We start from the raw sequence: 52505 nt of genomic DNA, 5'->3' as shown, positions 1-52505 counted from the left end.
GGCCGAGGCCGCCGCGGCGGGCGGCGCGGCGGCGCGGTCGCCTTCGCCCGGCGAACAGGCGGTCAGCAGCAACGCGGCCAGGGCGGCCAGCGCGGCGGTCAGCGTCGATGAGAGGGCCTGGATTCGGTGCATCACGGGCGGAGTAGGAACTTGTGGTCCCGAACCGCTCATTTCAGCGCGGTTCGGGCGCAGCGCCGCCTCGGTGTTGCACGGGCCAAGTCCGAGACCGTTCAAATTCCACGCGCCGCACCCGGTCGACCGGTGTAGCCGCGCGGCACGGCGCCCAGCAGGCGGCGCGTGTAGTCCTCGCGCGGCGCGGCGATGAGATCGGCCGTGGCGGCCTGCTCGACGACATCGCCGTTCTGCATGACCAGCACTTCATCGGCAATGAACTTGACGACGGCCAGGTCGTGGCTGATGAAGATGTAGCTCAGGCCGAACTCGTCCTGCAAATCCTTCAGCAGGTTGAGCACCTGGGCCTGCACCGACACGTCCAGCGCCGACACGGCCTCGTCCAGCACCAGCACCTCGGGTTGCAGCGTCAGGCAGCGCGCGATGGCGATGCGCTGGCGCTGGCCGCCGCTGAACTCGTGCGGATACTTGGCCATGGCGCTCTCGTCCAGGCCGACTTTCTCCAGCAGCGCCACGGCACGCGCCTCGCGCTCGGCGGTGTTCGCACCGATGCGGTGGATCTCCATCGGCTCGCGCAGCGTCTGGCCGATGGTGAAGCGCGGGTTCAGAGAGGCATAGGGGTTCTGGAACACGACCTGGATGCGGCGGCGCATCTTCTGCCAGTCGGGGCCGCTCATCTTCAGCAGGTCCTGGCCCTCGAACAGCACCTGACCGCCCGTGGGTTCATGCAGGCGCAAGAGCGTCAGACCCATGGTCGTCTTGCCGGAGCCGGACTCGCCGACAACGCCCAGCGTGTGGCCCTTGCGCAGCTTGAAGTTCACGCCCTTGACGGCCTTGAACTCGCGCTTGCCGAACAGGCCGTCCTTGAGCCAGAAGCTCTTCTGCAGGCCGGTCACTTCCAGCACGACGGGCGCGCTGTCGTCCTTGGTCTGGGCGTTGCTGCCCGCGCCGCGGCCGGCAATGTGATCGTCGATGACCATCAACCGCGCCGGGCTCTCGGTGAGGGACGGGCGGCAGGCCAGCAGCGCCTTGGTGTAGGCGTCCTGCGGCGCGTTGAAGATCTGCTCGACCGGTGCGTTCTCACGCACCTGGCCATGGCGCATGACGACGACCTGGTCCGAGATCTCGCCGACGACGCCGAGGTCGTGCGAGATGAACAGCAGGCTCATCTTGTGGCTCTCCTTGAGCCGCGCCATCAGCTCCATGACCTGGCGCTGGATGGTCACGTCCAGCGCCGTCGTCGGCTCGTCGGCGATGAGCAGCTTGGGCGAGCAGGCCAGGGCCACCGCGATCATGACGCGCTGCTGCTGGCCGCCGGACAGCTCGTGCGGGTAGGCCTTCAGGCGCCGCCGGGGCTCGGGGATGCCGACCTCATTGAGCAGTTCTTCGGCGCGCGTCAGCGCCTGGCGGCGGCTCATGCCCATGTGCTTCATCAACGGCTCGCAGATCTGCGTGGCGACGTTGAAGACGGGGTTGAGCGAGCTCATCGGGTCCTGGAAGACGCAGGCGATCTCCTTGCCGCGGATGGCCTGCAACTCGCGCTGGCTTGCCTGCAGCAAATCACGTCCCTGGAACAAGATGCGGCCGGTGCGCTCGGCATTGCTGGGCAGCAGGTTGAGCACGGACATGGCCGTCACGCTCTTGCCCGAGCCGGACTCGCCGACCAGGGCCACCGTGCTGTTTTCCGGCACGTCGAAGCTGACGCCCTTGACGGCGAGCTGGCGCTGCATGGCGCCATCGACCTTGCCCATGCGGAAGGCGACCTTGAGGTCTTGGATGCTCAACAGCATGGCTTTACTCCAGACCTCGCAGCTTGGGATCCAACGCATCGCGCAGCGCATCGGTGAACAGCGCGAAGGCAGTGACGAAAGCCGCCATGAAGGTGGTCACGGCGGCGAGCTGCCACCAGTAGCCCAGGATCATCTCGTTCTGGGCCTCGCCCAGCATCGTGCCCCAGGAGACCTGGTTGACGCCGACGCCCAGGCCAAGATAGCTGAGGATGACTTCGGCCTTGATGAAGCGCACCACGTGCAGCGACAACTGCACCAGCGCCACGTGCGACACATTGGGCAGGATGTGCTTGAACATGCGCGAGGCCGACGACGCGCCGATGGCCTCGGCCGAGCGCACGTACTCGCGCGAGCGGTGCTTCATGAACTCGGCGCGGATGAGGCGGTAGATGCCCGTCCATCCCGTCAACGCCAGGATGATGACGACCGAGCCCACGCTGCGTTGGAAAATGGCTGCGAAGGCGAAGATCAGCAGGATGTCCGGGATGGCGGTGAAGACGTTGTAGATCCACTCCAGGAAGTCGCCCACCTTGCCGCCGAAGAAGCCCGACACGGCACCCAGCAGCGTGCCGATCAGCGTGGCGACGAGGGCCGCCGCCAGGCCCACGAAGATGGACACCTCGGCCCCCTTGACGACCTTGGCCAGCACGTCGCGGCCCAGTCGGTCGCCGCCCAGCGGCAGCGTCTCCGCCTTGGTCACCTCGTCCGTCTTGAAGGCCTTGGCGCGCTCGGCCCATTCGGCATAGCGCGGCGCCAGCGGGTCGATGTCGGACAGGTCGACATTGGGACCCTTGGGCGCGGCGATGGTGCCGGTGTCCTCGGCCGGCTGCGGGCCGAGCAGCGTCGGCGGCGCATTCGGCACGCCGACCTCCTGCTGCCAGCTGGACGCGACCAGGTTGGTGGCCGCCAGCAGCACCAGCAGCAGGAAGGCGCCGACGATGCCCATGGAGACGACGCCGACGCGGTCGGTCTTCAGCCGGCGCCAGGACGCGGCCCAGACGCCGCCGGAGGAGTTGGACACGGCGCTCATTTGAGGACCACGCGCGGATCGACGAACTTGTAGAGCACGTCGACGAGCAGGTTGACCGTCATCGTCAGCGCCGCCAGGTAGATCGCGAAGGCCTGGATGACCGGGTAGTCACCGCGGTTGACGGCCAGCAGCAGCTCGCGGCCGAGGCCGGGGATGGAGAAGAACACCTCGATCAGGAAGCTGCCCACCAGCACGCCCGGCAGCAGCACGGACACGTTGGTCAGGATGGGAATCATCGCGTTGCGCAGCACATGCCTGAGCAGCACGGTGCCCTCGGTCATGCCCTTGGCGCGCGCGGTGCGCACATAGTCGTGGCCGATCTCGTCGAGGAAGAAGCTGCGGTACAGGCGGATCTGCGGCGCCATCGACACGGCCACGGCCACCAGGACGGGCAGCGGCGCATAGGTCGTCAGGTTGGTCCAGTGGTTGCCCGTCCAGCCCTGCACCGGGAACCAGCCCAGGCGGAAGGCGAATATGTACTGCGCCAGGATGACGTAGACCAGCAGCGAGATGGACACCGCCACCGTCGTGGTCACCATCACCGAACGATCGGTCAGGCTGCCGCGCACGGTGGCCACGGCCAGCGCGAACGGAATGGCCAGCGCCACTTCGAGGATGAGGATGGGCACGGTCACCGTCAGCGTGGCCGGCAGGCGCGTCGCGAACAGGTTGGCCACCGACTCGTTGGTCGCCCAGCTCTTGCCCCAGTCGAAGGTGACGATCTGCTGGATGAAGATCCACAGCTGCTGCCAGACCGGCTTGTTCAGGCCGAGCTGCTCGCGGATGGACTCGATCTGCTCGGGGCTGGCGTTCAGGCCACCAAGGATGATGGCCGGGTCACTGCCGAAGTATTTGAAGAGGAAGAACACCAGCAGCACGACACCGAGCAAGGTCGGGATCATTTGCCAGAGGCGTCGGATCAGATAGGCCGCCATCGGGGCTCCAGGAAACTACGAACCCGCCGCCGGTGCCGGGTTACACGGGAAAACCGGGGCGAGTCTATGCGAGCCGACTTGGCCCGCGGCCTGACGGTTTCACTAGACTCCGCGCTTCCCCAGAGCCTGCGCGCCTTTCCGCAATGAAGTCTTCCCTCCTGCTGGCCGGTCTGCTGCTGGCCTGCACCGTCGTTGTCACCCCAGTCCAGGCCCAGGACAAGGTCCTGCGCCAGGCCTTCAAGGTGGCCGAGACCGGCTTCGACCCGGCCCAGATCAGCGACCTCTACTCCAAGGCCATCGTCGCCGGCATCCTGGACGCGCCGCTGGAATACGACTTCGGCGCCCGCCCGTTCAAGCTGCGCCCAGCCACGCTGGCCGAGATGCCCGAGATCAGCGCCGACTTCAAGACCATCACGATGCGGGTCAAGCCAGGCATCTACTTCGCCGACGACCCGGCCTTCAAAGGCAAGAAGCGCGAGCTGACCGCCGAGGACTATGTCTACAGCGTCAAGCGCCACTACGACCCGCAATGGAAGAGCCCCAACCTCTACCTGCTGGAGAACGTCAGAATAGTCGGCCTGTCGGAGCTGCGGCAGGAGCTGATGAAGGCCAAGAAGCCCTTCGACTACGACCGCGTCGTCGAAGGCCTGAAGACGCTGGACCGCTACACCTTCCAGCTCAAGCTGGGCGTGGCCGACCCGCGCTTCGTCTACCAGTTCAGCGACGCCGGCTTCCTGGGTGCGGTGGCACGCGAGGTGGTCGAGTTCTACGGCGACAAGATCATGGAGCACCCGGTCGGCACCAACGCATGGCGCTTGGGCGAATGGCGGCGCAGCTCGCGCATCGTGCTGGACAAGAACCCCAACTACCGCGACGTGCGCTACGTGGAGACCGCGCCGCCGGGCTCCAGCGCGCAACTGCAGGCCGAGGTGGCCGCGCTGCAGGGCAGGAAGCTGCCGATGGTGGACCGTGTCGTCATCGACATCATCGAGGAGGCCCAGCCGCGCTGGCTGTCCTTCCTCAGCAACGAGTCCGAGGTCATCGAGGAGGTGCCCATCGACTTCGCCAGCATCGCCATGCCGGGCAACAAGCTGGCGCCCAACCTCGCCAAGCGGGGCATCACGATGACGCGCTACCCGCGTGCCGATATCTCGCTGAGCTACTACAACATGGAAGACCCGGTCGTTGGCGGCTACACGCCCGAGAAGATCGCGCTGCGCCGTGCAATCAACCTGGCCGTCGACCTGGACAAGGAGATCCGCCTCGTGCGCCGCGGCCAGGCGCTGAAGAGCCAGAGCCCAGTACCGACCGTCACCTACGGCTTCGACCCGGCCTTCAAGTCCGAGAACAGCGAATACAACCTGCCCAAGGCGAAGGCCTTGTTGGACATGTACGGCTACAAGGACGTCGACGGCGACGGCTACCGCGAGCTGCCCGACGGCAAGCCGCTGTCCATCGAGTATTCGACGCTGGCCGACGGCGAGCGCCGCCAGCTCGCCGAGCAGTGGCAGAAGAACATGGATGCGGTGGGTATCCGCATGAGCTTCAAGATCGGCAAGTTTCCCGAACAGCTCAAGGCCGCCAATGCCGGCAAGCTGCAGATGTGGGGCGTCGGCTGGGTGGGCACCACGCCCGATGGCGACACCTTTCTCGCGCTGGGCTCCAGCGCGGCCAGCGGCAAGGCCAACAAGCCACGCTTCGCGCTGCAGGCCTTCGACCGCCTCTACGAAAAGCAGAAGGCCCTGCCCGACGGCCCCGATCGCGCCGCGCTGATGCTGGACGCCCAGCGCCTGCTCGTCGCCTACGCGCCCTACAAGTTCCATGTCCACCGCCTCTGGACCGACATGGCCCAGCCCTGGGTGCGCGGCTACAGCCGCAACATCTTCGTGCGCGACTACTGGAAGTACGTCGACATCAACACCGCCGCCCTGCCCAAGCCATGAAACAACTGCACGCCGCGCTCGCAGGCTGCCTCTGCGTCTGCATTTGTCTGATGGCGCCCGCGCACGCGGCGGAACCCGTCAAGACGCTGCGTTATGCCTTCCGCATCGCCGAGACCGGCTTCGACCCGGTGCGCATCTCCGACATCTACTCGCGCACCGTCACCGCCCACATCTTCGAAACGCTCTACGCCTTCGACCCGCTGGCCCGGCCGACGCGGCTGATACCGCTGCTCGCCGCCGGCGAACCCGAGGTCAGCGCCGACTTCAAGACCTTCACGATCAAGGTCCAACCCGGCATCTATTTCGCCGACGACCCGGCCTTCAAGGGCAGCCGGCGCGAGGTCACGGCCGCCGACTTCGTCTACAGCATCAAGCGCTTCGCCGACCCGGCCAACAACGCGCAAGCCTGGGTGGCCTACGAGGAAAACAACATCGTCGGCCTGACCGAGCTGCGCGAGCAGATGCTCAAGAGCAAGAAGCCCTTCCCTTACGACACCGAGATCGCGGGCCTGCGCGCGCTGGACCGCTACACGCTGCAGATCAAGACCAACGCGCCCCGCCCCCGCCTCATCGAATCCATCTTTGCCGGCAACGACCTCTACGGCGCCGTCGCGCGCGAGGTGGTCGAGTTCTATGGCGACAAGATCTCGGAGCACCCGGTGGGCACCGGCCCCTTCGTGCTGAAGGAATGGCGGCGCAGCTCGCAGATGATCTTCGAGCGCAACCCCAGCTACCGGCAGCGCGTCTACGAGTCCCAGCCGGGGCCCGACGACAAGGAGGCGCAGGCCATCTACGCCCACTTCAAGGGCCGCCGCATCCCGATCGTCGACCGCGTCGTCATCGACGTCATCGAGGAGAACCAGCCGCGCTGGCTGTCCTTCCTGAACAACGAGCACGACTTCATCGAGCGCGTGCCCGAGGACTTCATCACCCAGGCCGCACCCGGCGGCAAGATCGCACCCAACCTCGCCAGGCGCGGCATGCAGGCGGTGTTCACGCTGGCGCCCGACATGACGCTGACCAGCTTCAACCTGGAAGACCCGGTCGTCGGCGGCCTGACGCCCGACAAGGTCGCGCTGCGCCGCGCCATCTCGCTGGCCTACGACGTGAAGAAAGAGATCAAGAGCGCCCGCCGCGGCCAGGCGGTGCCGGCGCAGGCGCCCATCGTGCCCAACACCAGCGGCTACGACCCCGCGTTCAAGAGCGAGATGAGCGACTACGACCCGGCGCGCGCCAAGGCTTTGCTGGACATGTATGGCTATGTCGACAAGGACGGCGACGGCTGGCGCGACCTGCCCGACGGCAGCCCGCTCGTCATCACGCGCAACACTGAGTCCAACTCGCTGAGCCGCGCCATCGATGAGCTGTGGGAGAAGGCGCTGCGCGCCGTCGGCATCAAGCTGCAGATCAAGATCCAGCAATGGCCCGAGAACCTGAAGGCCGCCCAGGCCGGCAAGTTCCAGATGTGGCCCGTGGGTTCGACGGCGGCCTCGTCGGACGGCCAGGAGGCGCTGCAGCGCCTGTACGGGCCGGCCGCCGGCACGCAGAACCTGCCGCGCTTCAAGGACGCGCGCTTCGACGCGATTTACGAGCGCATGCAGGCGCTGCCCGACGGCCCCGAGCGCGAGGCGCTGTTCAAGGAGGCCAAGCGCATCGCCGTGATCTATCTGCCCTGGAAGGTGCACGCCCACCGCATCGTCACCGACATCGAACAGCCCTGGATGAGCGGCTTTCGCCGGCCGCTGTTCTGGCTGGACTTCTGGCAGTTCGTTGACGTGGACCCGAGCAAGCAGCCTGTCCGTTGAAATCAGCAGGCGCATCCCACGGATTCGACCGACCGTCGCAAGCAGCTCGCGGGCACGTGCCCTGCCGTTAGGCTTCAGCCCATCAACCGCCAAGGAGCCCCAAATGAACGACGCTGAAGAACTCAACAAGCTGGCCGACCTGCACGCCCGCGGCGTGCTCAGCGACGATGAATTCGCCAAGGCCAAGGCCCGCGTGCTTGAACGCTCGCTGGGTCAGGCAGCGCCCCCTAGCTACGGCAGCACGGCCGGCCCCAACCTCGGCGCCGTCAACGGCCTGCGTCGCGCGCGGCTGGACCGCTGGATCGGCGGCGTCTGCGGCGGCATCGCCCGCACGACCGGGCTGGACTCCTGGGTCTGGCGCCTGATCTTCGTCGTGCTCTTCCTGGCCTTCGGCAGCGGCATCCTGCTGTACATCCTGCTGTGGATCTTCGTGCCGGAGGAATGAGCCCACCCCCTACGGCCTGACGGCCGCCCCCTCAAGGGGGCACTGCCAGTGGCCCGGCAAAGCCGGTTCCACGGCAGTCACTGGAGGGGTCGGCCCTGACGGGCCTCCGCAGGAATCATCGCTATGCTGGGTTGATAACTCAGGAGACAGCCGATGAAACAGCTCGCCGGCCTCGACGCCAGCTTCCTGTACCTGGAAACGCCGCAGATGCCGATGCATGTCGGCGCACTGCACCTGCTGGAGCTGCCGACCGGCTACGACGGCGACTACATCGAAGACCTGCGCGAGCACATGCGGGCACGCATGCCGCTGTTGCCAGCGCTGCGCCGCAAGCTCATCGCCATGCCGCTGGGCCTGTCCAACCCCGGCTGGGTGGACGCCGACCCCGACCTCGAAGAGCACATCGTCGAAGTGCCCCTGCCCGAAGGCAGCGGCATGGGCGAGCTGGAGGCGCAGGTCGGCGCGCTGCACCCCGTGCTGCTGGACCGCAGCCGGCCGCTTTGGAAGTTCCGCGTCTTCACCGGCCTGGAGCCGGGCCCCGAGGGCCAGGTGCGCGTGGCCCTCTACACGCAGCTGCACCACGCCGCCGTGGACGGCCAGGCCGCCGTGGCGCTGGCCCAGGTCATCCTCGACCTCAGCCCCGAGCCACGCCCCATCGAGTCGACCGCCGCGCGCGGCAAGAAGCGTGGCCAGCTCGGCACCGTCGGCATGCTGCGCGCCGCCGTCTCCCAGCAGTGGCAGCAGACCGTCAAGCTCGCCCGCTCGCTGCCCAGCGCGGCCAACATCCTCGGCAACATGGCCGTGGGCTATGTCGGCGGCGCGGCGGCCGGCGGCTCGGTGGACAAGCTGCGCACGCTGCTGGCCAGCGTGGCCGCGCAGACGAGTTCAATCGTGCGCGGCAAGACAGCCGTGTCCAGCCTCGGCCCGGCGCCGCGCACACGCTTCAACGTGAGCCTGTCGGACACGCGCTCCTTCGCCGGCGTCACGCTGCCGCTGGCCGAGCTCAACCGCACGCGCAAGCGCCACCACGCCAGCCTGAACGACGCGGTGCTCTTCGTCATCGGCGGCGCGCTGCGGCGCTACTTCGCCAAGCACGGCCCGCTGCCGCGCAAGAGCCTGGTCGCCGCCGTGCCCGTGTCCACCCGCGCGGCCGGCGACACCACGGCCAACAACCAGGCCACCATGACCTTCATGAGCCTGGGCACCCACCTGGCCAACCCGGCCGAGCGCCTGGCCCACGTCATCGCCGCCAGCAAGGCCATGAAGGCGCAGATGGCCCAGCTCAAGAGCCTGATGCCCACCGACTTCCCGTCCTTGGGTATCCCCTGGCTGATGCAGGCCGGCGCCATGCTCTACGGCCGCGCCAAGGTGGCCGAGAAGCTGCCGGTGGTGGCCAACGTCGTCATCTCCAACGTGCCCGGGCCGCAGCTGCCGCTGTATCTGGCCGGCGCGCAGATGTTGACCAACTACCCCACCTCCATCGCCGTGCACGGCCTGGCGCTGAACGTGACCGTGCAGACCTACAACCAGTCCCTGGACATCGGCCTGATGGCCTGCGGCGAAGCGCTGCCCGAGATGGGCGAGCTGGCGGCGTATGTGGATGCGGCGTTCATGGAGTTGCAGGCCTTGCCGGTGACGGAGGTCGTCGAGCCCGAGCCAGCGCCGGTGGTGAAGAGGCCGGCGGCGAAGAAAGCGCCGGCCAAGAAGGTTGCCGCGAAGAAGACCGTGCCGGCAAAGCGGCGCACGGCGAAGGCCGCCTAGGCGCGTGGACGAGTCGCTGTCGGACCTGCTCTTCTGGAGCGCGCTGGCGGTTGGCGGGGCCGCCATGGTCTGGCGCCTCACGAACGACGACGGCGATCCGAAATCCCGGCAGCGGCGCGAGCTTGAGAAGCGCCTCGCCCGCTACCCGGCCAGCGCCGGCGCCGTCATCATCAAGGCCCAGCCACGGCGAGGGTGGTGGCGACTTGCGTTGGCCGCTCTGCTGGCGATCGCCCTGATGTTTGCATCTACCTACATGCGCAGCGGTCTCAGCCTCGTGTGCGACCGCGTCGGCGCGGCGGTGACCGCACGTTGGCTGATGCTTGCCGTCTTCCCCGGATTTCCCGTCGTGCTCACCCCAGTGCTCGCCTTCGAGTTTGCGAAGGCCGTCCGCATCTGGCGCGGTGGCTACGCGCCGCCACTGGATACCGTGGTGTTTCAGGACACCATCGCCGTGACGGGATGGCGCGCCAGGTTGCAAGCCGTGCTGGGCCTGGTGGTGATGCCGATGCTCTTCGGCCTTCTCTTCCACACAGCCTACGGCTTTCGTCAGTCCTTTGAGGACTCAAGAATGCAGGGCGCCAAGTGCCCCGCCTGGCCGTCGAATGACAAAGGAGGGTTGCGTCGATGAACGACGTGACGCAGTGCCAAGGCTGCGGCCAGACGCTGCGCTCGCCCGACGCCGTCTGCTCACGCTGCGAGGCCGAGCTGGCCGAACCACCCGCCCCACCTGGCCGCCACATCTGCCCGCAGTGCCACGCGAACTTCGCAGCGCTGGCACAAGTCCCCTGGCCACCCAAAGTGCCCTGGTGGCGGCCCACGACGATGCGGCTGCAATGCCCGCACTGCGACGCGCCGCTGCGCGACCGGCATGCCGTGCAACCACCCGGCTGGCTCGTCGCCGTGGTCATCGCCTGGGTGTTCGTCGTTCAGCTCTTCACCATGGGCTGGACGCGCATGCTGCTGGGGTTGCCAGTGGTCATCGCGCTGTATGGCCCGCTGATCCGGGCGGCCTGGAAGAGTCGGCAGAACGCGGCCGACCCGCACCGCTATGTCGTCGGCACCACCCGCTTCTGGGCTCAGGGCAACGAGAAGCTGGAGCGCGCGGTGAACCGCCTGCGGCAAGGCTCCGGCGATGACCCGTCCCGCTGACGTCGCCGACGCGACACCTCGGCTCCGGGCAAGCACGCCCCGGACCACGCCGCCGGCTGGCTAACAATGCCAGGGCCTCGCCAGACATCGACTCCCGCATGCCCGCCTCCCGCTCGCCGCGCACCTCGCGTCCCACCTCACGCCGCCCCCCCGCGCCCGCCACCACCGCCAGCGACTGGCACGACCTGCACGCCCCCAACGCCTGGCTGCTGATGCTCGAAGGCCGCGCGCCGTGGGAATACGCCGCGCTGCTGGCTACGCTGCCGTGGATGAAGAAGCTGCCGCACGGCGACGGCCATCCGGTCCTCGTCTTCCCCGGCCTGGGCGCCAACGACCTGACCACCGCACCGCTGCGGGCCATGCTGGACTCGCTGGGCTATGCCACCCAGCCCTGGGGCCAGGGCTTCAACTTCGGCCCGCGCACCGGCGTGCTGGAGCAGGCCAAGGCCGACCTGCAGGCGCTGCACCGGCGGCACCACCGCAAGGTCAGCCTGATCGGCTGGAGCCTGGGCGGCATCTACGCCCGCGAGCTGGCCAAGGAATGCCCCGAGCTGACCCGCTGCGTCATCACGCTCGGCACGCCCTTCACAGGCCACCCACGCGCCACGAACGCCTGGCGTTTCTTCGAGATGGTCAGCGGCCAGACCGTGGCCGACGACCACGAGCTGATGGCCCAGATCCGCCAGGCCCCGCCGGTGCCGACGACGTCCATCTACTCGAAGAGCGACGGCGTCGTCGCCTGGCGCTGCAGCGTCAACGAGCCGTCGCCGCTGGCCGAGAACATCGAGGTCCAGGCCAGCCACATCGGCCTGGGCGTGAACCCGATCGCGCTGTACGCGCTGGCCGACCGGCTGGCGCAGCCGGATGGCGATTGGCAGCCGTTCGAGCCGAAGGGGGCGAGGCGGTGGTTCTACAAGACGCCGACCAGTTCGGCGGAGTGACGGGCCGGCTGCCCGCGGAGGCGGGCGCCACGGGCCGAGGCGTTATCGTCCAACCGTCCCTTCATCCGCTCGCTTGGCGACGCACATCAGACCCGTGCCCTGGACCTTTGCCCACCCCGCCGCCATCCTGCCGCTGCGGTCTCTCTGCCCTCGCTGGCTCTCATTCCCCGCCCTGATCCTCGGGGCCATGGCGCCCGACATGAGCTACTACGTCGGCATGCACGGCAAGTGGCGGGCGTTCTGCCACACGCCCGAGGGCATCGTCACCGCCTGCCTGCCGGTATGCCTGCTGATGCTGGCATTGCTGCTGCGCTTTGCCGGGCCGCTGACGGTGCTGCTGCCCGAACCGCACCGCGCCATCGTGCGCGAACAGCTGCGCCCGCCGCCGCACCCGGTGTGGCGGGCCGCGGCGGTGGCTGTGCTGTCCATCCTGCTCGGCGCCGCCACCCACGTGCTGTGGGACTCGTTCACGCACCAGGGCCGCTGGGGCGCCGAGCTGCTGCCCGAGCTGGAAGAGCCGCTGCTGGACGCCATGGACCGGCAGTTCCAGGTCACCCACCTGCTGCAGCACCTGAGCACCGCCGTGGGCGTGGCGGCACTGGCCCTCACGTATCGGCGAACGATGCGTGCCCGGCCACGGGCTGCACCCGCCCCACACGACGCGCAACGCAGGCGCCTGCTGCTGGCCTGCCTGGCAATGGCCACCGTCGTCGGCGCCGCATCGGCCTACGCGCTGACACCCGCCACGCTGCCCGCCTACACCTCGCACCTCCTCGTGCGCAGCGTCGTCTGGAGCACCAGTTGCTTCGCCGCGCTGTTCGTCCTCGCCAGCGTCGCCTGGTGGCGCCGGCTTGGCGACGCCTGATCCTTGAACCCAGATCCACGCCGCCGCGCATCTCGCGGTAAGGTATCGCCCTTAACCCGGACCTCCCCCATGCAACACCACACCCTCGCCGCCGAAGACAAGGCCGCCAAGAAAGACGCCCCCGAGAAGCAGGAAGAGCAGCTGCTGTTCAAGGGCCGCTTCGTCATGGTCTTTGGCGAGATCGACGACAAGATGGCACTGGCCACCTGCCGCCGCCTGCTGGCCCTCGCGCAGGAGTCCGACGCGCCAATCACGCTGCTGATCTCGTCGCCGGGCGGCCATGTGGAGAGCGGCGACGCCATCCACGACATGATCCGCTTCGTGCGCGCGCCGGTGAACGTCGTCGGCACCGGCTGGGTCGCCAGCGCCGGCACGCACATCTACCTGGCCGTGCCCAAGGAGCGCCGCTTCGCGCTGCCCAACACGCGCTTCATGATCCACCAGCCGGCAGGCGGCGCCGGCGGCCAGGCCAGCGACATCGCCATCCAGGCCAAAGAGATCCTGCGCACGCGCGCACGCATCGCTGCCGTCATCGCCCGCGAGACCGGCCAGCCGCTGGAGCGCGTCGCCGTCGACATCGAGCGCGACTTCTGGATGAACACCGACGAGGCCATCGCCTACGGCCTGGTGTCGCGCGTCATCGAGCGCCAGGTCGACCTGGGCTGATCGTCGTGCCCCCACGTTCGCTTCTCTCTCTGCCCCCCGAGGGGGCGCCAGCGCCCTTGGGCCGGCCCGGCGGGCGCTGATGCAGGTCTCCGCCAACGGCGTCCAGATCGAGGTCGACGTCCGCGGCCCGGAAAGCGGCGAGCCGCTGCTGATGATCATGGGCCTGGGCATGCAGCTCATCGCCTGGCCCGAGGGCCTGGTCGATGAGCTTGTAGGCCACGGTTTTCGGGTCATCCGTTTCGACAACCGCGACATCGGCCTGAGCCAGCCTTTCGACAAGCTGGGCGTGCCCAGCGTGCCGCTGGCGGCGCTGCTGCACACGCTGCACCTGCCGGTGAAGGCGCCTTACCAACTCGCCGACCTGGCGCGCGACGCCGTCGGCGTGCTGGACGCTCTGGGAATCGCCAAGGCCCACGTCTGCGGCGCCTCTATGGGCGGCATGATTGCCCAGCACCTGGGATTCGCCCATGCCGACCGGCTGAAGAGCCTGACGCTGATGATGACCAGCAGCGGCGCCCGCAGCCTGCCGCGCGAGAGCCTCAAGGTGCGGCGCGTGCTGATGTCGCGCCCCAAGCGCGGCGCCACGCCGGCGCAGACGCTGGACAACATCCTCGACCATTTCGTGCGCCTCTACGGCGTCATCGGCAGCCCCGGCTACCCGAGCGAGCCGGCCCAGCTGCGCGAGCGCATCGCTGGCGGCGTGCGGCGCTCCCTGCGCCCCGAGGCCGCCGCCCGCCAGGTCGTCGCCATCGCGGCGGACCGCCACCGTGCCGAGCGCCTGCAGCGCATCACGGCCCCCACGCTGGTCATCCACGGCGAGGGCGACGCGCTGATCCCCGTCGCCGCCGCACATGACCTGGCACGGCGCATTCCCGGGGCGCGGCTGGAGGTCATCCCCGGCTGGGGTCACGACTTGCCCGAGGCGCTGTGGCCACGGCTTGCGGCCGAGATCGCGGCCATCGCCAAGCACGGCTGACGCTCCCGAAGCGTCGGCGCGCTTTACATCTGTTACCGCACCAGCACGGCGCACGCGCCAAAAGGGCCACGCAATCAAGGACTTGACGCGAGCGGCCAGTCGCGGCACGCCTTATGCGTGCGATAGCCGCACCCCCGCGGCTGTTCGCGCGGGCTTTCCACCCCCCAGGCCGCATTGGCGGCCAGCAGGAGAGCCACGATGCCCCGTATTTCCACCTTCACGTCCCTGGCCGCGGGCCTGTGCATAGCCTTCGCGGCCTTCACGGCGTCGGCCACCATCGTCAGCGGCGCTGTCACTGGCGGCAACACTGGCGGCGTCTTCGTGAAGCTGTCTGTGCCGCTGACGACCTCCACGCCGTTCAACACGGTCGGCGCCGACACCTACAACTCGCCCAACCTGTTCGGCTTCGACGAAAGCCAGAACATCGAGCTCACCTCGGCGGCGCTGGACCTGGACATCGGCGCCACCATCGCCATCGGCACGAAGGTGGCCAGCCACTACATCTTCTTCGACCCGGCCAACACCAATCCGACCGCCCACATCATCGGCACGGTGGACTTCGACTCCGACGTGCTGGGCATCATCACCAGCACCGGCCTGCTGCTGCTGAGCGACATCCTGGCCAACACGGGCGTGACCTACCAGAACCCCGGCCTGCGCGGCCTGGAGGCCGGCGACACGGTGGCGATCAGCGGCGTGCGCCAGATCTCGTTCGACACCTTCGCCTCCTCGCCGGGCGACTACGTGCGCGTCATCACCGCCTTCTCGCCCGGTGCCGTGATTCCCGAGCCGGCGTCCATCGCGCTGGTGCTGGCCGCACTGGCCGGCGTGGGCATCGCCCGCCGCCGCCGATGAACTAGCGCTTCGTGGGGTCGCCCAGTTGCGCATTGAGCGCAACGGCGGCCCGCACCAGCGCCAACGCAGTGGCACGCTCGAATGGCGTGCCCCCATCCAGATACAGCGTGCGCAGCTCGAACTTGCCGCCGCCGCGCATGCGGGGCTCCATGTCCAGCAGCCGCTTGCCACGCCAGAAGCCGAAGAGCACGCAGTCAAGCTCCGCCCGGATCAGCAGCACCGGCCCTTGGCTGAAGTAGACGAGATGGCCCCACTTCAGCCTCTCCTCCATACCCGGCGCCCCCTCCCGCACCACCGCGCGCAGCGCCGCCACCTGTGCCTGCCGCCAGCCGTCCAACGCGGCGACGTAAGCGTCCGGGTTGTCGGCCTCGACTCGGTACATCAGCGCGCCTGAGCCTTGACCTCGACCGCCGAGCGCTTGCCGTCATCGCCTTCGACGGTCAGCGTCAGCGGCACCGTCTCGCCGGCCTTGATCGGGCCTTTCAGCCCCATCAGCATGACGTGATAGCTGCCCGGCTTCAGCGCCACGGCGTGGCCGGCCGGCAGCGGCAGCGCGTCCACGGCGCGCATCTTCATGACGCCGTCGTCCATCTTCATCTCGTGGATCTCGACCATCGCCGCCACCGGCGAGCTGGCCGCCACCACCTTGGCCGCTTTGGCCGACGTCAGCTGCATGAAGGCGCCGGTGGCCTTCTGCGGCGCGACGGTGGCGCGCACCCAGGGGTCGTCGACCTTGACCTGAGCCTGGGCAGCAAGGGACATGAGCAGGGCGGAGGCGATCAGCAGGCGGCGCATGGCAGTGGTTTCAACAACGAAGCAGCCATTGTGCGACTCGGGGCTTGACCTGTACTGTCTATGTGTACTATCGTACTAGTACACGTTGGCAGTAACCCATGGATCCCACCCACTTCGTTCACATCAACACCGGCTCGCCCGAGCCCATCTACCGCCAGCTCATCGAGCAGGTGCGGCGGCGCGTGGCGGCCGGACAGCTGAAGGCGGGCGACGAGATCCCGTCGGTGCGCGAGCTGGCCCAGGCGTTGGCCGTGCATCCGATGACGGTCTCCAAGGCCTATTCGCTGCTGGAGAGCGACGGCGTGCTGGAGCGCCGACGTGGTCTGTCCATGGTCGTCGCCGCCCAGCACCAGCGCGCCCAGCCCACGGCGGACCGCGTCGAGCTGCTGCGGCCGACGCTGGAGAAAGCCGCCGCAGAAGCCAGCCAGTTGGAGTTGTCCAAGACACAAGCCCTGCAGTTGTTCAAAACCATCCTCGACGAGCAAGCCCCATGACGAGTCAGCACTTCCCTCACAGCGACACCACCAGCGCCGAACTGGCCGGCGTGAACCTCTCATACGCCGAGGGCAGCGCCGTGCTGCGCAACCTCGACTGGCAGCTGCTGCCCGGCCAGGTCGTCGGCCTGCTGGGCCGCAACGGCGCCGGCAAGACGACACTGCTGGAAACGCTGTTGGGCCTGCGCGACCCGCAGGCCGGCAGCGTCAAGGTCTTCGGCCAGGACGCCACGCAGCTGGACGACACGGTGCGTGCACGCATCGGCTACGTGCCGCAGCAGAACGACTTGTTCGAGGGCTTCACGGCAACGCAGTTGCTGGCCTATTTCAAGAGCTTCTACCCGCGCTGGGACGAGGCGCGCGTGGAGGGGCTGCTGTCGCGCTGGGAGATCCCGCGCGACCGGCCCATCCGCAAGCTCTCGGGCGGCCAGCAACAGCGCCTGTCCATCATCCGTGCGCTGGCCCACGAGCCCGACCTGCTGGTGCTTGACGAGCCCGTCGCCAGCCTGGATCCCGTCGGCCGCCGCGACTTCCTGCGTGAGCTGGTGGACCAGGTGCTGGACCGCGGCACCACCGTCGTGTTCTCCACGCACATCCTGTCCGACCTGGAGCGCGTGGCATTCAACCTCGCCTTTCTGAGCCAGGGCCGCATCGCGCTGCAGGCACCGCTGGACGAGCTGCTGGACCAGGTGCGCGCCTTCACGGGCAGCGTCTCCGAGATGGCCGGCCTGATGGGCCGCCTGGGCGCACAACCGCTCAAGCGCACGCCGCTGGAGGCCGGCCGCGAGCGCGTGCTGGCGCGACTGCCGGCCAACACCGCGCTGCCGGCCGACGTCGCCGCCGACCGCGTCAACCTGGACGACCTGTTCGCCGAACTGACCTGACCATGACCGCAAGCTTCAACCAGATCCTGCTGGCGTTCTGGCGCCAGTCCAACGCGGACAGCAGCCGCTGGGCGCGGGTCGCGTTCTATGGCGTGGTGCTGGCCGGCCTGGGCGTCGCACTGTGGTTCATGCCGGTCATGCAGCTGCGCATCGCCATCGCCTGCACGGTGCTCGTCATGGCGTTGTTCGGGTTGTGGGTGCTGCTGCTCGTGAACCTGCTGCAGCAGAACCACCCCACCATCACCCGCCTCGTTCCCGGCCACCTGCGGCGGCTGCGGCAGGCCACGCTGATCACATGGCTGCTGATCAGCTGCGCGCAGGGTGGGCTGGCGTGGTGGGCGCTGGCGGGGCTCGCGCCGCTGCCGCCCCTGCTGCTGGCAGCCGCCGCGGTCGGGGTCGTCGCCGCCTGGGGGCAGCGCCACTGGCTGTGGGCGATCGCGCTGTACATGGCCCCGTCTTTCGTCATACCGCTGCACCTGCACAAGCGCCTGGCGCCGCAGTGGCATGCCCTGGTCGACCTCTGGCAGCTCCAACCCTGGGGCTGGCTGGCACTGAGCCTCGTCGTGCTGGGCGCGTTGCTGGTGCGGGTCTACGGCGCCGGGGATGCCCGCCATCGGGCCGCCTACGAGAAGCGGCAGCGCATGCTCAAGCTGGCGCGCAGTGGCATGACCGGCAACCGCGCCGGAATCGGCGCTCTGGGCCGCTTCGGCGAGTGGTTCGCCTGGCCGGTCGACACGCTCGTCTCCAAATGGCTCTCGCGACTGCTCGCCCGGGCGCAGCCGGGACAGGCCAGCATAGCCAGTGTCATGGCCCGTGCCGAACTCGTGCTGCACGGCATCCAGCACTGGCTGCGCCACGGGGTGAGTGTGGGCCTGACGCTGCTGTGCGTAGGCCTGGGCTCCGCACTGGCCTTCGGGCTGCTGGGCGTCGCGTCGGGCCCCTTCTTCAGCAGCGCCACGGTCGGCATCGCCTTCGGGCTGGGAATCGCCGGCTTCAATCCGGGCTTCGCACTGCGCAACATGCTCTGGCACACCCGGCGTGAGCAGGCGCTGCTGGTCCTGCTGCCCGGCATGCCCCTGGGCCGCCAGCTGAACCGCGCGGTGGCCTTCGTCCAGCTGCGCCATTTCCTGCTCGCCTGGGGGCTGACGACGCTGCTGCTGGGCGGCCTGGCGCTGCTGACCGGGAATTCGTCGGTGCTGAGCATGTCCATCGCGGCCCTGCCGCTGGGCGTCCTGAATCTGACGCGTGCGCCGGCCACCATGCGCGCCCCCACTCCCTGGACGGTCTCGCGGCCGGTGCTCGGCTTCTTCGTGTTGAACGCGGTGCTGTGGGGGCTGTGCGCCTTCATGAACTCGCTGATCTTGCCGCTGGCGATCGCCAGCCTGCTGCTGAGCGCGGTGCTGCTGGCCCGGCGTTGGCGCACGCTCAGCCAGGCGCCATCGGCCATGCCGGCCGGCCGCCTGAGCTGACCTACTGGTTGATCTCCGGCTCGGCCAGTTGGGCCAGCAACGTCAGCGACTCCTGCCAGCCCATGTAGCAGGCCTGGACCGGAATCATGTCCGGGATGCCCGTCTGCTCGACGCGCATCTCGGTGCCGCAGAACACGGGCTCCAGCGTCACCGTGGTCTGCATTTCGCCGGGCAGGTTGGGATCGTCGAAGGTGGCTGTGTAGCGCAGCTTCTGGCCGGGCACCAGCTCCAGGTAGCGACCGCCGAAGGAATGGCCGTGGCCGGTGGTGAGATTGGTGAAGGACATGCGCCATTCGCCGCCCACCACCGGGTCCATCGCGTGCACGGTGCCGGTGAAACCATGCGGCGGCAGCCACTTGGCCATCGCGGCCGGCGTCGTGAAGACGCGGTAGACGCGGTCGGGCGGGCAGCGCAGCACGCGGTGCAGGGTGATGGTGTTGGTCATGTGTGCTTCCTGGAACGGTGAGAGGACGACCCTCTGCAGTGACGACGATCCACGCGCAGTGGAATCGACAACCCGTCAGATCGGAAGCTCGGTGAAGTACCGACCGCCATGGAAGATCAGCGGCTGCGCGCCGGGCCGCGACGTGCAGCGCTCCACCTCGCCGACGAAGATGACGTGGTCGCCCTCTTCATAACGGCTGCGGTTGGCGCACTCGAAGACGGCGACAGCCCCGTCCAGCACAGGCGCCCCGCCCGCGCCCTCGCGCCACGCCACGCCGGCGAAGCGGTCGATGTCGCGCGTGGCAAAGCGCTGGGCCAGCTCCTTCTGGTCGGCCGCGAGGATGTTGATGGCGTAGTGCGAGCCGTGGGTGAACACCGGCAGCGAGCCGGCACGCCGGGCCAGGCTCCACAGCACCAGCGGCGGGTCCAGCGACACCGAGTTGAAGGAATTGGCGGTCAGGCCCACGAGGTTGCCGTCCGGCGAGCGCACGGTGACGATGGTCACGCCGGTGGCGAAGAGCCCCAGGGCGGCGCGGAATTGCTGGCTGTCCATGGCCTGATTGTCGCCAGTCCTACGAAGGCCGAGGCGGCGTCATCGCACAATGCCGTCATGCAAGCCGACGACTTCCAGGTCCGCGACGACCTGCAGTTCACCCACCCCCTGCCCCGCATGTTCGGCCAGTGCGCCGACTGCGCCACCGGCCGCTGCGCGCCGCCCCGCCAGCGCGGCCGGCGCCTCTTCACCGGCCTGCTCGCAGCCACCGGTGCTTCGGCATTCATGCCGGCCTGGGCACGCGAAGGCGTTGACGTGGGCGCCAAGAGCAAATTCACCGGGTTCGTATCCGCCGCAGAGCTGGAGCAAGCCGGCGGCCAGCAGTACGCGCAGATGATGCAGCAGGCCGCTCAGAAGCGCGCCCTCGCGCCGATGGAGCATCCCCAGGCCCAGCGGCTGCGCTACATCGCCCAGCGCATCATCCCGTTCAGCTACGAATGGAACGACCGTGCGCGGCAGTGGAAGTGGGAGGTCAACCTGATCGGCGATGAACAGCTGAACGCCTTCTGCATACCGGGCGGCAAGATCGCCTTCTATTACGGCATCCTCGAAAAGCTCAAGCTGGAGGACGACGAAGTCGCCGCCATCATGGGACATGAGGTGGCGCATGCGCTGCGCGAGCATGCCCGCGAGCGGGTCGGCAAGTCCACCGCGACCAACGTCGTCGTCGAGCTCGGCTCCGCCCTGCTCGGCCTGGGCAACCTTGGCCGCTACGCCGCTGGCATGGGCGCCCAGTTGCTGAGCCTGAGGTTCAGCCGCGAGGACGAGACCGAGGCCGATCTCGTCGGCATAGAACTGTCAGCCCGCGCCGGCTACGACCCCAGCGCCGCCGTGCGGCTGTGGGAAAAGATGATGGCGGCCAACAAGGGCGCGCCGCCGCAATGGTTGTCCACCCACCCGGCCAGCGGCACGCGCATCCGCGACATCCAGGCCAACCTGCCCAAGGTGGCCGGGCTCTACGCCCGCGCGCCCAGACCGGACCAGCGCTTCCCGGTCGCGCCGCCGCTCAAGCGGGGCTGACCGGGCGTCAACCTCACCAGCGTGCCGGCAGCGTTTTCAAGCGCTGGTATTCACCGGCGGCGACGCGCCTGAGATAGCCGCCCAGCTCCAGATCCTTGACCAGCTTGGACACCATCTCGCGCGAGCAGCCCAGGCGCTGGGCCATGCCCTGGTGGGTCAGCTCCAGGTGGCGGCCGTCGACGGTGAACTCGTCGACGAGGTTGCGCAGCCGGCCATAGACGTCGTTGAGCGCCAACTGCTTGGTCGACAGCGTGGCCGAGCGCGCGCGGCGGATGACCTTGGTCAGCAGCTCGAAGGCGAACTCGGGGTGCTCGCTGATGTGGGTCAGCAGGCTGGCGCGCGTGACCATGACGAGGCGGCTGCCCTGCTCGGTAATGACGCTGGCCGAGCGCGGCCCGCCGTCCAGGCTCATCTCGCCGACGTATTCGCCGGGGCCGTAGACGCCGTAGGTGATCTCGCGGCCGCGCACGTCGCTGCTGAACGCACGCAGCGAGCCGGCCAGGATGAGGTAGAGGTTGTCGCCGACCGAGCCCTCCTCGATCAGCACGACGCCCTTGCGGTAGCTGCGCGCAATGCCGCGCGAGGCGAGCAGACGCAGCGAGCTGGGCAAGGCCAGAAGTTCGTTGTCGATAAGATCGTCAGCCATCCGGGCGGCGCGCCGGGCATATGGCCCGGCCGCGCGCCGGCATGGTAGTTCAACGAATGAAATGAGCCACCAAGGCGGCGGCAACCGTCAATTCATCGCCTTGGGTGGCCGCAGCGACGACACCAGCGGCGGCAGCAGCGCGAGCTGGCGCATCAACTCGCCAATGCTGTCGGCGCCGCTCTTGGCGCGGATGCTCTGGATCTGGCTGCGCACCGTCGAGATGGCCACGCCCTGGCGGGCCGCCACGTCGGTCGGCTTGACGCCGTTGGACAGCGCCTTGAGCACCTCGGTCTCGGCCGGCGTGAGCTGGTAGCGCAGCGCAAACCACTGCGCGGCCAACTCGCCACACAGCGTGCGCCGCTCCAGGATGAGCAGCACGGCGGCCTGGCTGACGTCGCGGTTCAGCGGCACCACGACGACGTTGGCGCGGCCGCATTCGGCGCGCTCGTCGCCCAGGCGCAACAGGCAGCGCCGGCCGCTCGCCTCGGCGCCTTCCAGCGCTTCGGCCAGCGGCACGGCGTCGGTCAACAGCCGCGCACGCAGATGCGGGCCGACGATTTCGAGCGGGTGGTTGTCGTCCAGCGACGCCCGCGCCGCCAGGTTGACGTGCAGCAGTCGCCCGGCGCCATTGAGCAGCACGACGCCGTGATCAAGCTCCTCCAGCACCAGGCCCATCCACTGGCTGGACAGCGAGGCGGCCTGGCGGCGCTCCTCGCGGGGACGACCGGGGACATGGCCCGGCTGAACAAACTCATTCATCCACATGGCAGCTCTCCTCGGCCTGCCCGCTGCAGACCTTCCTCAAAGCGTAGGAGAGCACGTTTAGCGTTTGGCGTAAATGTTGCGAGGTGTGTTTGTGAACGAATTACAGGTCCCCGTCATCTGAGCAGAACGCAATGACAACTAGGGATTGCGCCGCCGCCACGGCCGTTGTGTGCACAACGACACGACGGCATGAGCTCATAACGGAAGCTTCGTTGGCGTTTCTGTCATCCCCCGTCAGACTGGCGGCGTTCTCCCTCCACAAGCCACTGCCCACGACCGCCGATGTGTGAGCTTTTCGCCCTCAACAGCCGCCTGCCCGCCGCCGCCAACTTCTCGTTGCGCGGCTTTGCGGCCCGCGGCGGACGCACGGCAGACCATGTCGACGGCTGGGGCGTGGCCTTCCACACGGGCGAGCGCTGCGAGGTGTTCGTCGAGGACCGGCCGGCCGCCGAGTCCGACCTGGCTTCCCACTACGGCCACCACCCGGTGCCGGCGGGCAACATCATTGCCCACATCCGCAAGGCCACGCAGGGCGCGCGCGCGGTCGAGAACTGCCACCCCTTCCAGCGCCAGTGGGCCGGCCGCACCTGGGTGTTCGCCCACAACGGCGACCTGAAGGACTTCCACCCTCCGCTTTCCGGCGCCTTCACGCCGGCCGGCCAGACCGACAGCGAGCGCGCCTTCTGCTGGCTGATGCAGCGCCTGCAGCAGCACTTTGGCGACCGCCTGCCCGACTGGCCGGAGCTGGCCGCCACGCTGACACCCTGGCTGCACGAGATCGCCGAGCACGGCCGCTTCAACCTGCTGCTGACCGACGGCCGAGCCCTGCTGGCGCACGCTTCCACCAAGCTGCACTGGCTGCGCCGCCAGCCGCCCTTCGCCCATGTGCGGCTGCGCGACGGCGACCTCAGCGTTGACCTCGCCACACTGAACGGCCCGCTGGACCGCATGACGCTGGTGGCCACCGAGCCGCTGACGCACGACGAGGCCTGGGCCGCCTTCGCGCCGGGCGAGGTGCGCGTGTTCGAGCAGGGCGATTGCATCTACGTCAGCGAAGGCGTCGCCGTTCAAGCTGCCGCTTAGCATCAAGGGCATGAACGCCCTTCTGTTGCGCCTGACCGCTGCTGCGGTCTTCCTTCTCCACGCGGCCGCCCATGCCGGCACCGCCATCGTCATCGGTGGCGCGACCAAGAGCGACAACGACGCCGTCTGGCAGCGGGTCGTCGACGAAGCCGGTGGCGCCGGCGCGTACATCGCCGTGTTCGCAACGGCGGCCGCCAACCCGGAGCGCAGCGCCGGCCTCATCGTGGCGGCGCTGAACCGCCGTGGCGCGAACGCCGAGGCCATCCCGATCGCGCCACGGCTGAAGGACATCGACCTGCAGGCCCAGCTCAACGACCCGGCGCTCATTGCCAAGGTCGCGGCGTCCAAGGCGGTGTTCTTCTCCGGCGGCGCCCAGGAGTTCATCGTCGACACGCTGCAGCCCGGCGGCGAGCCCACGGCCATGCTGCGGGCCATCCGCCAGGTCTACGACGGCGGTGGCGTCGTCGCGGGCACCAGTGCGGGCGCGGCCATCATGAGCCGCATGATGTTCCGCGACGCGCCGGACAACATGCAGGTGCTCAAGGGCCAGTGGCGCGCCGGCAAGGAGTTCGACCGCGGCCTGGATTTCGTCGACGCGGGCCTGTTCGTCGACCAGCATTTCCTGAAGCGGGGCCGCATCGGCCGCATGCTGCCGGCGATGCGCGCGCTGGGCTACACGCTGGGCCTGGGCGTGGAGGAGAACACGGCGGCCATCGTCAAGGGCAGTGAGGTCGAGATCGTCGGCGCACGCGGCGCGCTGCTGGTGGACCTGAGCGAAGCCACGTCGGACGCCAAGCTGCCTGCCTTCAACCTGCGCGGCGCCCAGCTCAGCTACCTGGACCGGGGCGACCGGCACGACCTGAAGACCGGCGTCACGACGCCCGCCGCGCACAAGCTGCGCGAGCCCAAGATCGACCCGGCGGCCAGCGACTACAAGCCGCCGTTCCGGCACGACCACTACTTCCTCGACATCCTGGCCGACAACAGCATCGTCTTGGCCATGGCCCAGCTGCTGGACGGCCCGGCACCCGAGGTGCGCGGCCTGGCCTACCGCGTGAAAGCCCGCCCGGGCGACCTGTCACCCGACCTCGGCTTCGAGTTCCGTCTCTACAAGGGGCCGGGCCTGGTGGGCTGGTTCAGCGGCGCGCTGGGCGGCGAGGACTACACGGTGCTGAAAGCGCGACTGGACGTGACGCCGGTGCGCATGGCGACGCCGCTGTTCACGCCGGTGCTGGCGAACTGATCTGCACGCTGGCGCTGCCGGCGCGGCGCTGGATGCCCAGCAGCAACGACAGCCCCGGCACGCGGCGCGCGCCCAGGTAGGCCAGCGCGCAGACCGCCAACGTCAGCACGATCAGCAGCGCGGCCTCCAGGCCCCAGGGCAGGCCCAGAGGCTTAAGCGCCTGGGTCAGCAGCACGATGACGCTCTGGTGCAGGATGTAAAGGCAGAAGACGGCCGCGCCGGCCTGGCGCAGCAGGGGTGACTCGCGCGTGAAGGCGCGCTGCGCCCAGCCGCAGGCGGCGACGATGGCCCACCAGGTGATGGAGCCACGCAGCGTGCGGGCGGCGGCCATGACCGCGTCGGGCGGCGCCGCGTTGGCGTAGTGGCTGTTGAAGGCCAGCAGCAGCGCCCAGCTCGCCAGCGACAGGCCCAGTGCCACCCAGCGCAGCCGCAGTGCCGCCGGCCACAGGCCTTCCGCGAGTGGGGTGCGGCTGGCCCAGCCGATGGCGAAGACGAGGCCGTATTGCAGGTGGTTGTAGAGGTCGTGCACGAGGTTGTGCGTGGTCGGGTGGTGCGGCATGACGAAGACGCGCAGCAGCGCCAGCGGCACGGCGGGCAGCAGCAGCCAGGCCCAGGTGGGCAAGGCCAGCGCGCGCGGCTTCAGGCGCAGTGCGGCCAGCCCGGCGCCGAGCACCGCGTAGAGCCACAGATAGGGCAGGAACCACAGGTGGTTCCAGGTCGGCACGACCATGCAGTCGTCGCCCCGGCAGTACTTGCCGCCGTGCAGGTAAGACCACCAGAAGTCGAGATAGCCGCCGTCACCCGGCAATTGCGCGGGCACCTTGGTCAGCACCTCGAAATAGGCCTGCGGCGTGACGATGACAGCCATGCCGAAGAGCAGCGGCAGCAGCAGGCGCAGCGAGCGGTCTTTCAGCGTGCCGAGCAGGCCGCGCTTGGCAAACAGGCCCTGGCACGCGGCGCCGGCGATGAGGAACAGCAGGCTCAGCCGCCAGGGCGAGCTGAGCTGCATGAAGGGTTCGAGCGCACTGCTCGCGGCAGGGCTCTTCACATGCCAGTCCCAGGTTACGTAGTACATGCCGACGTGATACGGGATCAGCAGCGCGAAGGCGGCGACGCGCAGGCCGTCGAGGAAGGGCAGGCGGTGGGAGTGCATGGCTGCCAGCTTCGCGGCGGGCGCGTTTGGGGGCGAGCGCGGCGGGGCGAGTGGCGGGCGGATGGGGGCGAGCTGCCGTGGCGCGTTGCGGTGAAATCCATGTGATTCACCGCATGGAGCGCGGCGAATAAGCGCATGCGGTGAATCCAGGCACAATCACCGCATGTTCAGCGGCGAATACATCTGGCAATTGCCCGACTGGCCGGCTTGGCGCTATGACCTGGCCGCCCTCGCCACGCCGTTGGCGGCCGTGAGCCAGGCGCAAGGCCTGCTGCTCGGCCGGCTCGCCGATGTGGGCCTGGGGCCGCGCGACGAGGCCAGCCTGGCCGCGCTGACGGACGACGTGATCAAGACCAGCGCCATCGAAGGCGAGGCACTGCAGCCCGCCTCGGTGCGCTCGTCGCTCGCGCGCCGGCTGGGCGTGGACATCGGCGCGCTGGCGCCGGTGGATCGGCATGTGGAGGGCGTCGTCGACATGGTGCTGGACGCCACGGGCAACGCCAATGCGCCGCTCACTGAAGAGCGCCTGTTCGGCTGGCACGCGGCGCTGTTCCCGACCGGCCATTCGGGCCTGACGCCGATCACGACCGGCGGCTGGCGCGATGACACGCTGGGGCCGATGCAAGTCGTGTCCGGCCCGCTCGGCCGCCAGCGTGTGCATTTCGAGGCGCCACCGGCGGCGCGCTTGCCGGGCGACATCGCGCGCTTCCTCGCCTGGGTGAACGCGCCCTCGCTGTCTGAGCCGGCGCTGTTGCGCGCGGGCCTGGGCCACCTGTGGTTCGTCACGCTGCACCCCTTCGACGACGGCAACGGCCGGCTCGCGCGTGCCGTGGGCGACCTGCTGCTGGCCCGCGCCGACGGCAGCCCGCAACGCTTCTACAGCCTGTCGGCGCAAATCCAGCGCGAGCGCTCGGCCTACTACGACATGCTGGAGCGGACGCAGAAGCAGAGCGGCCTCGATGCGACCGCCTGGCTCTCATGGTTCCTGCAGACGCTGCAGGCGGCACTGGGTCAGGCACACCAGACGCTGGACGTGGTGCTGCACAAGGCGCGCTTCTGGCAGCAGCAGCCTGCTGTGGCGCTGAACGAGCGGCAGGTGAAGGTGCTGAACCGGCTGCTCGACGGTTTCGATGGCAAGCTGACGAGCAGCAAGTGGGCGGCCATCGCCAGGTGCTCGGCCGACACCGCGCTGCGCGACCTGAACGACCTGGTGGCGCGCGGCTTGCTGCAACGCTCGGGCGCCGGCGGGCGCAGCACGAGTTATGAGCTGATGAGGTCCAGCGCCGTCCGGTAGCCGCGCGACACGCGCAGCGTCTCGCCGCAGCTCAAGCTCAGCACGGCCTCGCCGCTGCCCAGCCGCTCGATGCGCAGCACATGGGCCGGGTTGACGGCATGGCTGCGGTGCACGCGCAGGAAACGCGCCGCCCAGCCGGGGCGGGTCAGCGCCTCGGCCAGCGTGGCGCGCTCCAGCAAGCTGCGCGGCGGCAGGTGCAGCTCGATGTAGTTGTCGGCGGCGGCGATCCATTGCACGTCGGCGAGCAAGACGCGCTCGCCGCCCACCCACCACTCGCCCACCTGCGCCGCCGGCCGCGCGAGCAGCTCGCGGACGCGGGCCAGTGCGGCGGCGAGGCGCTCGGCCGTGTAGGGCTTGAGCAGATAGTCCAGCGCCGCCAGCTCGAAGGCCTGCAGCGCATGCTCGGCGTGGGCGGTGGAGAAGATGACGCAGCGCACACCGGCCGCGCGCAAGGCGGTAGCGAGCTGCACGCCGTTGCCGCCGGGCATCTCGATGTCGAGCAGGGCCAGGTCGGGCGGCGCGGCGAGCGTCTGCACGAGAGCCAAGGCCGTCGGTGCGTCGGGTGCCTCCAGCAGCTCGGCCACGTCGGGCTCGGCAGCCAGCAGGCGGCGCAGCTTCGTTCGCGCGGCGGGCTCGTCGTCGACGATCAGGACGCGCATGGCAGGTCCAGTTGCAGGCTCATGCCGCTGCCGTCGGGGCCGAAGTCCACGCGCGCCCTGCCGCCGTAACGCGCCTCCAGCCGCTCGCGCAGATTGCGCAGGCCCAGGCCGCCATCGGGGTCGGGCGGCGACTCCGGCACGGGTGTGTCGCCATGGTTGCTCACGCGCAGGTGCAACCTCTCGCCCTCGCGCGCGGCCGCCACGACGACGGTGACGCGGCCACGGTGCCGGGCCACGTCATGCTTGACCGCGTTCTCCACCGGCGCCAGCAGCAGCAGCGCCGGCAGCCGGCAATCCAGCGCGGCGTCGTCGGCCTCGATCTGCACGACCAGCCGCTCGGGCCCGAAGCGCGCCTGCATCAGTGCCAGGAAGGGCTGCACCAGCGCCAGCTCCTCGCGCACCGTGTGCTCCACACGCTGCTGGGCAGCAAGCGTCTGACGCAGCAGGTCGGCGAGCTGGCACAGCAGACGGTCGGCGCGCGGCACGTCCTCGTACATGACCGAGCTGATGAGGTTTAGCGTGTTGAACAGGAAGTGCGGCTGCACCTGGTCGGCCAGCCGCGCCAGGCGCACTTCGGCCAGCTCGCGGCGGGCGCGGTCCAGCTCCTGCTCGCGCGCACTGGCGGCGCGGGCCATCCAGACGCCGCGTGAGATCAGGCAGAAGCTGATGTAGCTGACTGCGTCCTTGCCGCCCTCAAAGACCAGCAGCGTCGCCAGGCCATCGGGCCGGTAGTCGACACCGACAAGGCCGTAGACGAGCAGGCGCAGGCCGAACATGCCGGCGATGTGCAGGCCGCTGAAGACCGGCAGCGCCAGCGCATGCGCGGCCAGCTGCTGCGGCCAGGGCCGGCCACGCAAGCTGCCGACAAGGGCGTGCACGCCCAGCGCCAGCGCGCCGATGACCACGACGGAGCTGAACTCCCACAGGAAGGGCTCCCAGGGCCGCCGGCCACCCGAGAGCCGGTAGGCCTCCAGCGCGGACGCGCTGAGCAGCAGGCCGATGACGGTCAGCAGCGCGAGATAGGGCAGGCGCCAACGTGGCGGCAGGATGGGCATGGCGCGAGGTTAGCCGCCGTGGGGCCTCCTGCACGGCAGTTTGCCCCGCCTCGGGCGCCGTTCGCCCCAGCTCAGCGGCCAGCGCGCGGCTTGCGGTCGCCCGCGCCACGTTCACCGCCGCTGACGAGGTCGCCGCGCCGTTTGGCGTCCAGCCCTGGCGTCGCGCGCAGGTCGGTGTCGACCTGGCCCTGTTTCAGGTCCTTGGCCGCGCGCTCGATGCCGGGGTCGGGATCGGGGTGGGTGGCATCGGTCTGCTGATCGCGCTCGTGCGGCAGCGACGGGCCTTTGGGCTCCACGGCGCCGCGTTGCGTGGTTTCGGCGGGGCGGGGTGTGGTGTTGGCTGTCATGGCGTGCCTCACGCGTGGGTCAGGCATGAACTTTGGGCGTCGCGCCGAGCGGGCGCGGTCGTCGCAGCCGCCGTTGGCCTGTCGGCGCAGGCCGACAAGCCAATGGCGGCGCGGCGTCCTACAACGGGCGCCGTTGCCGTCCTTGCCATGGATGCGCTGTGGCGACAGAGCATGTGCCCTGATGGCCCAAACCCTTGCCGCCCCCCCGATGCCGACCGGCGATGCCGATAACAGCGGCCGCCGCGAAGCCGTGGGCAACGCGCGCTGGGAGGGTGAAGGGCAGCAATGGCGCCTGGTGCTGTCCGGTGACTGGGCCGGCGAGTCCGAACTGTCCAAGCCGCCGCCTGAACTGCGGGTGGAAGAAGGCACGCAGCTCAGCTTCGACAGCTCGGCGCTGTCGCACTGGCCACCGGCCTTTGCGGCCGCGCTGTGGCAAGCACTTGCGCCGCTGGCGCGCGGTGGCGTGGCGCTGGACCTGGCCGGCCTGCCGCGTGCCCTGCAGCCGCTGCTGGCCTTGAGCCTGCCCCAGCCCGAGAAGGCAGCGAAGAAGCCGGCCGCAGTCGACGAGGCGGAGCCCGAACCCGAGTGGCGCAAGACGCTGGTGTTCGTCGGCGAAATGCTGGCGGCGGTAGGTCGCCTGCTGCGCGGGCGCAGCGCCATGCGCATGAGCGACTGGTTATGGCAGATCGAGCAGACGGGCCCGCGCAGCCTGCCCATCGTGCTGCTGGTGAGCACGCTGGTCGGGTTGATCGTGGCCTATATGGGCGCGGAGCAGCTGCAGCGCTTTGGCGCGCAGAGCTTCATCGCCAACCTGGTGACCATCGGCGTGGTGCGCGAGATCGCGGCGCTGGTGGTCGGCATCGTGCTGGCGGGGCGGGTGGGCGCGGCGTTTGCGGCGCAGATCGGCAGCATGCGCGCCGGCGAGGAGATCGACGCGCTGACGACGCTGGGCGTGGACCCGGTGGAGCACCTGGTGCTGCCGCGCATGCTGGCCCTGCTCGTCACCGGCCCGCTGCTGACGCTGTGCGCCGGCGTGGCCGGCCTGGCGGTGGGCGGCGCCGTGGCGGTGTTTCTGTATGACGTGCCGGCCATGGCCTATCTGACGACGACGCGCGAGGCACTGGCCGGCTGGGACCTGTTCGTGGGCCTGCTCAAGGGCAGCGTCTATGCGGTGCTCGTCGCACTGGCCGGCTGCCGGCAGGGCCTGAACGCAGGCCGCAGCGCCCAGGCCGTGGGCGAGGCGACGACGGCGGCGGTCGTGCAGGCCATCGTCTGGATGGTGGTGGCGGCCTCGCTGCTGACCGTCATCTTTCAACGCCTGGGCGTGTGATGGCCGACGACAAGAACGAGGTGCTGATGCGCGTGGAAGACCTGAGCCTGCATGCCGGCGGCCGCGAGCTGCAGCAGGGCCTGAACTTCGAGGTGCGGGCCGGCGAGGTGCTGGCCATCGTCGGCGCCAGCGGCTGCGGCAAGAGCACGCTGCTGCGCCACATGATCGGCCTGCAGACGCCGCAGAAGGGCCGCGTGACCTGGGTGGCCGGTGGCCAGGAACGCGACGTGCATGGCGACGACCCGCCGCGCCGCGAGATCGGCGTCGCCTTCCAGGCCGGCGCGCTGTGGAGCAGCATGACCGTGGGCGAGAACCTCACCTTGCCGCTGGAGCTCTACACGGAACTGGATGCCGCGCAACGTGAGCAGCAGGCGCGCTTCAAGCTGGCACTGGCCGGCCTGCCCGACGCCGCCACCTTCGACGCTGAACCGTCGGCGCTCTCGGGCGGCATGCGCAAGCGCGCGGCCATCGCCCGGGCGCTGATGCTGGACCCGCCGCTGCTCTGCCTGGACGAGCCCTCGGCCGGGCTGGACCCGCTGACGTCGGCGCGGCTAGACGATCTCATCAAGCGGCTGAAGGGCGACCTCGGCACGGCCATCGTGCTGGTCACGCATGAGCTGGACAGCCTGTTCGCGGTGGCCGACCGCGTGCTGTTTCTCGACGTGGAAGCGCATACCGCGACGGCACTCGGCCCGCCCGCCGAGCTGCGCGACCACGGGCCCGCGCCGGTGCGCGAGTTCCTGACGCGTGGCGCGGCCGATACCGAACGGGAGGCCGCATGAGCCGCAGACGCGCCAGCCCGCTGGCCATCGGCGCCTTCGTCATCGGCGGCCTGGCCGTGCTGGTGCTGGCCCTGGTCGTGCTGCCCGGCCAGCATTGGTTCAAGCGGCCGGAGCGCGTCGTCATGTACTTCTCGGGCTCGGTATTCGGGCTGCAGAAGGGCGCGCCGGTCGTCTTTCGCGGTGTGCGCGTCGGCGACGTGACCGACATCACCGTGCACTACGACAGCCAGACCGACCGCTTCGCCATTCCCGTCATCGCCGAGCTGAACGCCGACGCCGTGCGCGGCCTGGACGGGCGCATGGGCAACGAGGACATCGCCCACGCGCTGCCGACGCTGATCAAGCGCGGCCTGACCGCGCAGCTCGGCACGCAGAGCCTGCTGACCGGCCAGCTCTACGTGGACCTGGACTTCCGCACCAAGACGCCCGGCGTGCTGCACGGTGGCTACCAGGGCGACGCGACCGAGATCCCGACCAGCGCGACCGCCTTCCAGGCGCTGAAGGACCAGCTCGAAAGCGTGGACCTGCGCAAGATCCTGGACGACCTGAGCCAGATCGCCAACTCCGCGCGCACGCTGATCGCAGCGCCCGAGCTGAAGCAGGGCATGAAGGACTTTGCCGCCACCGCCGGCCATGCCCGCAAGCTGGCCGCCCAGCTTGAAAAGCGCGCCGCCCCGCTGACGCGCGGCGCCGAGCGCGCCATGGCCAGCGTGGACCGCGCGGGCGACAAGGTCTCCAGCGCCGCCGACAAGCTCGGTACCGGCGCCGACAAGGCCAGCGCACTGCTGGACCCGAACGGCCCGCTCGTGCCCGACCTGCAGAAGACGCTGGCCGAGCTGCAGCGCGCCAGCAGCCAGCTGCGCCAGGCCGCCGACGGCGACGGCCCGCTGCTGCAACAGACCGAGCGCACGATGCGCGACCTGTCGCAGGCGGCGCGCGCGCTGCGCCAGCTGGCCGCGTCGCTGGAAGCGCAGCCCGAGGCGCTGCTGCGCGGCCGCAAACCCGATCCGGCGCCTGCCGGGGAGCCCGCACGATGAAGCCGAACGACATGTCCCTGCAGCGTCGCGACGTGATGCTCATGCTGGCCGCCACGGCCCTGACCGGATGCGCCACGCGCGACACGCCACCGCGCCGCCTGTACGCGCTGACCGGCACGCCGCCGCTGCCCGCCGACGCCAAGCCCGGCAAGGACGGCCGTGCCTGGGTGCTGAGCCCGCAGATCGCCTTGCCCGAGCTGCTGGACCGCGACGAGATCCTCGTCGCCGAAGGCAGTGCCGGGCTGCGCCCCTGGCCCGAGGCACGCTGGGCCGAGCCGCTGCGCGAGGCGCTGCCGCGCGTGCTGGCCGAGGACTTGTGGCGGCTGCGCCAGCCCTACCCGGTGGCGCTGGGCGCGGGCGCACCGGCCAGCGACGGCGCCGAGTCGCTGCGCCTGATCGTGCAGGTGGACGAGTGGCTGGCGCGTGCCGACGGCGCGGGCCTGAAGCTGACGCTGCGCGCCCGCTGGCGCTGGGCACCGCTGCATGCGCCGGCCGGCACCACGTTGCCAGCAGCGGGCAGCACCGTGCTGGACGTGGCCTGCACCCACCAGGCCGACGCGCTGGCCGACGCCCACCGCCGCAGCGTCATGGCACTGGCGGCGCGCATCGTGTCGGCCAGCTGATGGCGGGTTGACCATAGGCCGGGACAACGAGTTTCACGCCAACAATCGCGCCCCGCAGGGGCGGCATGCCTCTTGACGAACGACGCCCGGGCCGCCCACGGGCCGACGACAAGGGAGAGAAAAGCGATGTGGCAGAACCTGAAGTCCTGGCTGTTGATACTGCTGTTGCTGGCGGCCGGACCCGTGCTCGTGCTGGGCAGCGTGAAGGACGCGCGCGATTTCAAGCTTCTGCAGGCTGAAGGCCGCGAGACGCTGGCCGCCGTGGAGAGCGTGGAGTGGCGCAAGAAGAGCGGCTCGGAGCGCGGCTTCAAGGGCCATGTGGTGTTCAAGGCCGAGGACGGCACCGAGGTGCGCGGCGAGGTCTCGCTGCCCAAGGCGCTGGGCCAGGCGCTCAAGGACGGCCAGGGCGCGCCCATCGTCAAGCTGCGCTATCTGCCCAGCGACCCGAAGGTGATGCGCATGGCGGACGCGACCGACGACTCGCAGCTGATGCTGTGGGTGGGCGTCGTGCTGTTCGTCGTTGGTGCCTTTCTGCTGTGGCGCAAGCTGCGCGCACGCAAGGCGCCGGTGGTGGCCTCGGCCGCCTGAGGCAGTGGAATAGGAGCCGCCGGGAGGCGGCTCCGCCAGCGGTCAGGGTTGTGCCGTCAGCCTGGCCGCAAAGGCCTTGTGCACCGCCAGCAGCGCGGTGGCGCGGCCGGTCTGCACCTGGATGAGCGCGTCCTGCGCGGCCAGGCGCTCCTGCTCGGCGTTGAGCAGCGAGTAGAAGTCGGCCACGCCGGCTTCGTAGCGCTTCAAGGCCAGGTCGCGCGCGCGCAGCGTAGCCTCGGCGGCGGCGGCTTGCGACACGGCCTGCAGTTCGGTCTCGCGCAGCGTCGACAGGCTGCCCTGGGCGTCCTGCAGCGCCACCAACTGGGCCTGCTCGGCGCCGGCCACGGCAGCGTCGAAGCCGGCGCGGGCGGCGCGTTCCTCGGCGGCGCGGGCGCCGAAGTCGAGGAAGTTCCAGTTCAACGCGGCGGCGACACTGCCCACGCGGGTGGCGCTCTTGAACAGGTCTTCCGCGCGGCCGGTGCTCCAGCCGATGGAACCACTCAGGCCGATGCTGGGCCAGCGCGCGGCCCAGGCGACCTGGGCGCGTGACGCGGCGGCCTGCGCGCGCAGCGCGGCAGCCTTCACGTCGGGTCGTGCAGCAAGCAGCCCTGCCGTGTCGGGCAGCGTGCCGAGGCTGATGAGGCGGGGCTCTGGCATGGCGGGCAACGGGTCGCTGTCGGCTTTCTCGCAGTCGGCCGGCGGCTGGCCGAGCAGCACGCCCAGTTGCAGGCGCACGAGGCAGGCGGCGTTGCGCAGCGCCGGGACGCTGGCCGACGTCTGCGCCACCAGCGCCTCGGCGCGGGCCTGGTCCAGCGCCGTGTTGCGGCCGGCGCCGACGCGGGCCTTCACGAGGTCCAGCAGCTGGTTCTGCACCGTCACCGTTTCCTTGGCGAGCTTGAGCCGGTGGCCCAAGCCGATCAGCTGGGTCTGCAGGTTCAGCGCGGTGCCGGCCAGGCTGAGCTGGGCGGCGTCACGGTCGAGCGCAGCGCTCTGCGCGTCATAACCGGCTGCCTGAGCGGTGGCGGCGGCGCGGCCCCACAGGTCGATCTCCCAGCCGGCATTCGCGTTGACGCCGTAGCTGTTGAAGGTGCTGTACTGGCCCTGGTCGTTGGCGGCGCGCTGGCGGCTGGCGCTGGCGCCGACGCCGGCCGAAGGCAGGCGGCGCGCGCCGGCGGCGTCGGCCAGCGCCTCGGCTTGCTTGAGCCGCGCGGCGGCGGCGCGCAGGTCGCGGTTGTGGGCCAGCACGCCGTCGACGACGCGCTGGAGCTCAGCGCTGTCGACGAAGGCCGCAGTCATCTGCGCGGCGCCGCTGGCGGAGGGTGGCAGCTGGGTGAACTGCACGGGCGGCAGGTCGGCCGGGCCTTGGAACGTGCCCGGAGCAGCGCAGCCGGCAAGCATGGCGGCCGCAGCAAGGAGGGTGAGGCGGGCTTTCATGTCAGTGGCCCTTCGTGTTCGTGGGTTCATCGTCGATGCCTGGATGGAAGGCATGGGCCGAGGCCTCGACCTGGGCGCGCAGCGCGGCGGCGCGGGCACGGCGCTTCTCGGTGCCCTTGCGCAGCAGGCTGTAGAAGACCGGCGTCAGGAAGATGCCGAACAGCGTCACGCCCAGCATGCCGGCGAACACCGCGATGCCCATCGCACGGCGCATCTCGCTGCCAGCACCGCTGCCGAGGATGAGCGGGATGACGCCGGCGCAGAAGGCGATGGACGTCATCAGGATGGGGCGCAGCCGCAGGCGGCAGGCCTCGATGACGGCGTCGGTGACCGACTTGCCGCGCTCTTCCAGCTCCTTGGCGAACTCGACGATCAGGATGGCGTTCTTGCACGCCAGGCCGACGAGCACGACCAGCGCCACCTGCGTGAAGATGTTCAAGTCACCGCTCTGCCCGAATGGCGGGAAGTGCGACAGCCACACGCCGAACAGCGCTGACAGGATGCACATCGGCACGATCAGGATGATGGCCAGCGGCAGACTCCAGCTCTCGTACTGCGCGGCCAGCACGAGCACGACGAGCAGCACCGAGAACGMCAGCACCGCCGCCAGCGTGGGCACCTCGATGTTAAGCACCGGCACCTTGACGTTGCGGGTCAGGCGGTCCTGGTAGCTCAGGTCGGTGAACTCGTAGCCGAAGCCGCGCGGCAGCGTCTTCAGGATGCGCTCGATCTCGGCCTCAGCCTGGCCCGACGAGAAGCCGGGCTTGGGCGCGCCGTTGATGTCCGCCGACGGGAAGCCGTTGTAGCGCGTCACGCGGGTCGGGCCGAAGGTCGGCTCGACGGTCATCAGCGAGCCCAGCGGCACCATCTCGCCCGTACCGTTGCGGGTCTTGAGCTGCACGACGTCCTCGGCCTTGGCACGGAAGGGCGCGTCGGCCTGCACGATGACCTGGTACGTCTTGCCGAACCTGGTGAAGTCGTTGACGTAGAGCGAGCCGAGGTTGATCTGCAGCGTGTCGTAGATGGAGCCCAGCGGCACGCCCATCTGCTTGGCCTTGGTGCGGTCGACGTTGGCGAACAACTGCGGCACGTTGATGTCGTAGTTGGAATACGGCGTGCCGATGGTCGTGTTGGGGTTGCCGTAGATCTGGCCCAGCGAGCCCCAGGTCGCACCGTACAAGGCCTGTTCGCCCTGGCTGCTGCGGTCCTGCACCTGGATCTTGAAGCCGCCGGCGATGCCCAGACCGTCCACGGGCGGCGGCGGCACGACGAACATGCGCGCGCCCTGGATCTGCTGGATGGCGCCGTTGACCTGGCCGAGGATGGCCTCCTTGCTCTTCTCGCGCGAGGTGCGGGCGTCGAAGCCTTCCAGGCCGAAGAAGACGATGCCCTCGTTGGGCGAGGCCGAGAAGCCCGCGACCGACAGGCCGGGGAAGGCCACCGAGTCGACGATGCCGGGTACCTTGAGCGCGATGGCGCTCATCTGGCGGATGACTTCCTCGGTGCGGTCCAGGCTGGAGCCGGCGGGCAGCTGCGCGACGCCGATCAGGTACTGCTTGTCCGGCGCGGGCACGAAGCCGCTGGGGATGCGCGAGAACAGCAGCGCGGTCAGACCCAGCAGGATGGCGTAGACGACGAGGGCAGCGGACTTGCGCTTGAGGATGCCGGTGATACCGCGGCCGTAGTCATCCGAGCGGCGATGGAAGACGCGGTTGAACCAGTGGAAGAAGCGGCCGAAGACCTTGTCCATGCCGCGCGTCAGCGCGTCCTTGGGCGCGTCATGCGGGCGCAGCAGGATGGCGGCGAGCGCCGGCGAGAGCGTCAGCGAGTTGAAGGCCGAGATCACCGTCGAGATGGCGATGGTGACGGCGAACTGCTTGTAGAACTGGCCCGACAGGCCCGGCACCAGCGTCAGGGGGATGAACACCGCGCACAGCACCAGCGCGATGGCGATGATGGGGCCCGAGACCTCCTGCATCGCCTTGACGGTGGCCGCATGCGGCGTGAGACCGTCCTGGATGTTGCGCTCGACGTTCTCGACCACGACGATGGCATCGTCCACGACGATGCCGATGGCCAGCACGAGACCGAACAGCGTCAGCGTGTTGATGGAGAAGCCCAGCAGCAGCAGCACGGCGAAGGTGCCGATGATGGACACCGGCACGGCCACCAGCGGAATGATGGAGGCACGCCAGGTCTGCAAGAAGATGATGACGACCAGCACGACCAGGCCGACGGCCTCGAACAGCGTGTGCACGACCTTCTCGATGGAGGTCTGCACGAAGCGCGTCGGGTCGTAGACGATGGCGTAGTCCACCCCGGCGGGGAAGCTGGGCTTGAGCTTCTCCATCGTCGCGCGCACGTTGTCCGAGATGGCCAGCGCGTTGGAGCCCGGCGCCTGGAAGATGGCGATGGCGGCGGCTTCCTTGTTGTTCAGCAGGCTGCGCAGCGCATAGGTGTTGGCGCTGATCTCGACGCGGCCCACGTCCTTCACCCGCACCATGGCGCCCGTCTTGGGTTCGCTGCGGATGATGATGTTGCCGAACTCTTCCTCGCTGGCCAGGCGGCCCTGGGCATTGATGGAGAGCTGGAAGTCCGTGCCCTTGGGCGCCGGCGACGCGCCGACGACGCCGGCCGCGACCTGCGTGTTCTGCTCGCGGATGGCGCCGACGACGTCGGCGGCGGTCAGGTTGCGGCCGGCCAGCTTCTGCGGGTCCAGCCAGATGCGCATGGCGTAGTCGCCGGCGCCGAAGGACAGCACCGAGCCCATGCCGGGCACGCGCAGCAGGTCGTCACGCACGTTGAGCGTGCCGTAGTTGCGCAGGTAGAGCGCGTCGCGCGAGTTGTCCGGGCTGACCAGGTGGACCACCATGGTCAGGTTGGACGCGGCCTTCTCGGTCGTCACGCCGATGGTGCGGACGATGTCGGGCAGGCGCGGCAGCGCGCGGTTGATGCGGTTCTGCACCGCCGTCTCGGCGGCTTCCGGGTGCGTGCCGATCTTGAACGTGACGGTCAGCGTCATGCCGCCGTCGCCGGTGGCCTGGCTCTCGAAATAGAGCACGTTCTCGAGGCCGTTGATCTGCTCCTCGAGCGGCGTGGCCACCGTCTCGGCGATGACGCGCGGGTTGGCGCCGGGGTACTGGGCGCGCACGACGACCTGCGGCGGCGCGACCTCGGGGTACTCCGAGACCGGCAGCAGCGGGATTGCCAGCGCACCGAGCAGGAAGATGAAGAGGGACAGCACCGTCGCGAAGCGCGGCCTGTCGATGAAGAAGCGTGAGATGTCCATGACAGCGGCCGCCTTGGTTTACTTGGAGGCGGCGGAGGCCGGGGCAGCGGCAGGCGCGGCGCCCGGAGCGGCAGCCGGGATCGGCATGCCCTTGTCGTCGACCTTGAGCACCTGCGGCGTGACCGGTGCGCCGGGGAAGGCGCGCAGCAGACCGTCGACGATGACCAGTTCGCCCGGCTTGACGCCGTCGACGACACGCATGCCGTCGACCAGGGCACCCGGGTTCACGGGGCGGGGCTGGACGATGTTGTTGGGGCCGACGATGAGGATGATCTTGTGCGTCTGGTCGGTCGTGATGGCGCGGTCGGGCACGACGACGCCGGTGTAGCTGCCGCTGCCGCCCAGCTTGACGCGGGCATACAGGCCGGGCGTGAATTGACCCCCCTTGTTGTCGAACACCGCGCGGGCGCGGATGGACGCCGTGGCCGGGTTCAGCCGGTTGTCGACGAAGTCCAGCTTGCCGGTGTGCGGGAAGCCCTGCTCGTTGGACAGGCCCAGCTGCACCACGGTCGAGACCGGCTTGGCCGAGCGCATGTACTTGAGATAGGTCGCCTCGCTGGCGTCGAAGTAGGCGTAGACCTTGTCGCTGGAGACGATGGTCGTCAGCACCGCGTCGCCCTGGCCGACGAGGTTGCCTGGCGTCACGTTGGCGCGCGAGGTGCGGCCGCTGACGGGCGCCGTCACGTTGGCGTATTCCACATTGAGTCTTGCCTGCACGAGAGCGGCTTCAGCACCCTTCTGGTTGGCCTCGGCGCTGCGCAGCGATGAGCGCAGCTGGTCGATCTCCTGCTGGCTGACCGCGTTGACGCTGACCAGCTTCTCGGAGCGCGCCAGATCGGTGCGTGCCAGGTCGGCCTGGGTCTTCAGCGCGGCGATCTGCGCCTCGGCGCGCGCCACTTCGGCGCGGAAGGCCCGCGAGTCGATGGTGAACAGCGGGTCCCCCTTGCGCACCAGCTGGCCTTCCTTGAAGCGCACCGCGTCGACGACACCGGCGACACGGGCACGCACATCAACGGTGTCGGGCGCCTCCAGGCGGGCGGTGAACTCGTCGAACTCCTGCACCTCGCGCTGCGTGGCCGGCGCCACCGACACTGGCGGCGGGCCGCCATGGCCGCCGGGGCCGCCGGCACCGTCCTGCTTCTGGCCGCAGGCGGCGAGCAGAACGGCAAGGAGAGAGGTCAAGGGCAGCGCCAGGCTGGACTTTTTCATGGGGGGCTCCGAGTGCAAGCGCGCGACTGTAGCCAGATCAAACTAAGCCTGACTCCCCCCAACTGGAAACCCTTCCAGTCTGCTGACATAACTTGTCACCAGCGCTGAACTGTGAACAAAAACGAAAAAGCCGCCCGAAGGCGGCTTGCCGGGCGGCGGATGCCGTCAGTGGACGCCATGCATCCACTTCTTCATCAGCGGCGTCATCGCCATCAGCACGAGGCCAGCGGCGATGGGGATGATGGTGAAGATCAGGAAGAACACGGACATCGAGTAGGTCGTGGAGATCTGGTCGATGTAGGAACCCGTGGAGCCGGCGATCTTGTTGGCGATGGCCGAGTTCAGGAACCAGACGCCGAACATCAGGCCCAGCAGGCGCGCGGGTGCCAGCTTGGAGATGTAGCTCAGGCCGACCGGCGACAGGCACAGCTCGCCCATGGTGTGGAAGAGGTAGGCCAGCGTCAGGAACATCATGCTGACCTGGGCCGTCTTGGCGCCCTGCGGGATGCCAGCCGAGCCATAGGACAGCACGGCGAAGCCCAGGCCCAGCAGCACCAGGCCGACGCCGAACTTGACCGGGCCCGACGGGTTCCACTTGTCCTCCCACAGCTTGGAGAACATCGGCGCCAGCACGACGATGAAGAAGCTGTTCAGCACGCCGAACCAGGTGGCGGGCACCTCGCTCTGCTCCATCGCGAACTCGCGGCCGAGCATCCACAGGCACAGGCCCCAGATGACGGCGAACGCGACCGCCAGCGACAGATTGGCCAGCGCGTACTGGCCGCCGGTCGAGCGGTAGAGCTTGAACAGCAGCCACGACAGGATGGCCGCCGGCACCAGCGTCATCGCGGTGTTGACGAGCTTGAAGACGAAGCCGCTGGTACCCACCAGCGTGCGGTCGGTGTAGTCGGCCGCGAAGATGGTCATGGACCCGCCGGCCTGCTCGAAGGCGAACCAGAAGAAGATCGTGAAGAAGGAGAACACGAAGATCGCCTTCAGGCGGTCGGCCACGATGTGCTTGGGCGTGGTGTCCGCAGCTTCGCGCACCACCCTGGCGGCGGCGTCTATCTTTTCGCCGACGGCGCCGAACAGGCCTTGGCTGAGCCAGAACTGGATGGCGCCCAGGATCATGAAGAAGCCGGCCAGGCCGAAGCCGAGGTTCCAGGACACCTTCTCGCCGATGTAGCCGCACAGCGAGATGCCGAAGAAGGCGCCCGCGTTGACGCCCATGTAGAACAGCGTGTAGCCGCCGTCACGCGCGCCTTCGTTGTCCTTGCCGTAGAGCTGGCCGACGATGGCCGAGATGTTGGGCTTGAACAGGCCCGTGCCGATGACCACCAGACCCAGGCCGATGTAGAAGCTGGTCACCGTGTCCATGAACAGCGCCACGTGGCCGGCGGCGATGATGAAGCCGCCCAGCAGCACCGAGCGCCGCGTGCCCAGCAGGCGGTCGGCGATGTAGCCGCCCAGGATGGGTGTCAGGTAGACAAGGCCGGTGTACCAGCCGTAGAGGTTGGTCGCCTCGGCGCGGGTCCAGCCCCAGCCGCCCTTGCTGGCTTCGGTCACCAGGAACAGCACGAGCAGCGCCCGCATGCCGTAGTAGGAGAAGCGCTCCCACATCTCCGTGAAGAACAGGACGAAGAGCTGGTTGGGCTGCCCGAGGATGGCGGGCGGGGTCGCGGCGGGATGGGCTGCGGTGGGGGTGTGAGTCACGTCGTTCGTTCCAGGTGGACCCGATAGGGCGGTCGAAGCGGGCGATAACCCGCAGCACAGGACGGGAATTGTCCTGCCCTGGGACGCAGTTTCCGAGCCGGCCGACCCTCGGGATTGCCCTGGGGAGCCGCCTTAGGGCGCTGCCGCGCGCGCGTTGCCGCCGCTGGCGACCATCAGCGGGTCGCGCTCGGGCAGGATGTAGACGAGGCTGGGGCCCTTGCCCAGCGTCGGCAGCACGACCTCGTCGAAGAAGGCCGGGTCGACGACGACGCAGCCGAGCGTGATGCGGTGGTCCTGCGCGTTGCCCGACGCCAGGCGCTCCTCGCGGCGCTGGGCGGCTGACACCGGGCGCAGGCGGTGGATGGCGAGGTTGGTGTCGTAGTTGAACCAGACCACGCGCTCGCCGCTCAGGTTGCGGCCCGGCACCGCCTCGAAGCGGCCCGCCGGCGTGACTCGCTCATGCGATTGGAGGGCGCTGGGCGCCTTGCCGCGTGCGCTGGCCGGTTCGGTGTCGCCGGGCGTCAGGCCCAGCAGTGCGGCGGTGTGACCGATGAGGCGGCCATCGGCGGCGTAAACCGACAGCATCGCCCGACGCTTGTCAACGATGGCGAAGGGCCGGCCATCCTGCGCGTCATGCGCCACGGGCCGGGCGGCGACCTCAGCCGCCGCAGGCACCATTGAAATGACGCCCAAAGTTGTAACAACGCCCGTGATGCCGGCCCTGATCCGGCTTGCCCAACTGCTGCCCACTCGCTGCCCCGCTGTACTTGGGTAGCGCGACCTCGCACCAGCCCGACAGGCAGTCTAAAAAAGCAGACGCTCGGCGCACAGCCGAGGACTTCACGGTTTTGCGTTGTTACTTTTTCCTGTAGACGCTTGCGCCAGAACTTGCGGCGCTGCGGCGGCAGCCGGGAAGAAGGCGGTGAGCGTCTGCCGCTCAGGCAGCACGTAGACGATGCCCCGGCCCTGGCCGATTTGCGGCCAGACGGTCTCGTCGAAGAAAGCCACCGGCACGTTGATGCAGCCCCAGCTGATGCGGTTGTCGGCCGCCGTCGGCGTGGCCAGGCGCTCCAGCCGGCGCTCCTTGGGGTTGGTGGCGCGCACGCGGTGCATGGAGACGGCGGCGTCGTAGTCGACCCACACCACGTCGTGGCCCAGCGAATTGCGGCCGGGCTCTGACTGGAATCGTCCCGCCGGCGTGGTGCGCTCGTGGGGTTTGACGTCCGCAATCGCCTTGTTGCCGATGCCGGCCACGGTCTGGTCGCCCGCCGCGTAGCCCAGCAGCACGGGGCTGGTGCCGATCAGGTGGCCGCGGGCGGCGAAGACATAGACCTGGGCACGGCGCTTGTCGACGATGGCGAAGGCGCGGGTGCCGTTGTCGGCCTCGCGGACTGCCCACGCTGCGACCTGTGTGACGTCGGCGGGCGCCTTGACGGCGCCGAAGTCGAGTCGGCGCTCAACAGCAGGAAGCGCGGGCGCGGCGGCAGGCGATGCCGCGACGACGGCCGGATGCGATGTGGGCGCCGGTGCGCCCCCCCGCTGGACGCGGGAGCCAGAAAAGGCATAGAGAAGGGCCAGAACGACAGCGGCAACCGCCGCGCCCTGGCCCAGGCCGACGAGGATGTCGCGCCGCTTTGCGGCGGCGGCGTCATCCTCGGGGGGCGATCCGAAACGCATGGTCAGTGACGGAAACGCTCGGCCTGAAAACCGACTCAGTTGCGGTCGGAGCGGGGGGCCGGCTCTTGGCTGGTGCTGGTGTCAGTCGACGGCGTGATCGACGTGCTGTTGTCGACGGTGCTGCTCGTGGTCGCCGTGTTGTTCAGGGGCGCCTGCGTGGCCGGCGTCGCTTGGGAGTTGGCATCGCTGGACTGTGCGTTGTCAACCGGCGGCGGATTGGTGGCCGCGCTTTCCTGCGGCATCGCGGCAGAGTTGTCGGTCAGCTGCACCGCATTCGGGTCCGCTGGCGTTTGCTCGCTGAGCGGGGTGCCTGCAGCCGTCGTCGTGCTGGCCTGAGGCGACTGCTCTTCAGTCTGTGCCCAGGCGAAGCTGATGCCGGTCACCAGAGCAACGGCGGTCAGGGAAGTGGTGAGAGTCTTGATGGTGGACATTTGGAACTCCTTAAAAAAGCGGGACCGGCATCTCCACCGGCTGAAATCCACTCTAAGTTCCCGACCCTGCGCCGGACGTCGGCCCGTCGCCCAAGCCCCTGTAGGACCTTCCCCACCCCCGAAATGACTCGTTACGCCCTACTCACAGGAGCGTGTGGTTTCTAACCTTCAGTAATACGAAAGGGCCAGCGCTCACCTGGCCACGGCCTCATTCGCGGGAGGCGACGCCTCACGGGCGCATCAGAGCGTGAAGTCGTAGTCGATGGTCAGCGGCGCGTGGTCGCTGAAGAGCTGACCGGTGTAGATGGCCTCGGTCTTCGCCAGCGCGGCGATGCCGGGCGTGGCCAGGTGGTAGTCCAGCCGCCACCCCACGTTGTTGGCGCGCGCCGCGCCACGGTTGCTCCACCAGGTGTACTGCTCGGCACGGTCGTTCAGCGTGCGGAAGACGTCGACCAGGCCGCCGCCTTGCGTCAGGTCGAACAGCCGCGTCAGCCAGGCGCGCTCCTCGGGCAGGAAACCGCTGTTCTTCTGGTTGCCGCGCCAGTTCTTCAGGTCGATTTCCTTGTGCGCGATGTTCACGTCGGCGACCAGGATGAACTCGCGCTCGGCCTTCAGCGCCATCAGATGCGGGTACATCGCGGCCAGGAAGCGGTACTTGACCTGCTGGCGCTCTTCCCCGCTGGTGCCGCTGGGGAAGTAGACGCTGATGAGGCTGAGCTTGCGGCCGGGCTTGTCGAAACGCTTCTCGACCCAGCGGCCCTCACCGTCGAATTCCGCAATCCCTAAGCCGGTGATGACGTCGCTCGGCTCCTCTTTCGTGTACAGGCCGACGCCGGAATAGCCCTTCTTCTCGGCGTAATGGAAGTGGCCTTCGAGCCGGTCGCAACTGCGGAATTTCGCCTCCACGACATCGGCCTGCGCCTTGAGCTCCTGCACCCCGACAGCGTCCGCCTGCTGGCGGTCGAGCCACTCGAAAAATCCCTTGCTGGCGGCGGAGCGGACGCCGTTGAGATTAGCGGTGATGAAGCGCATGGAGGAGATCGGCCGGGAGCTGTGTTTCTTCAGTATCGCAGTGCAGCAAACGCACAACAGCGCCGCGCGCCGTCATCACGAAACGGTCATGTGATCTTTACTATTTCGTAGCAATCAGAGGCATCACAAGTGCCCGTCCTGCCCTTCCCGCTCGTCTACCCGCCAAACCCGAGGATTTCTCATGCCGTATCACCGCATTTCGCCGACGCTGCTCGCTCTAGCGTTGGGCGTGGCCTTTCCGATGCAGGCCGCCGTCGCGCAGACCGCCGCCGAGCCCGAGGCCAAGAAGGACGTGAACCAGCTCCAGGCCGTCATCGTCACCGGCAGCCGGCGCGCCGAGGACCTGAAGGACGTCTCGCTGTCCATCTCGGCCATCAAGTCCGAGGAGCTGGACACCTACAACGCCAGCGGCCAGGACATCCGCGCCTTATCTGGCAAGGTGCCCAGCCTGAACATCGAATCCGATTACGGCCGCACCTTCCCGCGCTTCTATGTGCGCGGCTTCGGCAATACCGACTTCGACATGAACGCGTCCCAGCCGGTGGGCCTGGTCTATGACGATGTCGTGCAGGAAAGCATTGCGCTCAAGGGCTTCCCGGTGTTCGACATGGAACAGGTCGAACTGCTGCGCGGCCCGCAGGGCACGCTGTTTGGTCGCAATTCACCGGCCGGCGTCATGAAGTTCGACTCGGTCAAGCCGGGCAAGCGCTTCGAGGGCTACGCCAACATCGGCTTCGGCCGCTGGAATTCCGTCAACCTGGAGACCGCCGTCAACGTGCCGGTCAGCAGCGACCTGCAGCTGCGCGTGGCCGGCCTCGTGCAGCGCCAGAGCGACCGCGTGCACAACCCCATCGCCGCGACGGCCGGCGCCACCGCCGACCTGGAGGGCTACAACGACAAGGCGCTGCGCGTGCAGGCCCTCTACAAGAGCGGCAACTTCGAGGGTCTTTTCAAGGTTCAGGCGCGTGACTTCAAGGGCACAGCCACGACCTTCCGCGCCAACATCTCCAAGCGCGGCACCAACGACCTCGTCGACGGCTATGACGACAGCTTCTACCCCACCGACGGCTACAACTCGCAAACGCTGAAGTCCAGCGAGGTCAGCGCCCGCCTGCGCTGGGACTTCGATGGCGTGTCGCTCTACTCCATCACCGCCCACGACCGCGCCAAGTTCTACAGCCGCGGCGACGTGGATGGCGGCTTCGGCTGCCGCTTCTGCAGCATCACCGACGGCCCCAGCTACCCCGGCCAGCCGGCGCTGATCCCGTTCGACGCCCAGACCGCCGACGGCATCCCCACGCTGCGCCAGACGACGCAGGAGTTCCGCCTGCAGTCCAACACCAACGACCCGACGCAGTGGATCGCGGGCCTGTATTACTTCAACGAGAAGCTGCAGGTGGACAGCTTCAACTTCGACACCTTCGCCGCCGGCGACCCGCAGAACGGCTATGCCGTACAGCACCAGAACGCCAAGTCCTGGGCCGCCTTCGGCAACGTGAAGTTCGCCATCACGCCTGCCCTCAAGCTCACCGCCGGCCTGCGCTACACCAACGACAAGAAGGACTTCGACGCCTCGCGCACCTCGCACCCCACGCTGCCCAACATCGCGGTGGTGACCACCCACCCCAAGGCGACGAACTGGAGCTGGGACCTGGGCGCCAACTACAGCCTGGACAAGGCCACCAGCCTGTTCGCCCGCGTGGCCACTGGCTACCGCGCGCCGTCCATCCAGGGCCGTGTGCTGTTCTTCGACGCCTCCGCCGTGCCCGCCGGCACCTCGCCGATCTCGGTGGCCAATTCCGAGAAGGTGCTGTCCGTCGAGGCCGGCTTCAAGGCCGACCTGCTGGACAACACGGCCCGCGTCACCGGCACGGTGTTCAAGTACCGCGTCAAGGACATGCAGCTGACCGCCGGCAGCGGCAGCATCAACCAGAACCGCCTGCTCAACGCCGCCAAGGCCGAGGGCCAGGGCTTCGAGCTCGACGCCCAGGCCATCATTGCGCGCGACTGGCGCACGACGCTGGGCTTCTCCTACAACGACACCAAGATCAAGGACGCCAACCTGTTCGTCTCGCCCTGCGGCAACGCCAATTTCCAGTTCCTGCAAGCCAACACCGGCTGCACGGTGACCGACCCGGCGGGCCCGAACGGCACCGTCAGCGCCAACGGCAACCCGCTGCCGCGCGCGCCCAAGGTCGTCTGGAACTGGACGCTGAAGTACAGCACCCAGCTCGGCAACGGCGAGTTGAGCGTGCTGACCGACTGGGCCTACAAGGACAAATACAACATGTTCCTGTACGAAGCCGTCGAATACCGCGCCAAGTCGGCACTGGAAGGCGGCCTGCGCGTCGGCTACGGCTGGGACAACGGCAAGTACGAGGTGGCCGCGTTCTCACGCAACATCACCAACCACCGCCAGATCGTCGCCGCCATCGACTTCGACAACCTGACCGGCATCGTCAACGAACCGCGCAGCTACGGGGTGCAGTTCAAGGCGAGTTTCTAGTCATTGAGGGATGGACCTGCCTGTGTACTCACGGGCAGCTCCGTCCCCAACTGATCAAGCGGGTTGGTGCGGGACAGACCTGGCCATGTACTCATGGACTGCTCTGTCCTCACCTGATTCAGCGGGTTCTTAGCGGGACCCAAATGATTCCGCTGAATTCAGCTCCGGTGTAAACGTGCACAGGCCTGGCCCGTTCTAGGGGTCAGGCCTCTTTTTTTGACCCATAGAATCTTTGGCACATGTCAAGCGCCGTTGCCGACCCACTCGCCCAGTCCTTTGTCGCCTTTGCCGTCCAGGCCGGCGTGTTGCGCTTCGGTGAGTTCAAGACCAAGGCCGGCCGGCTCAGCCCCTACTTCTTCAACGCCGGCCTGTTCGACGACGGCGCCAAGCTGGGCCGCCTGGCCGGCTTCTACGCCGAGCGCCTGATCGCGTCGGGTCTTGCCTTCGACATGATCTTCGGCCCGGCCTACAAGGGCATCACGCTCGCGGCGGCCGTCTCCATGGAGCTGGCGCGGCGCGGCCATAACGTGCCATTCGCCTACAACCGCAAGGAAGCCAAGGACCACGGTGAAGGCGGCACCCTGGTCGGCGCGCCGGTCCAGGGTCGCGTGCTCATCATCGACGACGTCATCTCCGCCGGCACCTCGGTGCGCGAGTCCATCCAGATGATCGAAGCTGCAGGTGCCAAGCCTTGCGGCGTGGCCATCGCGCTGGACCGCCAGGAGAAGGCGGCCGAGGGCGGCGTCGACAGCCCGCTATCTGCCGTGCAGCAGGTGCAACAGCGCTACGGCCTGCCGGTCGTCGCCATCGCCGGCCTCGCCGACCTGCTGGCCTACCTCGACGGCGCCCCAGAAGTCGCCGCCCACCGCCCGGCCGTGCTAGCCTACCGCGAGCGTTACGGGGTCTGATGCGCACGCTGACCGTCGCTGCCGCGGCCCTGCTGTCCGCCTTGTCCGCCCAGGCCCAGGACGCGGCGGCGGGCAAGGGCATCTACACCTGCACGACGGCCGATGGCCGCAAGCTGACCAGCGACCGCCCCATCCCCGAATGCACGTCGCGCGAGCAGCGCGTGCTGAACGCCGACGGCTCGCAGCGCACGACGCTGCCGCCCTTCCTCAGCCCTGAAGAGCGCGCCATCAAGGACGCGGCCGACCGCCGCGCCGCCGCCGACCGTCTCGCCCAGCTCGACGCCATCCGCCGCGACCGCACGCTGATGCAGCGCTACCCGACCGAGGCGGCCCACCAGCGCGCCCGCAACACAGCGCTGGACGACGCCAACAAGGCCATGCGCATCTCCGAGCGTCGCATCAAGGACCTCGGGCAAGAGCGCAAGCCGCTGGTCGACGAGGCCGAGTTCTACAAGGGCCGGCCGTTGCCGGGCAAGCTCAAGCAGTCGCTGGACGCCAACGACGCCGGTGTCGAGGCGCAGCAGCAGCTCATCGAGAACCAGAAGGCCGAGATCGTGCGCATCAACGCCCGCTTCGACGCCGAGCTGGCACGGCTGCGCAAACTCTGGGCCGGCGCGACGCCGGGCTCCATGCCGCCGCTGAACGAGCTGCCCAAGTCGACGCCGCTGACGACGCCCAAGCGCTGAAGCCTTCTTTCAGCTTCAGGTTTGCCCTCGGTTCTAGCCGAGCTTTTTCTTCAGCAGTTCATTGACCAGCGCCGGGTTGGCCTTGCCCTTGGTCGCCTTCATCGCCTGGCCGACCAGCGCGTTGAAGGCCTTGTCCTTGCCGGCGCGGAACTCGTCGACCGACTTGGGGTTGGCGGCCAGCACCTCGTCGAGGATGGCCTCGATGGCGCCGGTGTCGCTGACCTGCTTCAGGCCCTTGGCTTCGATGACGGCGTCCACGTCCGTGGCCTCGCCCGACCACAGCACCTCGAACACCTGCCGGGCGGCGTTGTTTGAGATGGTGCCGTCGGTGATGCGCGCAATCAGCTGACCAAGCAGCGCCGGGCCGACCGGTGCGGCGTCGATCTCGCCGTCTTCCGAGTTCAACCGCCGCGAAATCTCGCCCATCACCCAGTTCGCCACCAGCTTGGGCGCCGCACCGGTGGCCTTGGCAGCCTCGTAGTAGCGCGCCGTCGCCAGGCTCTGCGTCATCATCGTCGCGTCATAGGCCGGCAGGCCGTCCACGCTTTCGAAGCGCGCCGCCATCACGCGCGGCAGCTCGGGCATCTCGCCACGCACCCGCTCCACCCACTCCGGCGCGATCACCAGCGGCGGCAGGTCGGGATCGGGGAAGTAGCGGTAGTCGGCCGAGTCTTCCTTGCTGCGCATCGCGCGGGTCTCGCCCGTGTCCGGGTTGAACAGGATCGTGGCCTGCTGGATCTTGCGGCCGTCCTCGATCTCGTCGATCTGCCAGTTGACCTCGTAGTCCACCGCCTGCAAAAGGAAGCGGAAGCTGTTGAGGTTCTTGATCTCGCGGCGCGTGCCGTAGGGCTCGCCGGGCTTGCGCACCGACACGTTGACGTCGCAGCGGAACGAACCTTCCTGCATGTTGCCGTCGCAGATGCCCAGCCACATCACCAGCGCGTGCAGCGTCTTGGCGTACTCGGCGGCTTCGGCGCCCGAGCGCATGTCGGGCTCGGAGACGATTTCCAGCAGCGGCGTGCCGGCGCGGTTCAGGTCGATGCCCGACTGGCCGTGATAGTCCTCGTGCAGGCTCTTGCCCGCGTCCTCTTCCAAGTGGGCACGGGTCAGGTTGACCTTGTGCTTCACGTCGCCAACGAAAAACTCGACCGAGCCGCCCTGCACGACCGGGATCTCGAACTGGCTGATCTGGTAGCCCTTGGGCAGGTCAGGGTAGAAATAGTTCTTGCGCGCGAAGATGGACAGCGGCGCCACCTTGGCGCCGACGGCCAGGCCAAAGCGGATGGCGCGCTCGACGGCAGCGCGGTTCAGCACCGGTAGCGTGCCGGGCAGGGCCAGGTCCACCGGCGAGGCCTGGGTGTTGGGCGCCGCGCCGAAGGCGGTGGAGCTGCCGCTGAAGATCTTGCTCTGCGTGGAGAGCTGGACGTGGTTTTCGAGGCCGATAACGACCTCATAACCGCGGATGAGTTTGGAAGTAGGCATGTTCAGAATCCTGCAGGCGCGGCGAGGTGCCAGTCGGTCGCCTGCTGAAGCGCGTGGGCGGCGTGCAGCAACTGCCCTTCCTTGAAGTAGTTGCCAATCAGCTGCAAGCCAACGGGCATGCCGCCGTCGCCGAGGCCCACCGGCACGCTCATGCCGGGCAGGCCGGCCAGCGAGCCGGGCAGCGTGAAGATGTCGGCGAGGTAGGCCTGCGTCGGGTTGTCCTTGCCCTCGCCATGCTTCCAGGCGACGGTCGGCGCCACCGGGCCGGCGATCAGATCGCATTGCGCGAAGCACTGCTGGAAGTCGTCCGCGATCATGCGGCGCAGTTTTTGCGCCTGCAGGTAATAGGCGTCGTAGTAGCCGTGCGACAGCACATAGCTGCCGATCATGATCCGGCGCTTCACCTCGGGGCCGAAGCCCTCGGCGCGCGTCTTCTTGTACATATCAAGAAGATCGTCGTACTTGGCTGCGCGATGGCCGAACTTGACGCCGTCGAAGCGACTCAGGTTGGAGCTCGCCTCGGCCGGGGCAATGATGTAGTAGACGGGAATGGCCAGCTCGGTGCGCGGCAGGCTGACGTCCACGAGCGTGGCGCCCAGCTTTTCCAGTTCAGCCAGACCGGCGCGCACGGCGGCATTCACGTCGGCGGACAGACCGGCCGGGAAGAACTCCTTCGGCAGGCCGATACGCAGCCCCTTAAGCGGCTGAGCTGCCGTCGCGCCCTCGCGCGCCGCGAGCATCTGCGCGTAAAAGTCCTGTGGCGGCTGCTGCACGCTGGTCGCGTCGCGCTCGTCGAAGCCGCTCATGCTGGACAGCAGCAGCGCGCAGTCCTCGGCCGAGCGGGCCATGGGACCGGCTTGGTCCAGGCTCGATGCGAAGGCGATCATTCCGTAGCGCGAGCACACGCCATACGTCGGCTTGATACCGGTGATCCCGGTGAAGCTGGCCGGCTGCCGAATCGAGCCGCCGGTGTCGGTGCCGGTCGTGGCCGGCACCAGGCGCGCGGCCACGGCCACCGCCGAGCCGCCGGACGAACCGCCGGGCACGCGGCCAAGGTCCCAGGGGTTGTGGGCCGGGCCGTAAGCGCTGTTCTCGTTGGCCGAGCCCATCGCGAACTCGTCGCAGTTCAGCTTGCCCAGGGAAACCGTGCCGGCGGCGTTCAGCTTGGCGACCACGGTGGCGTCGAAAGGGCTGCGGTAGCCGGCCAGGATCTTGGAGCCGGCCGTCGTCGGCATGTCGGCCGTGACGTAGATGTCCTTGTGGGCGATGGGCACGCCGGTCAACGGGCCGGCGTTGCCGGCGGCCAGCACCGCATCGGCGGCGTCAGCACGGGTCAGCGCGCCGTCTGTATCGACGTGCAGGAAAGCGCCCAGGCTGGCGTGGGCGGCAATGCGGTCCAGCAGGCCTTGCGTGGCCTCGCGGCTGGAGACGGCACGGCTTTTCAGCGCGGTGGCCAGCTCGGCCACGCCCATGTCGTGAACGGGCTTCATTCGATGACCTTGGGAACGAGGAAGAGGCCGTCCTCGACGGCCGGGGCGCTGCGCTGGTTGGCTTCGCGCTGGTTGCTCTCGGTGACCGCGTCCTCGCGCAGGCGCAGGGCCACCTCTTGCACGGCCGACAGCGGCGTGTACAGCGGCTCGACGCCGGCGGTGTCGACGGCGCTCATCTGGTCCACGATCTTGAAGAAGTCGTTCAGGTTGCCCAGCAGCGCCTCGGACTCCGCAGGTTGCAGTTCCAGCCGGGCCAGATGGGCGATGCGGCTCACGTCATCGGGGGTGAGGCTCATGGGGGTCGTTTTCAGGTGTAAGGATTGAGCCAGAAAGCCGGGGCCTGGTAACACGATGGCAACGGGCCGCGTTGGGGCCAAAAGGGCCGCGAGCAAGGCGCAAACCGCAGCCGGGTTGGGTACCCGGCGAGGATTTGCAACGCCGCGCGCGGTCCTTTTGACCCCAACCCTCCGGGAAGGTCCTTGGCAAGCAGCCACTCGGCGTTGCACCGCTTGCCCGCACGCGAGTGCGGGCGGCGCGCTGCGCCTTGATTGGCTGCTTGCCAAGGGCCTTCGCGACCCATTGCCATCGTGTTACCAGGCCCACATTGGCGGGCTCAAAACGAAGGGGTTCGGTTATTATCGCCGTCCATCTTCATGGCCTTCGGGGCTGCCCCTTCAGCGACAGATTTCGTCGCTGTCCGGGCGGCCTCGCTGCTTTAAGCACACCCCATTTTCAGAGCCGCGCCCCGCTGGCGAGGCTCCTTCCGCGCCCACCCATGTTCGCCTCCCTGCGCCGCTATTTCTCCACCGACCTCGCCATCGACCTCGGCACCGCCAACACCCTGATTTACGTGCGTGGCAAGGGCATCGTCCTCGACGAGCCCTCGGTGGTTTCCATCCGCCACGAGGGCGGCCCCAACGGCAAGAAGACCATCCAGGCCGTCGGCCGCGAGGCCAAGGCCATGCTGGGCAAGGTGCCCGGCAACATCGAGGCCATCCGGCCGATGAAAGACGGCGTGATTGCCGACTTCACTGTCACTGAGCAGATGCTCAAGCAGTTCATCAAGATGGTCCACGACTCGAAGACCTTCA

The 52505-nt window shown here is 68.8% G+C and carries 50 protein-coding genes and 2 pseudogenes (1 of these 52 only partly in view); 27 read left to right on the top strand and 25 right to left on the bottom strand.

All coding sequences use genetic code 11. The annotated features are described in order from the left end of the window. Positions 1-230: 230 nt before the first annotated feature. The 3 genes from ACXRVZ_RS13810 to ACXRVZ_RS13800 are packed head-to-tail and all read right to left on the bottom strand — an operon-like array spanning position 231 to position 3887. Positions 231-1922, bottom strand: coding sequence for an ABC transporter ATP-binding protein (locus ACXRVZ_RS13810; protein ID WP_457420131.1), 1692 nt, complete (start codon positions 1920-1922; stop codon positions 231-233). A 4-nt stretch (positions 1923-1926) separates the two neighbouring features. Next, positions 1927-2952 (bottom strand): ABC transporter permease, encoded by a 1026-nt coding sequence (locus ACXRVZ_RS13805; RefSeq protein ID WP_457420129.1) that lies wholly within the window; start codon positions 2950-2952, stop codon positions 1927-1929. Then, a complete protein-coding gene (locus tag ACXRVZ_RS13800; RefSeq protein ID WP_457420127.1) occupies positions 2949-3887 on the bottom strand; it encodes an ABC transporter permease in 939 nt (312 codons plus the stop codon). Before ACXRVZ_RS13800 ends, ACXRVZ_RS13805 begins: the two co-directional genes overlap by 4 nt. A 143-nt stretch (positions 3888-4030) precedes the next feature. Here ACXRVZ_RS13800 and ACXRVZ_RS13795 point away from each other — a divergent pair, with 143 nt between their 5' ends. The 11 genes from ACXRVZ_RS13795 to ACXRVZ_RS13745 all read left to right on the top strand — a co-directional run bounded on the left by ACXRVZ_RS13795 (position 4031) and on the right by ACXRVZ_RS13745 (position 15293). Continuing rightward, a complete protein-coding gene (locus ACXRVZ_RS13795; RefSeq protein ID WP_457420125.1) occupies positions 4031-5830 on the top strand; it encodes an ABC transporter substrate-binding protein in 1800 nt (599 codons plus the stop codon). Further along, positions 5827-7635 (top strand): ABC transporter substrate-binding protein, encoded by a 1809-nt coding sequence (locus ACXRVZ_RS13790; RefSeq protein WP_457420123.1) that lies wholly within the window; start codon positions 5827-5829, stop codon positions 7633-7635. Before ACXRVZ_RS13795 ends, ACXRVZ_RS13790 begins: the two co-directional genes overlap by 4 nt. 103 nt (positions 7636-7738) lie before the next feature. Further along, positions 7739-8080 (top strand): PspC domain-containing protein, encoded by a 342-nt coding sequence (locus ACXRVZ_RS13785; RefSeq protein ID WP_457420121.1) that lies wholly within the window; start codon positions 7739-7741, stop codon positions 8078-8080. A 153-nt stretch (positions 8081-8233) separates the two neighbouring features. After that, positions 8234-9841 carry a wax ester/triacylglycerol synthase family O-acyltransferase gene (locus tag ACXRVZ_RS13780; protein ID WP_457420119.1) on the top strand — a complete coding sequence of 536 codons (1608 nt, stop codon included), beginning with the start codon at positions 8234-8236 and terminating at the stop codon, positions 9839-9841. 4 nt (positions 9842-9845) lie between these two features. Beyond that, positions 9846-10469, top strand: a complete 624-nt coding sequence (locus ACXRVZ_RS13775) for a hypothetical protein (protein ID WP_457420117.1) — start codon at positions 9846-9848, stop codon at positions 10467-10469. Beyond that, a complete protein-coding gene (locus ACXRVZ_RS13770; RefSeq protein WP_457420115.1) occupies positions 10466-10990 on the top strand; it encodes a hypothetical protein in 525 nt (174 codons plus the stop codon). The genes ACXRVZ_RS13775 and ACXRVZ_RS13770 overlap by 4 nt, the downstream gene beginning before the upstream one ends. A 98-nt stretch (positions 10991-11088) precedes the next feature. Further along, on the top strand, positions 11089-11931 hold the full coding sequence (locus tag ACXRVZ_RS13765; protein ID WP_457420113.1) for an esterase/lipase family protein: 843 nt from the start codon (positions 11089-11091) through the stop codon (positions 11929-11931). Between the two features lie 73 nt (positions 11932-12004). Then, positions 12005-12796 carry a DUF4184 family protein gene (locus ACXRVZ_RS13760; RefSeq protein WP_458232479.1) on the top strand — a complete coding sequence of 264 codons (792 nt, stop codon included), beginning with the start codon at positions 12005-12007 and terminating at the stop codon, positions 12794-12796. 69 nt (positions 12797-12865) lie between these two features. Then, positions 12866-13462 carry an ATP-dependent Clp protease proteolytic subunit gene (locus ACXRVZ_RS13755; protein WP_457420109.1) on the top strand — a complete coding sequence of 199 codons (597 nt, stop codon included), beginning with the start codon at positions 12866-12868 and terminating at the stop codon, positions 13460-13462. A gap of 79 nt (positions 13463-13541) precedes the next feature. Beyond that, positions 13542-14438 (top strand): alpha/beta fold hydrolase, encoded by an 897-nt coding sequence (locus tag ACXRVZ_RS13750; protein ID WP_457420107.1) that lies wholly within the window; start codon positions 13542-13544, stop codon positions 14436-14438. A gap of 198 nt (positions 14439-14636) precedes the next feature. Next, positions 14637-15293: a PEP-CTERM sorting domain-containing protein gene (locus ACXRVZ_RS13745; RefSeq protein ID WP_457420105.1), complete on the top strand. Its 657-nt coding sequence runs from the start codon at positions 14637-14639 to the stop codon at positions 15291-15293. Between the two features lies 1 nt (position 15294). Here ACXRVZ_RS13745 and ACXRVZ_RS13740 read toward each other — a convergent pair whose 3' ends face one another. Beyond that, a complete protein-coding gene (locus ACXRVZ_RS13740; protein ID WP_457420103.1) occupies positions 15295-15675 on the bottom strand; it encodes a DUF1801 domain-containing protein in 381 nt (126 codons plus the stop codon). Beyond that, entirely contained in the window at positions 15675-16088 is a 414-nt protein-coding gene (locus ACXRVZ_RS13735) for a copper chaperone PCu(A)C (RefSeq protein ID WP_457420101.1), read from the bottom strand. The genes ACXRVZ_RS13740 and ACXRVZ_RS13735 overlap by 1 nt, the downstream gene beginning before the upstream one ends. 98 nt (positions 16089-16186) lie before the next feature. Here ACXRVZ_RS13735 and ACXRVZ_RS13730 point away from each other — a divergent pair, with 98 nt between their 5' ends. Genes ACXRVZ_RS13730 through ACXRVZ_RS13720 form a run of 3 tightly spaced genes read left to right on the top strand, consistent with a single transcriptional unit; the run spans position 16187 to position 18935 of the window. After that, positions 16187-16582 carry a GntR family transcriptional regulator gene (locus tag ACXRVZ_RS13730; RefSeq protein WP_457420099.1) on the top strand — a complete coding sequence of 132 codons (396 nt, stop codon included), beginning with the start codon at positions 16187-16189 and terminating at the stop codon, positions 16580-16582. Further along, the gene (locus ACXRVZ_RS13725) at positions 16579-17466 is read left to right on the top strand and encodes an ABC transporter ATP-binding protein (protein ID WP_457420097.1); all 888 of its coding nucleotides are present in this window, start codon (positions 16579-16581) and stop codon (positions 17464-17466) included. The genes ACXRVZ_RS13730 and ACXRVZ_RS13725 overlap by 4 nt, the downstream gene beginning before the upstream one ends. Before the next feature lie 2 nt (positions 17467-17468). Beyond that, entirely contained in the window at positions 17469-18935 is a 1467-nt protein-coding gene (locus ACXRVZ_RS13720; protein WP_457420095.1) for a hypothetical protein, read from the top strand. A 1-nt stretch (position 18936) separates the two neighbouring features. On the opposite strand, the gene ACXRVZ_RS13715 is transcribed toward ACXRVZ_RS13720, so the two are convergent. Next, positions 18937-19380, bottom strand: a complete 444-nt coding sequence (locus ACXRVZ_RS13715; protein ID WP_457420093.1) for an SRPBCC family protein — start codon at positions 19378-19380, stop codon at positions 18937-18939. A 75-nt stretch (positions 19381-19455) separates the two neighbouring features. Next, entirely contained in the window at positions 19456-19932 is a 477-nt protein-coding gene (locus ACXRVZ_RS13710) for a flavin reductase family protein (RefSeq protein WP_457420091.1), read from the bottom strand. A 57-nt stretch (positions 19933-19989) separates the two neighbouring features. On the opposite strand from ACXRVZ_RS13710, the gene ACXRVZ_RS13705 reads away from it, so the two are divergent. Next, entirely contained in the window at positions 19990-20952 is a 963-nt protein-coding gene (locus ACXRVZ_RS13705) for a M48 family metallopeptidase (protein WP_457420089.1), read from the top strand. Between the two features lie 13 nt (positions 20953-20965). Here ACXRVZ_RS13705 and ACXRVZ_RS13700 read toward each other — a convergent pair whose 3' ends face one another. Together ACXRVZ_RS13700 and ACXRVZ_RS13695 are read right to left on the bottom strand one after the other, a co-directional pair. Beyond that, the gene (locus ACXRVZ_RS13700) at positions 20966-21598 is read right to left on the bottom strand and encodes a Crp/Fnr family transcriptional regulator (RefSeq protein WP_457420087.1); all 633 of its coding nucleotides are present in this window, start codon (positions 21596-21598) and stop codon (positions 20966-20968) included. 87 nt (positions 21599-21685) lie between these two features. Beyond that, positions 21686-22363: a helix-turn-helix transcriptional regulator gene (locus tag ACXRVZ_RS13695; protein ID WP_458232478.1), complete on the bottom strand. Its 678-nt coding sequence runs from the start codon at positions 22361-22363 to the stop codon at positions 21686-21688. A gap of 282 nt (positions 22364-22645) precedes the next feature. Between ACXRVZ_RS13695 and ACXRVZ_RS13690 the strand changes: the two genes are divergently transcribed. Both ACXRVZ_RS13690 and ACXRVZ_RS13685 read left to right on the top strand, forming a co-directional pair. Then, positions 22646-23446: a class II glutamine amidotransferase gene (locus tag ACXRVZ_RS13690; RefSeq protein ID WP_457420083.1), complete on the top strand. Its 801-nt coding sequence runs from the start codon at positions 22646-22648 to the stop codon at positions 23444-23446. 10 nt (positions 23447-23456) lie between these two features. After that, complete coding sequence (locus tag ACXRVZ_RS13685) at positions 23457-24689, top strand: cyanophycinase (protein ID WP_457420081.1); 1233 nt, start codon at positions 23457-23459, stop codon at positions 24687-24689. Here the strand turns inward: ACXRVZ_RS13685 and ACXRVZ_RS13680 are convergent. Then, positions 24667-25842 carry an acyltransferase family protein gene (locus ACXRVZ_RS13680; RefSeq protein WP_457420079.1) on the bottom strand — a complete coding sequence of 392 codons (1176 nt, stop codon included), beginning with the start codon at positions 25840-25842 and terminating at the stop codon, positions 24667-24669. The two genes, ACXRVZ_RS13685 and ACXRVZ_RS13680, sit on opposite strands and share 23 nt — an antisense overlap. Positions 25843-26005: 163 nt before the next feature. Here ACXRVZ_RS13680 and ACXRVZ_RS13675 point away from each other — a divergent pair, with 163 nt between their 5' ends. Beyond that, positions 26006-27136, top strand: a complete 1131-nt coding sequence (locus ACXRVZ_RS13675; protein WP_457420077.1) for a Fic family protein — start codon at positions 26006-26008, stop codon at positions 27134-27136. Here the strand turns inward: ACXRVZ_RS13675 and ACXRVZ_RS13670 are convergent. The 3 genes from ACXRVZ_RS13670 to ACXRVZ_RS13660 all read right to left on the bottom strand — a co-directional run bounded on the left by ACXRVZ_RS13670 (position 27103) and on the right by ACXRVZ_RS13660 (position 29197). Then, positions 27103-27795 carry a LytR/AlgR family response regulator transcription factor gene (locus ACXRVZ_RS13670; RefSeq protein ID WP_457420075.1) on the bottom strand — a complete coding sequence of 231 codons (693 nt, stop codon included), beginning with the start codon at positions 27793-27795 and terminating at the stop codon, positions 27103-27105. The genes ACXRVZ_RS13675 and ACXRVZ_RS13670 overlap by 34 nt on opposite strands. Then, positions 27783-28850 (bottom strand): sensor histidine kinase, encoded by a 1068-nt coding sequence (locus tag ACXRVZ_RS13665; RefSeq protein WP_457420073.1) that lies wholly within the window; start codon positions 28848-28850, stop codon positions 27783-27785. The genes ACXRVZ_RS13670 and ACXRVZ_RS13665 overlap by 13 nt, the downstream gene beginning before the upstream one ends. 71 nt (positions 28851-28921) lie before the next feature. Continuing rightward, a complete protein-coding gene (locus ACXRVZ_RS13660; RefSeq protein WP_457420071.1) occupies positions 28922-29197 on the bottom strand; it encodes a hypothetical protein in 276 nt (91 codons plus the stop codon). 181 nt (positions 29198-29378) lie between these two features. Here ACXRVZ_RS13660 and ACXRVZ_RS13655 point away from each other — a divergent pair, with 181 nt between their 5' ends. From ACXRVZ_RS13655 to ACXRVZ_RS13645, 3 genes and pseudogenes are all read left to right on the top strand, one after another. Continuing rightward, positions 29379-30527 (top strand): MlaE family ABC transporter permease, encoded by a 1149-nt coding sequence (locus ACXRVZ_RS13655; RefSeq protein WP_457420069.1) that lies wholly within the window; start codon positions 29379-29381, stop codon positions 30525-30527. Beyond that, positions 30527-31309, top strand: coding sequence for an ABC transporter ATP-binding protein (locus tag ACXRVZ_RS13650; RefSeq protein WP_457420068.1), 783 nt, complete (start codon positions 30527-30529; stop codon positions 31307-31309). The genes ACXRVZ_RS13655 and ACXRVZ_RS13650 overlap by 1 nt, the downstream gene beginning before the upstream one ends. Beyond that, a pseudogene (locus ACXRVZ_RS13645) lies at positions 31306-31710 on the top strand (MlaD family protein); the annotation flags it as partial. The gene ACXRVZ_RS13650 and the pseudogene ACXRVZ_RS13645, both read left to right, overlap by 4 nt. On the opposite strand, the pseudogene ACXRVZ_RS13640 reads toward ACXRVZ_RS13645, so the two are convergent. Then, positions 31648-31944: pseudogene (locus tag ACXRVZ_RS13640) on the bottom strand (TOBE domain-containing protein); the annotation flags it as partial. The pseudogenes ACXRVZ_RS13645 and ACXRVZ_RS13640 overlap by 63 nt on opposite strands. A gap of 398 nt (positions 31945-32342) precedes the next feature. On the opposite strand from ACXRVZ_RS13640, the gene ACXRVZ_RS13635 reads away from it, so the two are divergent. Together ACXRVZ_RS13635 and ACXRVZ_RS13630 are read left to right on the top strand one after the other, a co-directional pair. After that, on the top strand, positions 32343-32969 hold the full coding sequence (locus ACXRVZ_RS13635; protein WP_457420066.1) for a PqiC family protein: 627 nt from the start codon (positions 32343-32345) through the stop codon (positions 32967-32969). A 126-nt stretch (positions 32970-33095) separates the two neighbouring features. Beyond that, on the top strand, positions 33096-33557 hold the full coding sequence (locus ACXRVZ_RS13630) for a hypothetical protein (protein ID WP_457420064.1): 462 nt from the start codon (positions 33096-33098) through the stop codon (positions 33555-33557). 42 nt (positions 33558-33599) lie between these two features. On the opposite strand, the gene ACXRVZ_RS13625 is transcribed toward ACXRVZ_RS13630, so the two are convergent. The 8 genes from ACXRVZ_RS13625 to ACXRVZ_RS13590 all read right to left on the bottom strand — a co-directional run bounded on the left by ACXRVZ_RS13625 (position 33600) and on the right by ACXRVZ_RS13590 (position 44342). Then, positions 33600-34991 (bottom strand): efflux transporter outer membrane subunit, encoded by a 1392-nt coding sequence (locus ACXRVZ_RS13625; protein ID WP_457420062.1) that lies wholly within the window; start codon positions 34989-34991, stop codon positions 33600-33602. A 1-nt stretch (position 34992) separates the two neighbouring features. Beyond that, a complete protein-coding gene (locus ACXRVZ_RS13620) occupies positions 34993-38280 on the bottom strand; it encodes an efflux RND transporter permease subunit (protein WP_458232477.1) in 3288 nt (1095 codons plus the stop codon). Between the two features lie 18 nt (positions 38281-38298). Further along, positions 38299-39489: an efflux RND transporter periplasmic adaptor subunit gene (locus ACXRVZ_RS13615; protein ID WP_457420058.1), complete on the bottom strand. Its 1191-nt coding sequence runs from the start codon at positions 39487-39489 to the stop codon at positions 38299-38301. Between the two features lie 165 nt (positions 39490-39654). Beyond that, complete coding sequence (locus ACXRVZ_RS13610; protein WP_457420056.1) at positions 39655-41202, bottom strand: peptide MFS transporter; 1548 nt, start codon at positions 41200-41202, stop codon at positions 39655-39657. Positions 41203-41334: 132 nt separating this feature from the next. After that, positions 41335-41880, bottom strand: coding sequence for a L,D-transpeptidase (locus ACXRVZ_RS13605; protein WP_457420054.1), 546 nt, complete (start codon positions 41878-41880; stop codon positions 41335-41337). A gap of 162 nt (positions 41881-42042) precedes the next feature. Continuing rightward, positions 42043-42879 carry a hypothetical protein gene (locus ACXRVZ_RS13600; protein ID WP_457420052.1) on the bottom strand — a complete coding sequence of 279 codons (837 nt, stop codon included), beginning with the start codon at positions 42877-42879 and terminating at the stop codon, positions 42043-42045. 35 nt (positions 42880-42914) lie between these two features. Then, entirely contained in the window at positions 42915-43310 is a 396-nt protein-coding gene (locus ACXRVZ_RS13595; protein WP_457420050.1) for a hypothetical protein, read from the bottom strand. 240 nt (positions 43311-43550) lie between these two features. Beyond that, on the bottom strand, positions 43551-44342 hold the full coding sequence (locus ACXRVZ_RS13590; protein WP_457420048.1) for an exodeoxyribonuclease III: 792 nt from the start codon (positions 44340-44342) through the stop codon (positions 43551-43553). Positions 44343-44523: 181 nt separating this feature from the next. Here ACXRVZ_RS13590 and ACXRVZ_RS13585 point away from each other — a divergent pair, with 181 nt between their 5' ends. The 3 genes from ACXRVZ_RS13585 (at position 44524) to ACXRVZ_RS13575 (ending at position 48442) form a co-directional block, all read left to right on the top strand. Further along, positions 44524-46848, top strand: a complete 2325-nt coding sequence (locus ACXRVZ_RS13585) for a TonB-dependent receptor (RefSeq protein WP_457420046.1) — start codon at positions 44524-44526, stop codon at positions 46846-46848. 239 nt (positions 46849-47087) lie between these two features. Next, positions 47088-47756, top strand: coding sequence for an orotate phosphoribosyltransferase (pyrE, locus tag ACXRVZ_RS13580; protein WP_457420044.1), 669 nt, complete (start codon positions 47088-47090; stop codon positions 47754-47756). Then, entirely contained in the window at positions 47756-48442 is a 687-nt protein-coding gene (locus tag ACXRVZ_RS13575; RefSeq protein WP_457420042.1) for a hypothetical protein, read from the top strand. The genes pyrE and ACXRVZ_RS13575 overlap by 1 nt, the downstream gene beginning before the upstream one ends. Positions 48443-48475: 33 nt before the next feature. Here ACXRVZ_RS13575 and gatB read toward each other — a convergent pair whose 3' ends face one another. From gatB to gatC, 3 genes are read right to left on the bottom strand one after another with little or no spacing between them, the layout of a single operon-like run. Beyond that, positions 48476-49924: an Asp-tRNA(Asn)/Glu-tRNA(Gln) amidotransferase subunit GatB gene (gatB, locus tag ACXRVZ_RS13570; RefSeq protein WP_457420040.1), complete on the bottom strand. Its 1449-nt coding sequence runs from the start codon at positions 49922-49924 to the stop codon at positions 48476-48478. Between the two features lie 2 nt (positions 49925-49926). Next, entirely contained in the window at positions 49927-51414 is a 1488-nt protein-coding gene (gene gatA / locus ACXRVZ_RS13565; protein WP_457420038.1) for an Asp-tRNA(Asn)/Glu-tRNA(Gln) amidotransferase subunit GatA, read from the bottom strand. Next, the gene (gene gatC / locus ACXRVZ_RS13560) at positions 51411-51710 is read right to left on the bottom strand and encodes an Asp-tRNA(Asn)/Glu-tRNA(Gln) amidotransferase subunit GatC (RefSeq protein ID WP_457420036.1); all 300 of its coding nucleotides are present in this window, start codon (positions 51708-51710) and stop codon (positions 51411-51413) included. The genes gatA and gatC overlap by 4 nt, the downstream gene beginning before the upstream one ends. Positions 51711-52189: 479 nt before the next feature. On the opposite strand from gatC, the gene ACXRVZ_RS13555 reads away from it, so the two are divergent. Further along, a protein-coding gene (locus ACXRVZ_RS13555) for a rod shape-determining protein (RefSeq protein WP_348009276.1) crosses the window boundary here: on the top strand, positions 52190-52505 show its beginning. Its footprint extends 728 nt past the window's final position; 316 of the gene's 1044 nt are visible here — the first part of the coding sequence; the start codon lies at positions 52190-52192; the stop codon falls past the right edge of the window.

The sequence above is a fragment of the Roseateles sp. P5_E8 genome (assembly GCF_054177665.1).
Note: the sequence above shows the minus strand (reverse complement) of the source record. Positions and strands in the feature narration are given on the sequence as shown.

What these genes read in the sequence shown, in the direction of transcription:
- ACXRVZ_RS13810 (WP_457420131.1), bottom strand. Translation starts at nt 1,922, where the DNA reads ATGCTGTTGAGCATCCAAGACCTCAAGGTCGCCTTCCGCATGGGCAAG.
- ACXRVZ_RS13805 (WP_457420129.1), bottom strand. Translation starts at nt 2,952, where the DNA reads ATGAGCGCCGTGTCCAACTCCTCCGGCGGCGTCTGGGCCGCGTCCTGG.
- ACXRVZ_RS13800 (WP_457420127.1), bottom strand. Translation starts at nt 3,887, where the DNA reads ATGGCGGCCTATCTGATCCGACGCCTCTGGCAAATGATCCCGACCTTG.
- ACXRVZ_RS13795 (WP_457420125.1), top strand. Translation starts at nt 4,031, where the DNA reads ATGAAGTCTTCCCTCCTGCTGGCCGGTCTGCTGCTGGCCTGCACCGTC.
- ACXRVZ_RS13790 (WP_457420123.1), top strand. Translation starts at nt 5,827, where the DNA reads ATGAAACAACTGCACGCCGCGCTCGCAGGCTGCCTCTGCGTCTGCATT.
- ACXRVZ_RS13785 (WP_457420121.1), top strand. Translation starts at nt 7,739, where the DNA reads ATGAACGACGCTGAAGAACTCAACAAGCTGGCCGACCTGCACGCCCGC.
- ACXRVZ_RS13780 (WP_457420119.1), top strand. Translation starts at nt 8,234, where the DNA reads ATGAAACAGCTCGCCGGCCTCGACGCCAGCTTCCTGTACCTGGAAACG.
- ACXRVZ_RS13770 (WP_457420115.1), top strand. Translation starts at nt 10,466, where the DNA reads ATGAACGACGTGACGCAGTGCCAAGGCTGCGGCCAGACGCTGCGCTCG.
- ACXRVZ_RS13765 (WP_457420113.1), top strand. Translation starts at nt 11,089, where the DNA reads ATGCCCGCCTCCCGCTCGCCGCGCACCTCGCGTCCCACCTCACGCCGC.
- ACXRVZ_RS13755 (WP_457420109.1), top strand. Translation starts at nt 12,866, where the DNA reads ATGCAACACCACACCCTCGCCGCCGAAGACAAGGCCGCCAAGAAAGAC.
- ACXRVZ_RS13750 (WP_457420107.1), top strand. Translation starts at nt 13,542, where the DNA reads ATGCAGGTCTCCGCCAACGGCGTCCAGATCGAGGTCGACGTCCGCGGC.
- ACXRVZ_RS13745 (WP_457420105.1), top strand. Translation starts at nt 14,637, where the DNA reads ATGCCCCGTATTTCCACCTTCACGTCCCTGGCCGCGGGCCTGTGCATA.
- ACXRVZ_RS13740 (WP_457420103.1), bottom strand. Translation starts at nt 15,675, where the DNA reads ATGTACCGAGTCGAGGCCGACAACCCGGACGCTTACGTCGCCGCGTTG.
- ACXRVZ_RS13735 (WP_457420101.1), bottom strand. Translation starts at nt 16,088, where the DNA reads ATGCGCCGCCTGCTGATCGCCTCCGCCCTGCTCATGTCCCTTGCTGCC.
- ACXRVZ_RS13730 (WP_457420099.1), top strand. Translation starts at nt 16,187, where the DNA reads ATGGATCCCACCCACTTCGTTCACATCAACACCGGCTCGCCCGAGCCC.
- ACXRVZ_RS13725 (WP_457420097.1), top strand. Translation starts at nt 16,579, where the DNA reads ATGACGAGTCAGCACTTCCCTCACAGCGACACCACCAGCGCCGAACTG.
- ACXRVZ_RS13720 (WP_457420095.1), top strand. Translation starts at nt 17,469, where the DNA reads ATGACCGCAAGCTTCAACCAGATCCTGCTGGCGTTCTGGCGCCAGTCC.
- ACXRVZ_RS13715 (WP_457420093.1), bottom strand. Translation starts at nt 19,380, where the DNA reads ATGACCAACACCATCACCCTGCACCGCGTGCTGCGCTGCCCGCCCGAC.
- ACXRVZ_RS13710 (WP_457420091.1), bottom strand. Translation starts at nt 19,932, where the DNA reads ATGGACAGCCAGCAATTCCGCGCCGCCCTGGGGCTCTTCGCCACCGGC.
- ACXRVZ_RS13705 (WP_457420089.1), top strand. Translation starts at nt 19,990, where the DNA reads ATGCAAGCCGACGACTTCCAGGTCCGCGACGACCTGCAGTTCACCCAC.
- ACXRVZ_RS13700 (WP_457420087.1), bottom strand. Translation starts at nt 21,598, where the DNA reads ATGGCTGACGATCTTATCGACAACGAACTTCTGGCCTTGCCCAGCTCG.
- ACXRVZ_RS13695 (WP_458232478.1), bottom strand. Translation starts at nt 22,363, where the DNA reads ATGTGGATGAATGAGTTTGTTCAGCCGGGCCATGTCCCCGGTCGTCCC.
- ACXRVZ_RS13690 (WP_457420083.1), top strand. Translation starts at nt 22,646, where the DNA reads ATGTGTGAGCTTTTCGCCCTCAACAGCCGCCTGCCCGCCGCCGCCAAC.
- ACXRVZ_RS13685 (WP_457420081.1), top strand. Translation starts at nt 23,457, where the DNA reads ATGAACGCCCTTCTGTTGCGCCTGACCGCTGCTGCGGTCTTCCTTCTC.
- ACXRVZ_RS13680 (WP_457420079.1), bottom strand. Translation starts at nt 25,842, where the DNA reads ATGCACTCCCACCGCCTGCCCTTCCTCGACGGCCTGCGCGTCGCCGCC.
- ACXRVZ_RS13675 (WP_457420077.1), top strand. Translation starts at nt 26,006, where the DNA reads ATGTTCAGCGGCGAATACATCTGGCAATTGCCCGACTGGCCGGCTTGG.
- ACXRVZ_RS13670 (WP_457420075.1), bottom strand. Translation starts at nt 27,795, where the DNA reads ATGCGCGTCCTGATCGTCGACGACGAGCCCGCCGCGCGAACGAAGCTG.
- ACXRVZ_RS13665 (WP_457420073.1), bottom strand. Translation starts at nt 28,850, where the DNA reads ATGCCCATCCTGCCGCCACGTTGGCGCCTGCCCTATCTCGCGCTGCTG.
- ACXRVZ_RS13660 (WP_457420071.1), bottom strand. Translation starts at nt 29,197, where the DNA reads ATGACAGCCAACACCACACCCCGCCCCGCCGAAACCACGCAACGCGGC.
- ACXRVZ_RS13655 (WP_457420069.1), top strand. Translation starts at nt 29,379, where the DNA reads ATGGCCCAAACCCTTGCCGCCCCCCCGATGCCGACCGGCGATGCCGAT.
- ACXRVZ_RS13650 (WP_457420068.1), top strand. Translation starts at nt 30,527, where the DNA reads ATGGCCGACGACAAGAACGAGGTGCTGATGCGCGTGGAAGACCTGAGC.
- ACXRVZ_RS13635 (WP_457420066.1), top strand. Translation starts at nt 32,343, where the DNA reads ATGAAGCCGAACGACATGTCCCTGCAGCGTCGCGACGTGATGCTCATG.
- ACXRVZ_RS13630 (WP_457420064.1), top strand. Translation starts at nt 33,096, where the DNA reads ATGTGGCAGAACCTGAAGTCCTGGCTGTTGATACTGCTGTTGCTGGCG.
- ACXRVZ_RS13625 (WP_457420062.1), bottom strand. Translation starts at nt 34,991, where the DNA reads ATGAAAGCCCGCCTCACCCTCCTTGCTGCGGCCGCCATGCTTGCCGGC.
- ACXRVZ_RS13615 (WP_457420058.1), bottom strand. Translation starts at nt 39,489, where the DNA reads ATGAAAAAGTCCAGCCTGGCGCTGCCCTTGACCTCTCTCCTTGCCGTT.
- ACXRVZ_RS13605 (WP_457420054.1), bottom strand. Translation starts at nt 41,880, where the DNA reads ATGGTGCCTGCGGCGGCTGAGGTCGCCGCCCGGCCCGTGGCGCATGAC.
- ACXRVZ_RS13600 (WP_457420052.1), bottom strand. Translation starts at nt 42,879, where the DNA reads ATGCGTTTCGGATCGCCCCCCGAGGATGACGCCGCCGCCGCAAAGCGG.
- ACXRVZ_RS13595 (WP_457420050.1), bottom strand. Translation starts at nt 43,310, where the DNA reads ATGTCCACCATCAAGACTCTCACCACTTCCCTGACCGCCGTTGCTCTG.
- ACXRVZ_RS13590 (WP_457420048.1), bottom strand. Translation starts at nt 44,342, where the DNA reads ATGCGCTTCATCACCGCTAATCTCAACGGCGTCCGCTCCGCCGCCAGC.
- ACXRVZ_RS13585 (WP_457420046.1), top strand. Translation starts at nt 44,524, where the DNA reads ATGCCGTATCACCGCATTTCGCCGACGCTGCTCGCTCTAGCGTTGGGC.
- pyrE (WP_457420044.1), top strand. Translation starts at nt 47,088, where the DNA reads ATGTCAAGCGCCGTTGCCGACCCACTCGCCCAGTCCTTTGTCGCCTTT.
- ACXRVZ_RS13575 (WP_457420042.1), top strand. Translation starts at nt 47,756, where the DNA reads ATGCGCACGCTGACCGTCGCTGCCGCGGCCCTGCTGTCCGCCTTGTCC.
- gatB (WP_457420040.1), bottom strand. Translation starts at nt 49,924, where the DNA reads ATGCCTACTTCCAAACTCATCCGCGGTTATGAGGTCGTTATCGGCCTC.
- gatA (WP_457420038.1), bottom strand. Translation starts at nt 51,414, where the DNA reads ATGAAGCCCGTTCACGACATGGGCGTGGCCGAGCTGGCCACCGCGCTG.
- gatC (WP_457420036.1), bottom strand. Translation starts at nt 51,710, where the DNA reads ATGAGCCTCACCCCCGATGACGTGAGCCGCATCGCCCATCTGGCCCGG.